65 protein-coding genes and 2 pseudogenes are annotated in these 54,969 nt (G+C 68.9%); 53 read left to right on the plus strand and 14 right to left on the minus strand.

Annotated elements, in window-relative coordinates; genetic code table 11:
* From OCT49_RS39145 to OCT49_RS39155, 3 genes and pseudogenes are all read right to left on the minus strand, one after another.
* Positions 1–764: pseudogene (locus OCT49_RS39145) on the minus strand (RibD family protein); the annotation flags it as partial.
* 11 nt (positions 765–775) lie between these two features.
* The gene (locus tag OCT49_RS39150) at positions 776–2,194 is read right to left on the minus strand and encodes a helix-turn-helix domain-containing protein (RefSeq protein WP_283856940.1); all 1,419 of its coding nucleotides are present in this window, start codon (positions 2,192–2,194) and stop codon (positions 776–778) included.
* A gap of 214 nt (positions 2,195–2,408) precedes the next feature.
* Positions 2,409–2,690, minus strand: a complete 282-nt coding sequence (locus OCT49_RS39155; RefSeq protein ID WP_283856941.1) for a helix-turn-helix transcriptional regulator — start codon at positions 2,688–2,690, stop codon at positions 2,409–2,411.
* A 214-nt stretch (positions 2,691–2,904) separates the two neighbouring features.
* On the opposite strand from OCT49_RS39155, the gene OCT49_RS39160 reads away from it, so the two are divergent.
* The 13 genes from OCT49_RS39160 (at position 2,905) to OCT49_RS39220 (ending at position 12,074) form a co-directional block, all read left to right on the plus strand.
* Positions 2,905–3,204, plus strand: coding sequence for a hypothetical protein (locus OCT49_RS39160; protein ID WP_283856942.1), 300 nt, complete (start codon positions 2,905–2,907; stop codon positions 3,202–3,204).
* Between the two features lies 1 nt (position 3,205).
* Positions 3,206–3,664, plus strand: coding sequence for a hypothetical protein (locus OCT49_RS39165; protein WP_283856943.1), 459 nt, complete (start codon positions 3,206–3,208; stop codon positions 3,662–3,664).
* Positions 3,664–4,065, plus strand: a complete 402-nt coding sequence (locus OCT49_RS39170) for a hypothetical protein (protein WP_283856944.1) — start codon at positions 3,664–3,666, stop codon at positions 4,063–4,065. Before OCT49_RS39165 ends, OCT49_RS39170 begins: the two co-directional genes overlap by 1 nt.
* An 18-nt stretch (positions 4,066–4,083) precedes the next feature.
* Positions 4,084–4,248 carry a hypothetical protein gene (locus OCT49_RS39175; RefSeq protein WP_283856945.1) on the plus strand — a complete coding sequence of 55 codons (165 nt, stop codon included), beginning with the start codon at positions 4,084–4,086 and terminating at the stop codon, positions 4,246–4,248.
* A gap of 82 nt (positions 4,249–4,330) precedes the next feature.
* Positions 4,331–4,681 carry a ParB/RepB/Spo0J family partition protein gene (locus OCT49_RS39180; protein ID WP_283856946.1) on the plus strand — a complete coding sequence of 117 codons (351 nt, stop codon included), beginning with the start codon at positions 4,331–4,333 and terminating at the stop codon, positions 4,679–4,681.
* Between the two features lie 34 nt (positions 4,682–4,715).
* A complete protein-coding gene (locus OCT49_RS39185; protein WP_283856947.1) occupies positions 4,716–4,892 on the plus strand; it encodes a hypothetical protein in 177 nt (58 codons plus the stop codon).
* A gap of 89 nt (positions 4,893–4,981) precedes the next feature.
* Positions 4,982–5,260, plus strand: coding sequence for a hypothetical protein (locus OCT49_RS39190; protein WP_283856948.1), 279 nt, complete (start codon positions 4,982–4,984; stop codon positions 5,258–5,260).
* A gap of 41 nt (positions 5,261–5,301) precedes the next feature.
* A complete protein-coding gene (locus OCT49_RS39195; RefSeq protein ID WP_283856949.1) occupies positions 5,302–5,454 on the plus strand; it encodes a hypothetical protein in 153 nt (50 codons plus the stop codon).
* 42 nt (positions 5,455–5,496) lie between these two features.
* Entirely contained in the window at positions 5,497–6,666 is a 1,170-nt protein-coding gene (locus OCT49_RS39200; RefSeq protein WP_283856950.1) for a hypothetical protein, read from the plus strand.
* A 46-nt stretch (positions 6,667–6,712) separates the two neighbouring features.
* Complete coding sequence (locus OCT49_RS39205; RefSeq protein ID WP_283856951.1) at positions 6,713–6,961, plus strand: hypothetical protein; 249 nt, start codon at positions 6,713–6,715, stop codon at positions 6,959–6,961.
* A complete protein-coding gene (locus OCT49_RS39210; RefSeq protein WP_283856952.1) occupies positions 6,958–9,192 on the plus strand; it encodes a hypothetical protein in 2,235 nt (744 codons plus the stop codon). The genes OCT49_RS39205 and OCT49_RS39210 overlap by 4 nt, the downstream gene beginning before the upstream one ends.
* Before the next feature lie 145 nt (positions 9,193–9,337).
* Positions 9,338–11,392 carry a hypothetical protein gene (locus OCT49_RS39215; RefSeq protein ID WP_283856953.1) on the plus strand — a complete coding sequence of 685 codons (2,055 nt, stop codon included), beginning with the start codon at positions 9,338–9,340 and terminating at the stop codon, positions 11,390–11,392.
* A 196-nt stretch (positions 11,393–11,588) separates the two neighbouring features.
* Positions 11,589–12,074 (plus strand): hypothetical protein, encoded by a 486-nt coding sequence (locus tag OCT49_RS39220; protein ID WP_283856954.1) that lies wholly within the window; start codon positions 11,589–11,591, stop codon positions 12,072–12,074.
* Between the two features lie 850 nt (positions 12,075–12,924).
* Here the strand turns inward: OCT49_RS39220 and OCT49_RS39225 are convergent.
* Positions 12,925–13,611: an Rv1352/Rv1906c domain-containing protein gene (locus OCT49_RS39225; RefSeq protein ID WP_283856955.1), complete on the minus strand. Its 687-nt coding sequence runs from the start codon at positions 13,609–13,611 to the stop codon at positions 12,925–12,927.
* A 111-nt stretch (positions 13,612–13,722) separates the two neighbouring features.
* On the opposite strand from OCT49_RS39225, the gene OCT49_RS39230 reads away from it, so the two are divergent.
* From OCT49_RS39230 to OCT49_RS39365, 27 genes and pseudogenes are all read left to right on the plus strand, one after another.
* Positions 13,723–14,271 carry a hypothetical protein gene (locus OCT49_RS39230; protein ID WP_283856956.1) on the plus strand — a complete coding sequence of 183 codons (549 nt, stop codon included), beginning with the start codon at positions 13,723–13,725 and terminating at the stop codon, positions 14,269–14,271.
* Positions 14,268–15,800 carry a terminase large subunit domain-containing protein gene (locus OCT49_RS39235; protein ID WP_283856957.1) on the plus strand — a complete coding sequence of 511 codons (1,533 nt, stop codon included), beginning with the start codon at positions 14,268–14,270 and terminating at the stop codon, positions 15,798–15,800. Before OCT49_RS39230 ends, OCT49_RS39235 begins: the two co-directional genes overlap by 4 nt.
* 629 nt (positions 15,801–16,429) lie before the next feature.
* Entirely contained in the window at positions 16,430–18,298 is a 1,869-nt protein-coding gene (locus OCT49_RS39240; RefSeq protein ID WP_283856958.1) for a hypothetical protein, read from the plus strand.
* 65 nt (positions 18,299–18,363) lie between these two features.
* Positions 18,364–19,104, plus strand: coding sequence for a hypothetical protein (locus tag OCT49_RS39245; RefSeq protein ID WP_283856959.1), 741 nt, complete (start codon positions 18,364–18,366; stop codon positions 19,102–19,104).
* A gap of 109 nt (positions 19,105–19,213) precedes the next feature.
* Positions 19,214–19,624: a head decoration protein gene (locus OCT49_RS39250; RefSeq protein WP_283856960.1), complete on the plus strand. Its 411-nt coding sequence runs from the start codon at positions 19,214–19,216 to the stop codon at positions 19,622–19,624.
* A 17-nt stretch (positions 19,625–19,641) separates the two neighbouring features.
* Entirely contained in the window at positions 19,642–20,691 is a 1,050-nt protein-coding gene (locus tag OCT49_RS39255) for a major capsid protein (protein ID WP_283856961.1), read from the plus strand.
* On the plus strand, positions 20,691–20,975 hold the full coding sequence (locus tag OCT49_RS39260) for a hypothetical protein (protein WP_283856962.1): 285 nt from the start codon (positions 20,691–20,693) through the stop codon (positions 20,973–20,975). The genes OCT49_RS39255 and OCT49_RS39260 overlap by 1 nt, the downstream gene beginning before the upstream one ends.
* An 83-nt stretch (positions 20,976–21,058) precedes the next feature.
* Positions 21,059–21,388: a hypothetical protein gene (locus tag OCT49_RS39265; protein WP_283856963.1), complete on the plus strand. Its 330-nt coding sequence runs from the start codon at positions 21,059–21,061 to the stop codon at positions 21,386–21,388.
* Positions 21,385–22,239 (plus strand): hypothetical protein, encoded by an 855-nt coding sequence (locus OCT49_RS39270; protein WP_283856964.1) that lies wholly within the window; start codon positions 21,385–21,387, stop codon positions 22,237–22,239. The genes OCT49_RS39265 and OCT49_RS39270 overlap by 4 nt, the downstream gene beginning before the upstream one ends.
* Positions 22,236–22,616, plus strand: coding sequence for a hypothetical protein (locus tag OCT49_RS39275; RefSeq protein ID WP_283856965.1), 381 nt, complete (start codon positions 22,236–22,238; stop codon positions 22,614–22,616). The genes OCT49_RS39270 and OCT49_RS39275 overlap by 4 nt, the downstream gene beginning before the upstream one ends.
* Positions 22,616–23,059 (plus strand): DUF6093 family protein, encoded by a 444-nt coding sequence (locus OCT49_RS39280; RefSeq protein ID WP_283856966.1) that lies wholly within the window; start codon positions 22,616–22,618, stop codon positions 23,057–23,059. Before OCT49_RS39275 ends, OCT49_RS39280 begins: the two co-directional genes overlap by 1 nt.
* Positions 23,056–23,442: an HK97 gp10 family phage protein gene (locus OCT49_RS39285; RefSeq protein WP_283856967.1), complete on the plus strand. Its 387-nt coding sequence runs from the start codon at positions 23,056–23,058 to the stop codon at positions 23,440–23,442. The genes OCT49_RS39280 and OCT49_RS39285 overlap by 4 nt, the downstream gene beginning before the upstream one ends.
* Entirely contained in the window at positions 23,439–23,885 is a 447-nt protein-coding gene (locus tag OCT49_RS39290; RefSeq protein ID WP_283856968.1) for a hypothetical protein, read from the plus strand. Before OCT49_RS39285 ends, OCT49_RS39290 begins: the two co-directional genes overlap by 4 nt.
* Before the next feature lie 104 nt (positions 23,886–23,989).
* The gene (locus tag OCT49_RS39295) at positions 23,990–24,463 is read left to right on the plus strand and encodes a phage tail tube protein (RefSeq protein WP_283856969.1); all 474 of its coding nucleotides are present in this window, start codon (positions 23,990–23,992) and stop codon (positions 24,461–24,463) included.
* A gap of 103 nt (positions 24,464–24,566) precedes the next feature.
* Positions 24,567–25,121 carry a hypothetical protein gene (locus OCT49_RS39300; RefSeq protein ID WP_283856970.1) on the plus strand — a complete coding sequence of 185 codons (555 nt, stop codon included), beginning with the start codon at positions 24,567–24,569 and terminating at the stop codon, positions 25,119–25,121.
* Positions 25,076–25,519 (plus strand): hypothetical protein, encoded by a 444-nt coding sequence (locus OCT49_RS39305; protein WP_283856971.1) that lies wholly within the window; start codon positions 25,076–25,078, stop codon positions 25,517–25,519. The genes OCT49_RS39300 and OCT49_RS39305 overlap by 46 nt, the downstream gene beginning before the upstream one ends.
* 27 nt (positions 25,520–25,546) lie before the next feature.
* Positions 25,547–30,757: a phage tail tape measure protein gene (locus tag OCT49_RS39310; protein ID WP_283856972.1), complete on the plus strand. Its 5,211-nt coding sequence runs from the start codon at positions 25,547–25,549 to the stop codon at positions 30,755–30,757.
* Entirely contained in the window at positions 30,738–31,649 is a 912-nt protein-coding gene (locus OCT49_RS39315) for a phage tail family protein (RefSeq protein WP_283856973.1), read from the plus strand. Before OCT49_RS39310 ends, OCT49_RS39315 begins: the two co-directional genes overlap by 20 nt.
* 12 nt (positions 31,650–31,661) lie before the next feature.
* Positions 31,662–32,597 carry a hypothetical protein gene (locus OCT49_RS39320; RefSeq protein ID WP_283856974.1) on the plus strand — a complete coding sequence of 312 codons (936 nt, stop codon included), beginning with the start codon at positions 31,662–31,664 and terminating at the stop codon, positions 32,595–32,597.
* Positions 32,594–33,694 (plus strand): hypothetical protein, encoded by a 1,101-nt coding sequence (locus OCT49_RS39325; protein WP_283856975.1) that lies wholly within the window; start codon positions 32,594–32,596, stop codon positions 33,692–33,694. Before OCT49_RS39320 ends, OCT49_RS39325 begins: the two co-directional genes overlap by 4 nt.
* Positions 33,694–35,472, plus strand: a complete 1,779-nt coding sequence (locus OCT49_RS39330; RefSeq protein WP_283856976.1) for a hypothetical protein — start codon at positions 33,694–33,696, stop codon at positions 35,470–35,472. Before OCT49_RS39325 ends, OCT49_RS39330 begins: the two co-directional genes overlap by 1 nt.
* Positions 35,473–35,484: 12 nt before the next feature.
* Entirely contained in the window at positions 35,485–35,769 is a 285-nt protein-coding gene (locus OCT49_RS39335; RefSeq protein WP_283856977.1) for a hypothetical protein, read from the plus strand.
* Positions 35,770–35,933: 164 nt separating this feature from the next.
* Positions 35,934–36,758 (plus strand): hypothetical protein, encoded by an 825-nt coding sequence (locus OCT49_RS39340; protein ID WP_283856978.1) that lies wholly within the window; start codon positions 35,934–35,936, stop codon positions 36,756–36,758.
* A 1,121-nt stretch (positions 36,759–37,879) separates the two neighbouring features.
* Positions 37,880–38,146, plus strand: a pseudogene (locus OCT49_RS39350) (peptidoglycan-binding protein); the annotation flags it as partial.
* A 29-nt stretch (positions 38,147–38,175) separates the two neighbouring features.
* Complete coding sequence (locus OCT49_RS39355; RefSeq protein ID WP_283856979.1) at positions 38,176–38,535, plus strand: hypothetical protein; 360 nt, start codon at positions 38,176–38,178, stop codon at positions 38,533–38,535.
* 28 nt (positions 38,536–38,563) lie between these two features.
* Positions 38,564–38,878 (plus strand): hypothetical protein, encoded by a 315-nt coding sequence (locus tag OCT49_RS39360; protein WP_283856980.1) that lies wholly within the window; start codon positions 38,564–38,566, stop codon positions 38,876–38,878.
* Positions 38,879–39,699: 821 nt separating this feature from the next.
* Positions 39,700–39,918: a DUF6207 family protein gene (locus tag OCT49_RS39365; RefSeq protein WP_283856981.1), complete on the plus strand. Its 219-nt coding sequence runs from the start codon at positions 39,700–39,702 to the stop codon at positions 39,916–39,918.
* 99 nt (positions 39,919–40,017) lie between these two features.
* Here OCT49_RS39365 and OCT49_RS39370 read toward each other — a convergent pair whose 3' ends face one another.
* From OCT49_RS39370 to OCT49_RS39390, 5 genes are read right to left on the minus strand one after another with little or no spacing between them, the layout of a single operon-like run.
* Positions 40,018–40,344, minus strand: a complete 327-nt coding sequence (locus OCT49_RS39370; RefSeq protein WP_283856982.1) for a hypothetical protein — start codon at positions 40,342–40,344, stop codon at positions 40,018–40,020.
* A 6-nt stretch (positions 40,345–40,350) separates the two neighbouring features.
* Positions 40,351–40,686 (minus strand): DUF6354 family protein, encoded by a 336-nt coding sequence (locus OCT49_RS39375; protein WP_283856983.1) that lies wholly within the window; start codon positions 40,684–40,686, stop codon positions 40,351–40,353.
* An 11-nt stretch (positions 40,687–40,697) separates the two neighbouring features.
* On the minus strand, positions 40,698–40,919 hold the full coding sequence (locus tag OCT49_RS39380; protein ID WP_283856984.1) for a hypothetical protein: 222 nt from the start codon (positions 40,917–40,919) through the stop codon (positions 40,698–40,700).
* A gap of 11 nt (positions 40,920–40,930) precedes the next feature.
* On the minus strand, positions 40,931–41,101 hold the full coding sequence (locus tag OCT49_RS39385) for a hypothetical protein (RefSeq protein WP_283856985.1): 171 nt from the start codon (positions 41,099–41,101) through the stop codon (positions 40,931–40,933).
* Positions 41,102–41,112: 11 nt separating this feature from the next.
* Positions 41,113–41,319 (minus strand): helix-turn-helix transcriptional regulator, encoded by a 207-nt coding sequence (locus tag OCT49_RS39390; RefSeq protein WP_283856986.1) that lies wholly within the window; start codon positions 41,317–41,319, stop codon positions 41,113–41,115.
* An 83-nt stretch (positions 41,320–41,402) separates the two neighbouring features.
* On the opposite strand from OCT49_RS39390, the gene OCT49_RS39395 reads away from it, so the two are divergent.
* From OCT49_RS39395 to OCT49_RS39415, 5 genes are all read left to right on the plus strand, one after another.
* Positions 41,403–41,981 carry an endonuclease VII domain-containing protein gene (locus OCT49_RS39395; RefSeq protein WP_283856987.1) on the plus strand — a complete coding sequence of 193 codons (579 nt, stop codon included), beginning with the start codon at positions 41,403–41,405 and terminating at the stop codon, positions 41,979–41,981.
* Positions 41,982–42,221: 240 nt separating this feature from the next.
* Positions 42,222–42,554 (plus strand): hypothetical protein, encoded by a 333-nt coding sequence (locus OCT49_RS39400; RefSeq protein WP_283856988.1) that lies wholly within the window; start codon positions 42,222–42,224, stop codon positions 42,552–42,554.
* Positions 42,555–42,568: 14 nt separating this feature from the next.
* Entirely contained in the window at positions 42,569–43,336 is a 768-nt protein-coding gene (locus tag OCT49_RS39405; protein WP_283856989.1) for a hypothetical protein, read from the plus strand.
* 75 nt (positions 43,337–43,411) lie between these two features.
* Entirely contained in the window at positions 43,412–44,623 is a 1,212-nt protein-coding gene (locus OCT49_RS39410) for a site-specific integrase (RefSeq protein WP_283856990.1), read from the plus strand.
* Positions 44,620–45,699 carry a helix-turn-helix domain-containing protein gene (locus OCT49_RS39415; RefSeq protein WP_283856991.1) on the plus strand — a complete coding sequence of 360 codons (1,080 nt, stop codon included), beginning with the start codon at positions 44,620–44,622 and terminating at the stop codon, positions 45,697–45,699. Before OCT49_RS39410 ends, OCT49_RS39415 begins: the two co-directional genes overlap by 4 nt.
* A gap of 43 nt (positions 45,700–45,742) precedes the next feature.
* Here the strand turns inward: OCT49_RS39415 and OCT49_RS39420 are convergent, their stop codons facing one another.
* The 5 genes from OCT49_RS39420 to OCT49_RS39440 all read right to left on the minus strand — a co-directional run bounded on the left by OCT49_RS39420 (position 45,743) and on the right by OCT49_RS39440 (position 47,538).
* On the minus strand, positions 45,743–45,865 hold the full coding sequence (locus OCT49_RS39420) for a hypothetical protein (RefSeq protein WP_283856992.1): 123 nt from the start codon (positions 45,863–45,865) through the stop codon (positions 45,743–45,745).
* Positions 45,866–46,117: 252 nt separating this feature from the next.
* Entirely contained in the window at positions 46,118–46,294 is a 177-nt protein-coding gene (locus OCT49_RS39425; protein WP_283856993.1) for a hypothetical protein, read from the minus strand.
* A gap of 190 nt (positions 46,295–46,484) precedes the next feature.
* Complete coding sequence (locus tag OCT49_RS39430) at positions 46,485–46,682, minus strand: DUF6011 domain-containing protein (protein WP_283856994.1); 198 nt, start codon at positions 46,680–46,682, stop codon at positions 46,485–46,487.
* A gap of 126 nt (positions 46,683–46,808) precedes the next feature.
* The gene (locus tag OCT49_RS39435) at positions 46,809–47,114 is read right to left on the minus strand and encodes a hypothetical protein (protein WP_283856995.1); all 306 of its coding nucleotides are present in this window, start codon (positions 47,112–47,114) and stop codon (positions 46,809–46,811) included.
* A 7-nt stretch (positions 47,115–47,121) separates the two neighbouring features.
* A complete protein-coding gene (locus OCT49_RS39440; protein ID WP_283856996.1) occupies positions 47,122–47,538 on the minus strand; it encodes a WYL domain-containing protein in 417 nt (138 codons plus the stop codon).
* Positions 47,539–47,745: 207 nt separating this feature from the next.
* Here OCT49_RS39440 and OCT49_RS39445 point away from each other — a divergent pair, with 207 nt between their 5' ends.
* The 8 genes from OCT49_RS39445 (at position 47,746) to OCT49_RS39480 (ending at position 54,957) form a co-directional block, all read left to right on the plus strand.
* Complete coding sequence (locus tag OCT49_RS39445; protein ID WP_283856997.1) at positions 47,746–48,228, plus strand: hypothetical protein; 483 nt, start codon at positions 47,746–47,748, stop codon at positions 48,226–48,228.
* An 82-nt stretch (positions 48,229–48,310) separates the two neighbouring features.
* Entirely contained in the window at positions 48,311–49,282 is a 972-nt protein-coding gene (locus tag OCT49_RS39450; protein ID WP_283856998.1) for an ATP-binding protein, read from the plus strand.
* A complete protein-coding gene (locus OCT49_RS39455) occupies positions 49,282–52,047 on the plus strand; it encodes a DNA cytosine methyltransferase (protein WP_283856999.1) in 2,766 nt (921 codons plus the stop codon). The genes OCT49_RS39450 and OCT49_RS39455 overlap by 1 nt, the downstream gene beginning before the upstream one ends.
* 143 nt (positions 52,048–52,190) lie before the next feature.
* Positions 52,191–52,349, plus strand: coding sequence for a hypothetical protein (locus OCT49_RS39460; protein WP_283857000.1), 159 nt, complete (start codon positions 52,191–52,193; stop codon positions 52,347–52,349).
* Entirely contained in the window at positions 52,346–53,224 is an 879-nt protein-coding gene (locus OCT49_RS39465) for a WhiB family transcriptional regulator (RefSeq protein ID WP_283857001.1), read from the plus strand. Before OCT49_RS39460 ends, OCT49_RS39465 begins: the two co-directional genes overlap by 4 nt.
* Complete coding sequence (locus tag OCT49_RS39470) at positions 53,221–53,637, plus strand: hypothetical protein (protein ID WP_283857002.1); 417 nt, start codon at positions 53,221–53,223, stop codon at positions 53,635–53,637. Before OCT49_RS39465 ends, OCT49_RS39470 begins: the two co-directional genes overlap by 4 nt.
* Positions 53,634–54,050, plus strand: coding sequence for a hypothetical protein (locus OCT49_RS39475; protein WP_283857003.1), 417 nt, complete (start codon positions 53,634–53,636; stop codon positions 54,048–54,050). Before OCT49_RS39470 ends, OCT49_RS39475 begins: the two co-directional genes overlap by 4 nt.
* Before the next feature lie 430 nt (positions 54,051–54,480).
* Positions 54,481–54,957 (plus strand): hypothetical protein, encoded by a 477-nt coding sequence (locus OCT49_RS39480; protein WP_283857004.1) that lies wholly within the window; start codon positions 54,481–54,483, stop codon positions 54,955–54,957.
* Positions 54,958–54,969: the final 12 nt, after the last annotated feature.

Here is a 54,969-nt window from a genome sequence, read left to right on the forward strand (position 1 = left end):
GTTCGACGGCGGACATTCAGCGGCCAGCTCGCACGCGGTGGACAGCCATGAGGCGTCGTTCACGCCGCCACCTGGGCGTCGCTCGTCTTCTTCGGGGCGTAGCGGAGGAGGATTACGTCGCCGATCTGTCGGGACTCCAGCAGGTGCATGCGGCGCAGCGGACCGCCCGGGTAGGGCCCGTCCCCGAGCATCCTCGGCGCGTCGGCCTGTCCAACGAGGAGCGGAGCCACGACGAGGTGCAGTTCGTCGGCTAGACCCTGCTGCAACAGCTGGGTGTGGACCTGTCCGCCGCCCTCGACCATCAGCCGGCGTACCCCGTGCACCGTGTACAGGTGCTCGAGCAGCATCTCCCAGCTCTTCACGGGCGGCATCGCGTATACGTCGGCCAGATCGCCGAGGAGGCCGCGGGCCTTGTCGGCGGCCTCCTGCCCTGCCGCGTACGCGATTTTGCGGCCGCCGTAATGCCAGAACTTCCACTCCGGGTCCAGGTCCCCGCTGGCTGTCACGGTGACCTTCAGCGGGTACTCCGGCAGGCCTGCAGCCTTCCGGTCGGCGCGCCGCTGCTCCGACTTCACCAGCAGCCGCGGGTTGTCCAGCCGAAGGGTGTTCGAGCCGACGAGGATCGCGTCGCACGAGGCGCGCACCGCATCGACGCGGTCGAAGTCAGCGTCGTTGGACAGCAGCAGCCGGTCCTCACCAGGCCGGGTGTCGAGGTAGCCGTCGATCGAGACGGCCGCGGACAGCAGTACATGCGGGCGGGGCACAGTCAGCTCCCTTACTGGGCGGGGTGGTAGAGGATGCGGTCGAGTGCGGAACGGAACTCCTTGACGCCTGTTGCGGACGGCGTTGCGGCGAGCGTCTCGTCCAGCAGACCGAGCTGGTCGATGATGCGGGCAGAACCGGTTTCTGCGGCAATCTGTACCGCCTCCAGCCCCACTGCTGCTGCCTGTTCGACGTCGCCGACACCGGCATGGGAGCGGGCGGCGCGTGCCAGGTACACGCCGCGGTCTCGCCGATATCCGGCGGGCAATGCCTCCAGCGCATCACGGAAGCCGGCCACGGCCTGACTGTGCTCTCCCAGATCCGCCAGCGAGCGGGCTCGAGCCGTGTGGATGTACGCCGCGTCCAACCACGATCCCCACACACCGTCCTGATCCGCACGGTCGAGGAGCAGCAGAGCCTCGTCGTAGCCATGCAGAGCTTCCAGCTTCTCGCCGAGCAGGGAATGCCCGTGCGCCTGGTGCATTACCGCGATGACCTCGAGTCGTGACCCCGTGGGCGCGGTGCGCCGTGCTGCCGTCGCGAGACCAAGCGCATCACTGCGATGCCCCAAGTCTGCTGCCAGCTGCGCCTTGCGACCCAGGATGTACGCCGTCAGCTCCGGGTCGCCAGTGATGTGACTGTCGTCCAGGGCCCGTGCGGTGTGCGCATAGGCGGCTCGCTCGTCGCCGATGTCCTGCGCCAGCCATCCGGCGAGTTCCTCGAACCGGGTTTCCAGCTCGAGAAGCCGATCAGCGTCCTTCCCGCGCGCCTTGCGGCGCAGCACGGTCAGCTCGCCGAGCTTCTGAGTGATTGCTGGCAGGACAGTTCGAGGACCCATCAGGTTGTCGGTCTGGATGAGGACCCGTCGAACCTGAGCAAAGTGCTCAATCGGCGCGGGAGTAGACGAGCCGACAGGGGAGTAGGGCGCGGCAAACGCCGGAGCGGGAAGGCTGGCAGCGGCCAGGCCACCCAGGCCGGACGCAAGAACGGCGCGGCGGGGCACGGGCACGAATCGGATCCCTTCAGGAGTGCGGCATGGGACGACCACCGTGTCCGTGTCGTCTTCCAGCGAGCCTGCCTCCCGTGGTCCCGGGAAAGCCAGCGTGTCCACGCCGCTGGCCACATGGCCCGGCCGGTTGGCCACATGGACACGAGACGCCCGTGCCCCGGCCTCTGACTCCTGCGCAGCAACGTCCCAGCCATGCAGGAGCACCCCGCACACGTCCAGCGCTGCATCGAGCGACGCAGCGAGATGACGGGGCACCGGGCGCTCAGCACGCTCGAATTTTGCCAGGTAGGACGCGTTGTACGTGACTCGCGCACTCAGCCCGGCTAACGACATTCCGCGCGCCTCACGCGCCATACGCAGGTCGTGTCCCCACCGGTGCCATGGGCCGGCCTCCGGCGTCAGCTCATTGGGCTTTTGCGCCATGAGCTGCCTCTCCATCCCCCGCCTCGCGGCGGCATTTCGGCGCTTCTGTCCGGTACCGCATGTGTCCTGCGTGGCCAGCCGACGGGGCCTCATGTAGCCCCTCCCGCCGCCTGTGGTCTGCGACTTACAACGGATCTGCCAGCAGTTCTCACCGTAGCCGCGGACCGTCACAGGCCTCAGGAGTTGCCATGAACGAGACCTCGTTCGAAGCCCGTCAGCTGCCGTTCCCGTTGCCGTCGGGATCTTCACCGGCCGCTCCCTCCTTCTGCTCAAGGTCCGTTCGCCGGCCCGGCCGGAGCACTCGGGTACTGAAGTACGCATCGACCTCTTTGGTCGGGTACTTCACGCGGGTCGTGCCCGGCGCGATGACCGCCGCCGGGAACTCCGGGTCGGTCTTGGCGATCCCGTGTACACGCTGGCGACTCAACCCGCATCTCTTCGCGATCTCCGGGATGGTCAGCAACTCGGGGACCTCCTGTTCGTGGTTTTCGGGCATGTCGTCTCCGCTCAGTATGGCTAACCTGCTTGACAATGTCCAACAGGTTGGGCATTCTCGTATCAGCAAAACAGCACGGCCCCGGCCCAGCTTTCGCCGGACAGGGGCCGCGTGTCCCAAGCGGTGCGGGAACACCGCGAAGGACTTTGAACCGCCCCACCTGCGCAATCAGGAGGATCGATCCGTCATGCAGGATCCCACACAGGGTGCCGAAATGGCACTCCACCCCCGCGACAACGTCGCTGAGGTTTGCACCGACTCCGTCATCACAGAAGCTCTCCGCCGTGTCGTGGCCGGCCAGATCGGCCCGAGGAAGCCCGGCGTCGTCTACAGCACCACCGACGGCGTGTACGAGGTCCTCGACGTCACCACCGACCGGGACGAAGCGCGCCGCATCCTCCGCCGACGAGCGGCCCAGTTCGCGGTCATCGTCCACGACTGCACCGCCGACACCATCGGCGCGGTCGGCACCGCCTGGACCGGCACCGACCGGGTCATCAAGGCGGTGGCCTGAGATGGCGAACGTCCCCGACAGCATCCGTGCCCTCGTCGCTGCCCTGCACCAGCTCGGTGGCGGGGCCATCCTCCAGGGCCAGGCCGGCGCCCGCCTCAACATCACCCCCCTCGGCACCGGGACCGACACCCCGTGGGAGGACTGCTACAGCGTCGACGTGCCCGCTGCGGTCCTTGCCCGGGTCATCGAGGCCCTCGGAGGCCCGGCCGGTGTCGGCCCCGCCCCGGCCCCCACCCACCCCCAGACCCCCGCCCAGGCCCTGCCGGACAACGGGCCCAGCCAGTGGTCCGCGGCCGCGGTCGCCCACACCCACTCCCAGCTCTACGCCGACATCACCGACCTCTTCAACGAGGTCGACCCCGAATCCCTCCTCGACGACGTCTTCACCAGCCCCGACGCCGACGCCTCCCTCACCGCATACGAGCAGCTCGTCGCCGGCGAATGGGACGGGGAACTGTGATGGCCAGCACGAACCTCGGCCCCGTACACACCGCGGGTAACGCCGTCCCGCCCCTGGACGACGACCTCGCCGGAGTCCTCGACGACCTGGCAGGCATCCACCCCGGCATCGACCAGATCCGCTCCGGGATCCGCCTTCTCGCCCTCGACCGCCACACCGCCGACAAAACCCAGACCCTCCTGGCCGCGCTCGCCGGATCCGAAGGCGCGGACGTCCTCACCGCCCTCGCCTACCTGGTCGGCCGGCTCTCCACCGCGGACACCAACCCCGCCCTGCGCATCCTGCCCCTCTCCCAGCAGAAGACCGCCCAGCAGCACGGCGAAGCCGCCGTCTACGACCTCACCGACCCCGACCTCCACCAGCACGCATCCGAAGCCTCCGCCGCCATCACCGGCAACTGACCCGGAAGGACCACCGCCATGCCGAAGCACATGAGGTTCGGGCCGGACCTCTCCCAGAAGCTCTACAAGGCCATCGAGCGCGACAACGAGCGCGAGGACGCCGGCATGCACGCCGACGACCGCACCACCTGCTGGCCGCACCAGTCGTGGGCTGAGGACTGCGAAGACCAGCACACCCGCTGACCGTTCCCATCCCTGCGGGGGCTGGCCAAGCCGACAGACGACCGGACCCCGCACCACCCCCCACCGATTGGGAAGGACAGCGATGAAGTACCTCGGGACGATGCCGACCGCACTCCTCAACGACCGGCAGATCCGCCCCACCGAGTACCGCAGGTGGGCCGACGCCGAACGCCGCTTCACCACCAGGGCCAAGGACCGGGCCAAGGTCGAAGACCTCAAGACCTCGATCAGTAAGAACGGGCTCCAGGTCCCGATCCGGCTCGGTATCTCCGACCGCTACCCCGACGACGTGTACGTCGCCGACGGCCACCACCGGGCCATCGCCCTCATGAACCTGGGCGTCGAAACCTTCCCCTTCCACTGGTACTGGATCCGGTCGTTCGGCGTGACGTGGGAGCGCGGCCCGTTCCCCTACCACGTCCTCGGCCTCTGACCCGCCAGCCCGCCCTCACCCGAAGGAGAAACCCATGCTGTTCCGCGACAAGACCGACAGGGAATGCGCCGCCCTCGCCGTCGCCGCCGCCATCGTCGCCCCCAAGCCGGCCGACACCCGGTCCCTGATCAAGCAGACCCTCAACCACGACGAGCTGCAGCGCGCCAAGGACTACCTCGCATCCGGCAAGCCGCTCGGCGGCCGCGGCTGACCACCCCAGCCCCGGCCACGCCGCGACGGTGCCGGATCGAATCCGGCCCGGGGCACTCCCCGAACCGCCCAACCACTGGAAGGCCCGTCATGACCACGCAGCCCACCACCTGGCCCGAGAACGTCATCGCCCGCTACCTCACCGTGGGCGGTGCCACCGTCGACATCACCTACATGCCCGCAGATGGTTTGCGCGCTGTCTGCCAGGGCGAGCGCTGCCCCTGGCAGGACCGAGAGTTCACGGGGACCGCCTACGACGACAGCGTCGAGGACGTCGACCGGAAGATCACCACCGCGCTCCTCCCGCTCCAGATTCGTGCGCAACGCCACGCGGAGACCTGCCGCGCCATGCCGAAGCCGACCGCCTGACCCCACCACCCCCACCAACATGGACCAGAAAGGACCCCGCCATGGACGACACCACGAACGACGCAGCCGAGAACGACGCCGACGCCCGCGAAGCCGCCCACCAGATCCTCGGCGACAGCGTCGACCACGTCCTGACCGGCGACTGGCGCCAGGCCCTCACCGACACCGCTGCCCTCTGGGCACCCGCCGCCTGACCACCCCACCCCGCACCACGACCAGGAAGGACACCGATCCCCGTGACCACCACCCCGGCTACGCAGCCGACCACCAGCCCCGCCTCGGGCCAGGCCCTGCCCACTGCCGGGGGCGTCCCCATCCGCAAGCTCACCCGCGGGCAGAAGTGGGTGCTCGCCGTGGCCACCCTCCCGATGATCGCCGTCGGCATCGGCGGCGCCATCGGCACCTACGCCAACGCCACCGCCGAACTCCACCGCTCCGCAACCGCCCTCGGCGTCGTAGCCGCCGGCGAAGGAGCCACCCTCGTCGCCGCCATCGTCATGATCGGCGTCACCATGCTCGGCCAGGCCGCCCCCCTCGTGGTCCGAGCAGCCCTCTGGGTCCTTCCCGCCGCCGCCTCAACCATGGGCGTCGTCATCGCCCCCACGATGAAGGAAGCCGTCGTCTACGGGCTCACCCCCCTCGCCATGACCGCAGCCGCCGAGGGCATCAGCTTCCTCGCCCGCCGGATCGTGGCTCACACCAGCGGAGTCGACGTCGAGGCGCAGCGCCGCAACGCCGAGATCATGCGTGAGATCGCCTTCCACGCGGCTCAGGCCGAACGGCACCCCGACGAGAAAGTCCGGGGGAAGTCGGCTCTCAAGGCGTGGAAGCTCATGAGCCAGGTCGGTGACGGCGACACCCAGCTCGGCTCAGGGCTCATCTCCGTACAGCGTGAGCGGCTCACTCAGGGAGCCGATGCGGCTCTCGTGTCCATGCTCACCGACACCCGTGAGCCCCTCCCGGCTCAGCCCGTGAGCCCGGCCATCGAACAGGGTGAGCCGACCACTGAGCCGACCCGTGAGCTCACCAGCAGCACCGTGAGCCTGACCCAGAACGCTGAGCCGAACCAGGACCCCGCCCCCCACACTCTTCCTGACTTCGTGGCGATCATTACCCCGGCTGACCAGCAGCTTCGCCGTGAGCCCGTCTTGATCCCGGCTGAGCCGACCCTCACCAAGACCATCCATGCGGACGCTGAGCCGACCGCCGGTGAGCCCGCTGAGACGGAGACCGGCTCAGACGAGAAGGAGCAGCAGATCGCGACCCTGGCTCACCGGCTCACCATCGGCGACCGGCTCACCAAGACCACTGCGGCTCAGCTCCTCGGCGTGAGCCCCGCTACCGCAGGCCGTCGGCTCAAGGACGCGCGCGACCGGATCAGCGAAGGGACCGGGCTCTACATGTGAGCCCTGCTCAGACCAGACACCCGATCCGCACCCGAAGGAGCCCCCGATGGCCACCACCTTGATCACGCACCCGTTCGCTACCCCCGACATCCGCCCCAGCGGAACCGACGGCATCGAGACCGCCGAGGCCCGCAACCCGGACTTGGACATGGAGGAGATCCGTGACGAGCTGTACGCGGCCCTCCAGCACATCGAGAACCTGCGCCACCAGCACCCGTACGAGGCCACCGGATACGGCGGATGGCCCCCGCAGACCACCCAGCCAGAGATTGTCGAAGGAGAGTGCAAGAGGTGAGTGCCGACACGATTTCTTCGTTCGATCTTGGTTCGACGGCACCCGCCGCAACTACGTTGAGTGACAATTTCGGCGGCGGGGCGGGGCGGGGCGGAAGCGACAACAGCCCCCAGGGCCCCCTGGTGGTCGTTCAGCAGCCCCGAAACGCTTCCCCGCCCCGCCCCGCCCCGCGCCAATCTCGGGGCAACACGGATAATTCGCTGCGAAACGGATACGCCGCTATCTCACACAGCGTGAGCGGTGAAACGGCTGCCATCGGGGCCGGATTCCTCATCGCCGGCCCGGTCGGCGCAGTCATCGGCGGCATCGCCGGACCGGCCCTCGCCGCCGCGGTGATGTGGCGCAGCCGACGACGCGAGCACGACGAGAACACCAACCAGAACAGCCCCCACACCACCGACCCGGGCCGCAGCCCGTTCGGGAACGGACACGGGAACGGGCACCGCAGCAACGGTGGCACGGACCGCGGGAACCACAGCCCCGGCAGCGGCCGCGACCGTTCGCCGAACGGGCACAGGGCCGACGGGACGGGCCACCACCGCAAACCGAAGGTGAAGGACCCGGTCGCCGACAAGCTCAGCAAGTTCGGGAAGGACCTCGCCGACAAGCTGAAGCCGGGCAAGGGAGACAAGGACAAGACACCGAAGAACGGCAACGGCACCGAGCCGAAGGGGAAGCACGACAAGCCCGCCAAGGACAGCGGCGCGAAGGGCCTGGAGACCAGCCCCAAGGGCGGATCGAAGGGCGGTCTGCTGAAGAACCGGGGCAAGCAGCCGGACAGCGAGCGACCGTGGCGCAGCCGAGGCGACAAGCCCGACAAGACGAAGAAGGACAAGAACAAAGACAAGAACAAAGACAAGAACAAAGACAAGGACAAGGCCCAGGGTGACGACGCGGCACACACCACGGCGCGCGACGGCCTCGACCCGAAAGACCCGAAGGGGCCGAAGGACGGTGCCAGCGGCGACGTGCCGCCGAAGCCCGACTACGACCCGGACGAGTACATCGACGCCGAACTCGTAGACGACGACCTGCCGCCGAAGCCGGGCGTCGACCCCGACGACGTCATCGACGCCGAGGTGATCGACGAGGACCGGATCGCACTCGTGAAAGCCAAGCGCGAGCGGGAACGCCGCCGCGACGCAATCACGGCAGGGAACAAAGCGGCGCAGAAGGCGGCCCGAGACGGAAACGCCGGCGACCCGCGCCAGGTGAAGCACGAGGTGATCCGGCAGGAGAACCAGCGCATCGACCTCGAGCTGCACAACGAGAACCAACTGCTCGCCCTCACCGCAGCAGCCGAGAAACCGAGGAGCACCCCCGTGAACTACCCCGCGATCCAGGCCGCACCGGCCGGCACCCGAACGGCCGGAGTCGCCGTCGCGCGGCAGATCGACTTCCGCACCTCCACAGCCTTCGCGATCCTCCGCGCCATGGCCGACCAACTCGCCCACGGCCTGCACAGCGACGACGACGCCGACATGGCCGACCACATCGTCGAACTCACCGGCATCCCGAACATGTGCAAGAACCTGTCCGTCGCCGTCCTGGAAGCTGGCCGGGCCCTCTCCCGCACCGCGCCCCTGCACCCCTCGGTCATCAAGCACCTGAACAACGCCGCCGTGGCCGCCCGCACAGCCGGCGCCATGGCGCAGAACATCATGGTCGTTTTCGTGCAGGCGCACCGCGAGGACATCATCCGAGTCATGGACCCGCGTATCGGTGAGGAACGCTGGAACATCCGCAACGCGCCCGGAACGCTCGACGCCGCGAAACTGCGGGCTGCGATCGCCTCGGCGAACTCCGCACGTCTGTCCCTTCCCGGCGGGTCGGCCGGATCGAACGGCGGGGGAGGAAAGCTCGTACCGGCCTCGGACGGCAGCACAAAGAAGCTGATCAACCTGATGAAGGGCTTCAACCGCGGCCACATGGTCACCGTGCTGTCCGAAGTCGCGGGCTCGGCCGCCGGAGTGAACGCCGTAGCCGACTCGATCACCAAGCTCTACCGGCGCATGCAGAAGACCTGGCCGACCGAGGGTGTCGTCGACGAAACCGTCCTGCGCACCGCCGGGCAGGTCCTCCGCGTCTCCGACGAGCTGAAGAAAGCAATCAAGGCCGCGAAGAAGGTCCATCACCGCGAGCTCACCCTGAACGCGAAGGGGCGTGGGGGCAAGGGCGCCTACGCCGAACGGAAATGGGACGTCGTCGGCCGCCGCGGGGCGTCCGGTTAACCAGGAAGGGAGACAGGCCATGTCCAGTGCAGAACTGCCGGTGACACTCACCGACAAACCGAAGAAGTGGGACTTCTCAAGGGACGCCGTCACCCCCGGGCGGCTCGTGGCGTGGGGCGGCGAACTCGCTGTCGCCTCCGCGCTCGTGGCCCCGCTCGTCGACATCCCGTGGGTGGCTGGCGCGGGTGCCGGCGTCATCTGCACCGCCGCCGCAGTTGCGTACGAGCAGGCCCGCGGGTCATGGCGGCGCGTCACCGTCGCCCGCGCCGCATCGTGGCTGTCCATGACCGGATGGCTGTCGTACACCCTCGCCGAAGGCCCCAGCCTCCTGAAAATGGCGTTCGGCGGGGCGATCTGGGCAACCGGCGCGGCCGTCAACATCGGCATGGACCGGTGGGGCGAGGAGACGAAGGCGGCCGAGAAGGAACTCGACCGCCGCCTGGAGCAGGGCCAGGAGATCAAGGGCGCCCAGGACGCGTGGGCTCGCCTGCTTGAGGACGTGTGCGGTATCGAAGGCGCTCTCGCCGACCCGGTCGTCGACAAGTGGGCGAGCGGCGCCGGTGAAACCGTGAAGGTCACCCTGCCGGCGCACCTGAACATCGACGCCCTCCGCGGCTACGAGGCTGCCCTCGCCGGCGCCCTGCACCTCCCGAAGGGCGGTGGCGTGTCCTTCAACGCCGGCGGCCCGGACGTCCCCCGGAACGTGGTCTTCATCGCGCTCACCCGGAAGAACATGATGTCCGGCGCGATCCCGTACCCCAAGCTCACACCCACCACGATCAACAAGCCCGTCGGCTTCGGCATCATCGGCAACGGGGCCGAAGCCGGCCTGAACCTGAAGGACGAGGGATTCATCGCGATCGGCGCCCAGGGCTCCGGCAAGACCGCCCTGATGAAGACGCTCGGTCTCGGTCTTGTCCGCTGCTGCGACGCGATCGTCATCGACCTCGACACCTCAGCCAAGATGAGCGCGGTCTTTGTGAACCCGTACCTGCGGCATGGCATCGGTCGCCCCCTCATCGACTGGCCGGCCACAACCGAGGACGAATGCCGCCTCGTCATCCAGGCAGCGCAGGCCGCGATCGCCGCCCGCAAAACCGAGTACGCCGACCTCCTCGAGGACGAGGACGTCGACAACCTCCCCGCACGCCCGGACATCCCCGCCATCCACATCCGGGTCGACGAGACCAAGAGCATGCCCGACGACGTCCTCGCTGGCCTCGACTTCATCATCGAAGAGGGCCGGTCGGTCAACGTCCGCGTGAGCAACACCGGTCTCCGTGCCACCCGCGAGTACATCACCGGCACCATGGACGAACTCACCCCCGGCCGCATCGGCCTACGGACGAACAACTCGTCAGAGCTGCAGATGCTGTTCCCGGACAGCGGCGCCCCGGACATGGCGATCTTCACCGACCCCGGCACCGTGGCGTACATGTCGACGACCAAGGGGCCGTTCCAGCCGACCCCGGCGAAGGCGTACGCCACCATGGCCGAAGCATTCACCGAGGGCAGCGACGACTACACACGCATGCAGTCCCTGTTCATGGACGCGGCACGGCAGCTCTCCGACATCAGGCCGGACATGGACCCGATCACGGCGAAAGCCATGGGCCTCGCATGGTCGCAGCGCTGGGCCCGGATCATCCCGAACCTCCGCGGCGACGCATACGGCAACGTCACACCAGACCGGATGCACGAGTCCGTGTGGGAGCTGTACAGCTCCTGGGAAACGCCCGCGTCGTACGACCTGCTGCTCGGCCGCGCGACCGACAGCGACGGCGACCCGATCGCCGCGCCCCTGTCCGGGAAGAGCGCCGACATCCCGCGCCTGAGCGAAGCCCTGATCGACGAGGACGAGCTCGAGAGGGCCGCGCAGCAAGAAGCTGCGATCGAACTCGCGAAGGCTTCGCAGCGTCCGAAGTCCAACGACGACCTCGCCATTGAACTGTTCGCGGCGCAGGGCCGTCCGGTCAAACCGTCCGAGGTGTACCCGCTGATGGTCAGGGCTGGCTACGACAAGTCCGGCCGCACCTTCCGTGACCTTTGCGCCAAACTTGGCCTGCAGAACAGGCTCGTCAAGGGGGATGATGGAACCTACGCGGCAGTGTCAATCGAGTGCGATGAGGTTCCTGATGTCGGAAGAGTCCCCGGACCTGAAGATGACGCCGATGGACGAGGCGATGTTCCACATGAGTGAGCTGATCAACAGCCTGAAGAGGGCCGGACTCAGCGAACACTCAGCCGTACGCTTCGCGGCCATCTACTTCGCCGAGTCGTCGGGCTCCGTCAGCGAAGACGACTGAACAACCGGACGACTAGGGAAGCCCCCGGGGTCGCCCCCGGGGGCTTCCTGCGTCTCTATACCACCACCGCCGCCACACGAAGGAACCTCCGTGAACACCAACCCGCAGCAGCCCGCCCAGCTCGTCATCAACGACCAGGCCGCCCAGTTCCTCGCCGCCGTCGAAGACGCCATGCGCACCCCGACCAGCCACCGCGACGACGCCCCGCTCCCCGCCATCGGGCCCACCCCGCCCGTGCCCCAGCCCGGCCGGCCGCCCATGAGTCAGCGCGCCACCGACATCAGCACCATCATGCTCACTGGGGGAGCAGCCAGCCTCATGGTCGGCGGAGGAGCCTCCCTCGTCATGCTCGCCTCCGGATACGCCGACCCTGCGGTCTGCGCCATCGCCTTTGGGGCGCCCACCGTCCTCGTCCTCGCCATCGCCCGCCTCGTCGGCAAGGCCAAGGCCGTAGCTGAAGCGGCACCCGCACCCGTCCACCACCACTACAACGGCAACGTCACCATCGACCAGCGCAGCCTCACCACCCAGACCCGCGGCGTCATCGCCCACACCCGCAACCAGCTGCCCAGGTGACCGAGCCTCGCACCCACGTAGTGACCGCCCGCCTTGGGCCAGCCCCCACCATCAACAAGCGCCCGGGGATAGCAGCCCGGACAAACGGCCTCCCGTACGTCACGCTGGTACTGCACGGCCCGGACTGCCGAGTCTCACGGTGTCCCCGCGCCCGGACGACGCACAACGGGCCGTGCCGCACACCAACCATCCGAGCCCACCGTGCGACACCCCCAGACGCACGCGGCTCAACCCGGCCCCACCAGCACCCCCCGCTGGTGGGGCCGATGCATGGCGCGACACGCCCTTCGCGAGAACGACGAGGAAATGTGCCGCGAATCACTGCCGGTTGTGGGCCTCGATGAGGCTCGGTGAGTCTCGGAAGATCTCATGATGCTCAGTGTCAGAGCGACCATTCAAAATTGTGACGGATTGTCCGGAAGGTCGCCTGCATGCTGCCGAGTCCCCGTGCGGAACGGCAGGGTTGTCGGACCTGCATACGTAGACTGCTCACACGCGAAAGAGCCCCGCTTCCTCAACACGGTTCCTAGGCCACAAGTCGAGGGGGGCTCCTGCGCGGTGTCCCATTCATCGGCATGACGGAAGGACTCCGAGTGGAGAGTAACGCGAAACAGCCCCCTAAGCACAGCGCTCGTGTTGACAGGCAGCGCCAAGCATTCGCCCCCCACCTGCGGAAATGGCTGGTCAGGTATGGCCGCGGCGTCCACGCGAGCTTCATGTGCGGCGTGGCGTACCGGCTCGGTGACTTCGCCACAGGCCTGGTCATCGCCTGGCTCATCGCCCGCTACTGACCTGCTGTAAGCACCGGGCCCGGCACCCCATGGTGCCGGGCCCGACTTCGTACCAGCCCCTACTTCACGGGCTTCCACACCGCGCACCGCTCCGACGTGAACTGCCCGTCCGACGCACGGATCGTCACCGTGATCTCCTGCGCCGAAGTCGCAAGGTTGTTGTCGATGATGTCCCCGCCCTTCGTGGTCCGCTCCCAGTAGCAGTCCTTCATGCTGCCCCTGGCCCGGTACGTGCCCGGCGGGATCGTCTCCTCGTCCTCGGCGGCCCCTGGCTCGCTCGACACCACATACGTTCCGTCACCGAACCACCGGTCGTACCTCCCTGACACGGCCTGCTTCAGCACCGGCGACCACTTCGGGCACAGCTTCGGGATCCCCGCCTGCAGCACAGCCTTCCCGTCACCGTCGAAGTTCCCGGACTCAGCCAGCCACTGCGGCCGCGAAACCCCATCGACCGCGCTCACCGGCAACGACTCGCAAATGTCCGTCACGAAGTCCGACGCCGCCGGATACAGGTCATCGACCACCCAGCCCTTCTCGTCGGCCAGCCGGTCTATGTCACCCTCGGGCGTCGCCGGATACTCCGCTGCCTCGGACGGCACCGGCTCCGATGGCTTCGCATCGGCGGTCCCTTCCGACGCCGACGGGCTCGAGGCCGGCTTCGCCTCATCACCGCCACACCCGGACAACACGACCACCGCAGCAATTCCCGCCACGACAGCACCCACCCCACGCATATGCCTCATGGCGCGCAGGATGCCACCCAGACCGGCCAGGGGGAACCAAAACCCGAACATCGGGGATCATCAGCACCAGGCGCGGGGCCTGACAACGACACAGCGGGAGCCCCGACCGCCATGCCAGCCTCCAAAGCCAAGCAAGCCGAGACCGCAGGACGCCGCGCCGACCTCATCCGACTCCGTCGCAGCGGTGTCCGCTTCGACGACCCGCTCATCCTCGCCCTCGGATACAGCAGCTCCGGCGCAGCGCGGAAGGACCTCATCCGGGCCCTCGAACAGAACCGCGACGAGGAAGCCGCCGAGATCTCCGTGTACCGGCAGCAGGAGAACGAACGTCTCGACTCCCTCCTCGAAGCCGTCTGGGGCAAGGCCACCACCCCCAGCCCTGTCTTCGACCGCGAAGGCATGGAGGTAGCGCGGGAGATCGACCTGAAGGCCGTCGATACCGTCCTCAAGCTCATGGACCGCCGCGCCAAGCTCAATGGCCTCGACATGCCCGTCAAGGCCGAGGTCACCGGAGCCGAAGGAGGGCCGCTCGCCGTGTCGACCGCCGACCCGGACAAGCTGGCCGCCCTCATCGCCGCAACCAGCCGGCTCGACAGCGACGCCCCCATGAATACGGCCACGTCTACCCCGGCCGACGAGGAAGAGGTCGCCGACGAGTGACCACAGCCCTCGAACGGCAGGTCGCCGTCTACCGCACTCTGCCCCCCGAGCAGCGTGCCACCATCACCCGGCTCGCCGACAAGGAAACCCGGGCTGCCCTGGCATGGGCCGAACAGCAGATGGCCATCGAACGATCCCCGGGCGCCATGGCATCAGCGCTCACTGGGGGCCGCGAGTGGCAGGCCCGCCACCTGGATCTCATCGATCAGGCGTTCGTCCGCATCGCCAACGGCGAACGCATGCGCGTCCTGCTGAACATGCCTCCTCGCCATGGGAAGTCCGCTCGGGCGGCCCGGTGGGCACCCCTGTGGTACCTGGCCAGACACCCCGACCACCGCATCATGATCGCCTCATACGCGGCCAAGCTCGCCGAAGGCCACGGCAGGTGGATCCGTGACAACATCCGCGCCCACGGCGACACCATCGGCATCAACCTCCGCTACGGCTCCCAAGCAGCGAACCGATTCGACCTCGAAGGCACCGAAGGCGGGCTCGTCACCGCCGGCGTCGGAGGCTCCCTCACCGGCATGGGCGCAAACGTCGCCATAGTCGACGACCCCCTGAAAGACGCCAAGGACGCCGACAGCCCCGTCAAACTCGCCACCCTCTGGGACTGGTGGCAGCAGGTCATCAACACCCGCATGGAACCCAACGGCTCCATCATCGTCATCCAGACCCGCTGGTCCGAGAACGACCTCGCAGGCCGCATCCTCCAGGGCGGAGCCAAGGACTGGACCGTCCTCAACCTCCCCGCCATCGCCATGACCGAAGGAGACCCCCTCGGCCGGCAGATCGGCGAGCCCCTCTGGCCCGAACGCTTCCACCGAAAGCACCTCGACCGCTTCAAGAAGGACGTCGGCGAACGCGGCTGGTGGGCCCTCTACCAGCAGGAACCGCGCCCGCTGGAAGGCGGCGTCTGGAAGTGGCCGTGGATCACCGACAACCGCATCACCCCACAAGCCTTCCGCGGCGTCGACCTCACCCGCACCCTCGTCGCCATCGACACCGCCGGCGGCCGCGACGACAGCGACGAAGTCGGCCTCATCGGCGGCGGCCGCGACGCCCGCGGCGAGATGTACCTCCTCGCTGACCAGTCCAGGAAAATGGGCGCCGCCAAGTGGGGGAGAGCTGCTTGCCTCCTTGCAATCGAGCTCCAGGCTGACGCGTTCGTCGTCGAGTCCAACTTCGGCGGGGACATGGCCGCCCAGATCCTCCGGCAAGCCTGGACGGAACTCGAACGCGAGGGCGCCACCCACGGCATGCTCATGCCGCGCATCATCGAAGTGACCGCCAAGGTCGGGAAACGGCTACGCGCCGAGCCCATTGCCCAGCTGTACGAGAACGGGCATGTCCACCACGTTGGTGAGTTCCCCGGGCTTGAGGTCCAGTACGTGTCATGGATCCCAGGTATGGACTCCCCGGACCGCATGGACGCCGCCGTTCACCTGCTTACCGAGCTTGCCGACCCGGCGGCCGCGTCCGTGGGTAGCTCCCCGTATGCCGACCAGCGCTTGTCTGGTAGGCGATGACCATCAGTACTGCTGTCCGGCATTGCCGGATCCGTATTTGATCAAGCGTGACTTCCGGATCCGTAATGCCACCCGGGTGGACTTTTTGATATCACGATCCCAATGCTGCGGTTGCGCGACTACATTGGGCGCTGGCTCACCGACCGCACTACGCAGTGCGCTGAGGTGGACCAAGGGAAGCGGGGCCGGTCCCGAAGGACGCGACCCCGCCACTGTGGTGCGAACAGCCGGGCTAGCTGTTAGCTGTTGAGCCAGAACGTCAGATTGAGAGCCACCTCAATCAGCGCGACGTAGAAGGCCCAACGGTCCCAGTCCGGCTGTTCGCCGTTACCGATCATGATTCCTCTGTTCTTCGGGTGCCCGAAGGGTGACTCCCTTCCGGCCTAGGCCCGGAAGGGCGGTCGAGGAACGGCAACGCCACGGCACAGACTCTAGGCGGCCTACTCCGCCAACTGACCATAAAACAAGAAAAGTTCAGCCACACAAACGAACAAATGACTGCCCAAAAAGGTTTTAGGGTCAAGCGCACGTGGTATGGCTGCGCCCGCCCGGAACACCAGGGGCAACATTCGTCCCGGCCGTCCGTACCCTGATCACATGGCGCGGGGCCTGATACGGAGGCGTGCCCCGTGGGCCTCAAGAGCCTGGTCATCGACGCCTGGTCGTGGCTGAACTACAAGCCCGTCTACTCCGACCCTTCGCTCGGCATGCCCAACCGGCGAGCGTTCCCCGAGGCCCATGCCTCCTGGGTGCCGGCCGCCGACGAGCGGCGCCTCGCCGCGTACAAGCTCCTCGCCGCCTACGACAACAACCAGGCTGGCGAACTCGCCGAGCTCCGCGACGGCCCATCCGCCCGTGAACGCCGCGAGTTCGGCGACCCGTCGATGTTCATCGACACGCTCGTCGCGCACGTCATGGGCCGCGAGCAGCACATCATCGTCCCCGGTGCCGAGCAGACCGACACCGAGAACGAAACCACGGCCGCCGCAGCCGAACGCGTCCAGGGCCTGCTGCGTGACTGGGCGGACAACGAACTCCTGCCGATGCGGATGCTCCAGTGCGAGAGGAAGGCCGTCGGCCTCGGTGACGGCGTGTACCTCCTGTACTGGGACCCGGCGAAGCAGCGGCCCCGCCTCAAGACGTACGACCCGGGCTTCTACTTCCCCGTCCTGCCCGAGGACGGAGACGGCGCCGACTACCCGGACCGGGTCCACATCGCATGGGAGCTCCCCGAGGACCCCAAGCGCGGCCTCAAGCCGCGGCTGCGCCGGATCACGTACGAGCTGGACTGGATCCGCCCCGCCACCGCCTCCGGTATCGACCGTGCTGGCCGGGCCGTCCGGGCCCCCGTCATGTCCGACCCCACCGACGACACCCCAGCCGCGCCCGTCCTCGGCCGCGGCGACCAAGTCGACGACACCGGGGCGATCAGCCGCATGTACCCGTGGAGCGACGAGCCCGCGTACCGCACCTGCTACCTCACCGACGCCACCTGGGAACTCGGCGACCTCAAAGGCGGCGTCGACGTCGACGACCTGCCCATGGACAAGGCGTCGTTCGCGACCAACGGGTCCGGGGAAGTCCTCGACCACCTCGACCTCCTCATCGACTTCATCCCGGTCGTCCACGTCCCGAACACCGTCCCGCCCGCCGAGGAGCACTGGGGGCAGAGCAGCCTGGCAAAGGCCCTGCAGGCGTTCGATGAGTTGGCCTCCACCGACACCGACAGTGCCCGCGCCTCCGCCACCACCGGCCTCCCGATGATCGGCATCTCCGGCATCACCAACCACCGCCACGACCAGCACGTCGGGCCCGGCACCCTCTTCACCCTCGGCGAGAACGGCCGCCTGACCGCCGTCGACACCTCACCCGCCCTCCGCGAACTCCGAGCCCACGGCCACGACCTCGCCGACCGGGCCGCGAACGTCGTCCGCCTGCCCGCCGTATCCCTCGGCACCATGGACCCCTCCAAGGTCCCCTCCGGGTACGCCCTGGAACTGTCCCTCGGCCCCCTCGACTCCCTCATCTCCGGGATGCGCCTGGCCCGCGACCACAAGGACCGCTTGCTGCTCCGCTTCGTGCAGCGCCTGTTCCTCGCCGGCCAGCACCCCGACTGGGCCGGTGTCACCCCGCTCCCGGCCCGACTGGTCCGCGGCCCGTACACCCCCACGGACAAGGCCGCCGTCCTCGAGCAGGTCGCCACCGCGTACAAGGCCGAGGTCATCAGCCTTGAGACCGCGATCCGGATGCTCACCGAAGCCGGGTGGCCCATTGATGGCGCAGAGAAGGAGATCGAGCAGATCCAGGCCCGCAGTTTCGAGCAGGCCAGGATGCTGGCCGACGCCCTCGGCAACCCCGACGAGGTCGCCGCGTTCCTCGGCCGTCAGGCCCCCGACGAGCAGGTCGCCCCGGCCGTCCAACTCCCTAGCCTGCCTGCGGCCGCAACGGTCGACGACCCTGCCGCACAGAGGCAGCAGGGAAGCAGGGGGAACGAATGAGCCTGGCCATGCTTTCCTTGATCTCAGGCGCGGGGCCTGGAACGTCCTTGGGAGGACCTGCCCTCATGCGTCGCCCCACGCAGCACCACCGCGCCCCTGCCGCCCACATGGCGTGGGCGCACCCGTACACCGGCGTCGACAGTCTCGCCGTGTTCTACAACGACGGCGGTGACCCGCCCGTGGGCAGTGTCCCCAACCCGGCCGATCCGCCGAAGCCCGCCCCGCCCGCCCAACGGACGTTCACCCAGGCCGAGGTCGAGGCACTCGCTGCGAAGGAGAAGGCCCAGGGGCAGCGTGCCGGGGCCCGCACCGCGCTCGAGGAGTTCGCTGCCGAGCACGGCTTCAACAATGTCGACGACGCCAAGGCGTTCATTGCCGCCGCCCGCAAGGCCCAGCAGGACGCCCTCTCCGAGGACGAGAAGCGCCGCCAGGAGCTGGAGCAGCGTGAACGGGAACTCGCTGCCCGGGAAGCCGCCGCAACCGCCCGCGAGCGCGACGCCAACCGGCGGGCCGTCCTTGTCGGGCTCGGTGCGACCGGTGACGACCTCGAAGACGCGGCCGCCCTGCTCCGCGTCGACGACAGCGCCGACGAGAGCACCGTGCGGGATGCCGCGGAGAAGCTGAAGGAGCGGCGCCCCGAACTCTTCGGCACCAAGCCCGCCCCGCAGCCGAGTGCGCTTCCGCCCGCCCCCGGCGGCGCGCCGGCCGGGAGCCCGCCGCGCACCCCGGCCGGCAAGGACGACGTCCAGGCCCGCGCCCGTAAGCGTGCCGAACAGATGGGATTCCGGCGCCCCGACGCCGCCTGATCCCACCCGAGCTGAGGGACCACGCCCTCTCCGCACCACCCCCGTGGACGACACCCGACAGGTGTCCGCACCCCCAGTGCCACCCCACATTCCACGGGAGGAGATCGGCGTGGACCTCCAGCCGATGACCACCACCGAGACCGTGACCGCCGACCGGCGGTGGCTGCGCAACCTGCACGGCTCGGGCATGAACGCCACCGTCACCCTCGACGTCGCCAAGTTCACGTCGGGCACCCACTACCTGCCGGCCACGGCCACGACCCCGCAGGCCGTGTTCAAGTCGGGCCTGCCGCTCGGGAAGGTCACCGCATCGGGCCTGTACGCCCCCTACACCTCGGGCGCGACCGACGGCACCGAGATCCTCGCCGGGCTCCTCGCCACGGATACCCACTTCAACCCGGCCTCCACCAAGGTCGGCGGGGCGCTCCTGGTCCACGGCGACGTCGACACCGCCAAGCTCCCCGTCGCACTCACCGTGCCTGACGCGGCCAGCCGCACCGACCTCATCCACTTCTCCTGAGAAAGGGCTGAACACTGATGCTTGAGACCCTGCTCAGGGACATCGACGCCACCGAGATCAACGCGTTCGCACGGGCCGTACAGACCCCGGCGGACTACGCGCTGACCCTCTCCGTCATGCCGGAACGCACCATCAACTCGGTGAAGTTCCGCATCAAGTCCACGTCCCGCCGAGTGAACGCGGCGAAGTACCGGGCGTGGGACGCGCAGACCGCCGTCGCGACCCGCGAGGCCAAGCGCATCGTCACCGAGGGCATGCTCCCGCCCCTGGGTCAGAAGTACCTGGTCGGCGAGCTCGAGCAGATCCTCCTCGACACCTCCCGCGGCGCCGACGCGTCCGAGCTCGTGGAACTGCTCTACCAGGACGTGGCCGCGCACGTGCAGTCCATCAAGTCCCGCCTCGAGCTCGCCGTCGGTGACCTCCTCACCGACGGCAAGTTCACCCTGTCCGGGGAGAACGGACTCACCGTCGAGTACGACGCTGGTGTCCCCTCCGCGAACATGCCGACCGCAGCCACCGCGTGGACCGACCCGACCGCGGACGCCCTCAAGGACGAGATGGCCTGGATCGAGACGCTCCGCGCCTCCGGCGCCCCGCTCCCGTCCCGCGTCGTCACCTCCTACAAGGCTCGCGCCCTGCTCGCCGCGAACAACTCCTACCGGGCCGCTTTCTACGGCAGCGTGTCCCCGTCGACCACCCCGACCGCCGTCCTCGCTCCGAACGAGGTCGACGTCGTCCGCGCCCGCTACGGCCTCCCGCCCATCGAGGTGTACGACGTCCAGATCCCCCTGGACGACGGCACGATGAAGCGCCCGATCCCCGAGGACCGGTGGCTGATGCTGCCCCCCACCCCGCAGACGTGGGGCGAGACGCAGTACGGCGTCACCGCCGAGTCTCTCGTGCTGTCCTCGGGCGGCAACCCCGCCATCGAGCGGGAGGAAGCCCCCGGCATCGTCGTCACCCACGGCTACAAGGACGACCCGGTCCAGGTGTGGACCAAGGGCGCGGCCGTCGCCATGCCGGTGCTGTACGTGCCGGACATCCACATCACCGCCAAGGTCTTCTGATGGGCGCCCGGCTGGCAGCGACCGTGTACGTCACGGACCCGGACACGCACCAGACCGTCCGCCTGGACGAGGGAAGCGAGCCCGACACGAGGCTCGCCGCCCTCATCACGAACCCGGCAGCGTGGGAAGACAGCAACCTCCCCGCCGCAGCGAAGCAGGCCGCCGACTCCTCCGACCCCACGGGCGAGGACGACGACGCGGACACCAAGCCGGCCGCCAAGCGGGCGGCCCGTAAGCCGGCCCGGGGCCGGACGGCCGCCGACGAGGGCACCGGCGGCCAGTAAGCGGTGGCGGGCCCGCCCCTGGTGGGGCGCCAACGGCGGGCCCGCACCTGCCCCCTTCCCGCCCCGCACGCACCGGAGGACCCATGGACGCAGCCGTACGGGCCTGGCTCGAATCCCAGCTCGGCACCCCACTCGACCAGCCCGACCTCGAGGCCCGCTACGCCCGCCTCGGGACCGCCCGGGCTGTAGCCCTCGAAGTACTCCGAGGCCGGCTGGCCACCCTGCGCACCCAGCCGTCGACCGTGAACGTGTCCGGTGTCGTGTCCGTGTCCTACACCGAGAACATCAAGGCCCTGGAGCGGCAGATCGCCGCCCTGGAAGCTGGAGACCCCCCGGGCCCCGACGATCCGCCGGACGAAACCGGTCCGGACGGGTTCGGGACCCTTCCGCTCGTTGAGCGGCCCCGACGATGAGCACCCCCGCACCCGCCCGCCAGGACCGGGAGACACAGACCGAGCTCCTCGCCCTGATCACCGTCTCCACGCAACGCCTCACCCGGGACTGGGGGCGTCTCATCACCGCCCAGGACGTGCTGCTGCGCACCCTGGAACGCATCCGCCCCGGCATCGGTGCCACCACCCGGTCCCGGGCCGCGATGAACGAGTTCAACCGTCAGGTCGCCATGTTCGACCGGGACGCCCGCGCGTTCGCGGAACGCTGGGCCGCCATAGACCTGCCCGCTGTGTACCGCAACGGCGCCCTCCAGGCGCTGCGCCGAGCCAACGAGGCCATCGACCTGTTCCAGTGGTCCATCGACCACCAGGCCGCCATCGCCCCCCTGACCGCTACGTTCTACGTCGACCTGATCCGCCGCATCCAGGAAGCCGTCCGCCGCGCCCAGGCATTCGCCCGTGCCGCGCAGGACGCCACCCGGGACGTTGTCCTCGGCCGCAACCACACCGGCATCAACAGCAAGGAACTGTCGGACGCCTACCCTCTGGCGACAATCGTCTACGCCGACGAGTCCCGCCACCCGGTCGCTGCTTGGGCGCACGCAGCCCTGTCGTGGCAGGGAGTCGCCACAGCGAATAGGGGAGCGATCAACACCGCGCGGTGGGAACTGGAAGCGGAGTGGATGCAGTGCGTCGACGGACCTGAGTGCGGGTTCGTCTCACATCAGGACACCGACCACGCGGACGGCACGATCCGCAGCATCGACGAAGCGTCCATGTACCCCGCTGCCCACCACGGCTGCATCCGCTCCTGGATCCCCCGCCCCGATCTCAACGGCCGAACCGACATCGAATCCGGAGACCCTGCATGACCGCCCCAAGCATGGCCGACGAGCCCCGCCACGTTCGTATCACCGCCGACGGCGTCATGGGGAAGGTCGAGATCGACGGTGCCGATATCAGTCGCTCGATCCGAGGCTACGAGCTCCAGCACCAGGTCGGCGGCCCCCCGGTGCTCGTACTCCACACCGTCCCACATCGGGGGCTCGACTTTGACGGGCTCGCCCAGGTCGCGGTCGCCACACCCGAGCAGGACGACGGCCAGATCATCGCCGCGTTCCTGGCGAACATCGAACCTGCTGCCCTGTCCCGCGCCGCGCTGGAGCGAGACGACCTCGACGGCAGCCCCAACGAACTCACCGTGGCCATGCTCCGGCAGCTGGCCGACTGGGCGCAGGGGAGGACCTGATGGCCGGACTCGACGCGGCCCTCGCCGGAGTTACCACATGGATCGGGGACAACCTCCTCATCGACACCGTCCGCGTCACCTTGCCCGCCACCGGCGACCCGGTCCTGAACGAGGCCACGGGGCAGCTCGAGTACCCCGACGGCGACATCCTCTACGAAGGGCCCGGCGCCGTGCAGGGCTCTGCCGCCCAGGCAGAGATCTCCGCCATCCCGGACCACAACCTGCCGTGGGTGCAGGAGACCACCTCCCGGTACCGGCTCCTCACCCCCCTGCCCGCACCGATCCCCCCGAAGGACGCCGTGGTCACCGTGGTGGCCGTCCACGACCCGGCACGTACCGGGCTCCTCGGTCGCTCCTGGACCTGTACCGACCCCGGCCGGGCCGGCACCGTCGAAGTCGTCCGTATCACCCCCCTCGACCAACTCCGGACGGGGGCGCCGTGACACCCGACGAACTCGCCGACCGCCTCGACCACGCCGCAACCCGCATCGGGCCCGCGATCCAGAGGGCCGTCCGGCACACCGGAGAGCTCGGACGCGCCCGGATCCGCGGCAACGCGTCCGGGCGGCCCGGCCCGAACGTCATCACCGGCGCGTACCGCAACTCCTGGGAGACGCAGAGCCGCCGCCTTCCGTACGGGGCGATGTGCACCATCGGCACAAACGCCCCTCAAGGCCGCCGCCTCGAGTTCGGGTTCGTTGGACCAGACAGTCTCGGGCGCGTCTACAACCAGCCCCCATTCCCGCATGTCGGCCCAGCCATCGACTACATCGGCGCGACGCTGATGATGGAGATGCGGTACGCCATCGCGGAGGTGCTCCAGTGATTCCCCGACGCCCCGTCACCGCTGCCCTGGCCGCGCTCCTCACCTCCGCTACGGCCCTGCCGGTCGGCCGCGGCCGCATGCCCGACGCGAAACCCCCGTACTACCTGCTGTACTCCCTCGACACCGGACTCGACGGGCCGCCCCTCGCCGACACCCACGACGACATCAGCCTCGTCTACCAGGTGACATCCGTGTCCGGCCCCGCCCCCACCCGGCCCGGATCCGCCGGCACTCTCGACCAGGCCGAACTCCTCGCTGACAAGGCCCGCACCACGTTCCTGGGCCGCGACCCCGCCACCGGGCTGTGGCTGCACCCGCTGGTCATCCCCGGCGCAAAGGTCATGTCCCGAACCCTGGAGGTGGAACCAGGGGCAACAACTGACCCCACGGATGGGATCATCAGCTACGTGCAGCGGTTCAGGTTCGACCTGACCCCCGCCTGACCCCTGGCCAGGCGCTCTACCGCACCGCGGCGGCCCCAGCGCGGACGCGCCACCCACCGGTGGCCGACTTCCACTCACGCGTGAGATGTAAAGGGGCCACCACTATGCCCAGGTTCCAGCGCAAGGGCGTCTCGAAGATCCTCTTCGCGACGGCGATCGCCGACCCCGGATACCTGCCGACCACCGCCGAACTCACCAGCGCCACCGATTACAGCCGACAGATCGCTGCCGTCGACGGGTTCAGCATCGAAAATCAGATGATCGAAACCCCCGACCTGGCGTCCACGTTCGTCAGCAAGATCGGCGGCGACGACACGGCGGCCGACTCGTCCATCACGTTCTACGAGGACGACACCCTCGACGACATCGAGACCGACCTCGCGAAGGGCACCACCGGCTTCATCATCATCTGCCGCAAGGGCAAGACCCCCGGCGCAGCCGGCATGGACGTCTTCCCTGTGACGGTCTCCTCGAACTCCGCCGCGATCACCCTCGACAACGAAGCCGCGAAGATCACCGTGGCGTTCGCGATCACCGACCGGCCGCTCCTCAACGCCACCGTCCCCGCCGGGACCTGACCCCGCCTCCCCCTTGCTCCCGGCCGGGCCCGACGCGTGTTCGGGAAGGGGCGCCGCTCGGCGCCCGGCCGGGCCCCCTTCCCGCTCCTGACGGAGGAACACCATGCCCGCCAAGACCACCACCCCCGCACCCCCGGCCGCCGCGGTAACCAAGGACGCCCACTGGGCTGCCACCCGGGAGCGGCTCCGCAACCGGACCCGGGCCACCGTCGCACTGACCATCTGCGACGACCTTGACGCCCGAGTCGCGCTGGAGTCCGCCAAGCACACGCTGCGCCGCATCAAGGCCGCGGCTGAGGAGCGGATCGACGACGCGACCGGGCCGGAGGCCATCGCTGCCGCAGAGAAGGACGTCGCGGACGCGCAGGAGGCGTACGACGCCGCGGCGATCGTCCTGCGGTTCCAGGCACTGCCCCGCCTGGAGTTCGAGGCCCTGCGGAAGTCGCACCCGGCGACGGAAGAACAGGCCGAGGACGGTCACGACATCAACGTGGAGTCCCTCGGCCCGGAGCTGATTGCCGCCGCCTCCGTGGACGGCATGACCGTTGAGGACGCCCGCGAGTACCTCGACACCTGGTCCGAAGCCGAAGCGGCCGCCCTGTTCAACGCCGCATGGGGTGTGCAGGAGACCGCGCGCATGGACCTGGGAAAAGGCTGATCCGGGATGAGCGCCTGCGCCGTGAGCTCGAACTCTGCGACCGATGGGGCATCCCGCACTCCCTGTTCCGGGGCATTGGCGACGGGGGCTGGACGGTCCGCGACCGGGCGAAGGCGCTGGCGTACCTGGAGTACCAGCGGACCGTATGCCCGCAGTGCAACACCCGGTACGACGACTGGGACCACGGCCAGCCCGGCGAGGAAGACGCCTACGCGGTCAGCGTCCAGCGGTGCGTCGGCTGCCAGGTCATCGCCGACAAGCAGGACGAACTCGCGCGGAACACGGGCGACGACCAGCACGGTGTCAAGGTCGCGCTGATCCCCGCAGCAACCGCCGCCGCGCTCGCGGCGCATCGCAGCCTCGCCGACCGGCGGCGCAGCACCGGCCAGCAGTACTGAGCAACAGAGAGAGGGGAGGGAGACACGGTGGCGAACTGGAACCTGTCAGTGGACCTGCGGGGCCACGGCAACGGCCTTGCCCAGTCCCTCAAGTCCGCCGCCAAGCACGCCCGGACCCTGGGCTCGGCTGCCCGTACCGCGAAGACCGAGGTCCGTGGGCTCGGCCAGGCATCCCAGGCCGCGGCCCGGCACATCCGCACCCTCGGCACCACGGCCCGCACCACCGCCCGCCGTCTCAACAGCCTCGGGAACGACGCACGCACCGCCAGCCGCCAGCTGGGCCGGTACGGAGACGCCGCCCGAACAGCGAACCGGCACGTCAACACCCTCGGCGACCACTCCCGCACCACCGGCCGGCAGCTCGCCCGCATGTCCGGGCAGATCGACACCGCCGTCCGAGACCTCCTGCGTCTCGCCCAGGCCGCACAACGGGCCTCCACTCACATGCGGGGGCTCAGCGACCGCGGCGCCCTACGCCGCATGACTGCCGACACCGGCCGGCTCCGTCGCCAGCTTGTGGGAGCGGCGACGCTGCTGTCCGGTGGTGCCCTCGTCATGGGCATCGGCGACCTGGTCAAGCACGGCAACGAGTACCAGCAGTCGATGAACACCTTCGGCGCGGTCACCGGGGCAACCCAGATGCAGATGCAGCGCGCCGCGGCGACCGCCAGTCAGCTCGGCAACGACCTGTCCCTTCCCGGGGCGACCGCCGCCGAAGCGGCCGATGCCATGGTCGAGCTCGCGAAGGCCGGTTTCCGGACCGACCAGGCGATCAGCGCCACCCGTGCGTCCCTCACCCTCGCCTCCGCCGCCCAGGTCAACGCCGCCGACTCCGCGAAGTACCTCGGCGACATGATGGACCAGTTCGGCATGGGTGCCGATCAGGCCGGTGCCGCCGCCGACACCCTTGCCGCGACCGCAAACGCCGCATCCGGCGACATCATCGACATCTACTACGCCATGAAGTACGCCGGCCCCGTCGCCCACGGCCTCGGCGTCAACATGCAGGAAGCAGCGTCCGCGGTCGGCATGCTCGGCAAGGCCGGCATCCTCGGCCAGACCGCCGGGACCACGCTGCGCGGCATGATGGCCAACCTCGCGTCCCCAACGAAACAGATGACGCAGGGCCTCGAGGCCATGGGCATTCAGGCATGGGACGCCCAGGGCCGGTTCAAGGGCCTCCGATACGTCATCGACGGCCTGTCCAAGGCGCAGCACCGCATGACGCAGCAGGACTTCGCCGCTGCGGTGAAGAAGTCCATGGGCAAGCCGGCCATGTCCGGGGCCATCGCACTCGCCCACCAAGGCGTCGACTCATTCGACGCGCTCATGGCCGCGGTGTCGGAAACCGGGGCCGCCTCCGACATTGCTGCGGCGAAAGGCAAGGGCCTTGCCGGTGCGATGCTGCAGCTGAAGACCCAGTCGAAGCAGACCGGCCTGGCCATCTACGACGGCATGGCGCCCGGACTGGAGTTCCTGACCCGCGGCATCACGTCCGCCCTGGCCAAGGCCACCCCGAAGATCGAGTCCTTTTTCGCCTACCTGAACGACGCCGCGGCGCTGTTCGGCCCGGACATTGCCGCAGCCGCCCGCAGCACGTTCGCCGACATCGGTGACGCCGCCGACGACATGCTCACCCCGTTCAAGGAGCTCGGCGGAGACGCAGCCGCCTCTTCCCTTCACGTCCTCCTGTCGGCCGGCCAGATGGTCGTCGATGTCCTGAAGAACCTCGCCGAGGGCGCCACCCCCGTCGTATCCGCCCTGGGCGACATCGCCGGGGAGGGCAGCGGTGTGGCGGGCTCCCTCGATATTGCGGTCGTGGCCCTGGACGCTGCAGCCGAAGCCGTGTCGTTCCTGTCCCAAATCCTCGGCCCCATCGGGCACCTCATCGGCGGACTCGTCTCCGGATTCGGGGCACTGCCCGGCCCCGTACAGTCCGCAGTCCTCGCAATGCTCCTGATGCGCCGCGTCGGCCCGGTGATCCAGTCCACCGCGACGGGCATCGGCACCCGCCTCACCGGCGCCTACCGGTCCCTGAACGCGCAAATGGCCGTACAGCGGAGCCTGGCCGCATCGTCCGGAGCGACCCTGTCCCGATTCGGTGCAGGCCTCGCCGTCCTCCAGACACGCGTCCCCGCCATCGGGGCGATGGGAGCGAGCTTCCGCACTGCGACAGCTGGCGCTACCGGGTTCGGCGCCGCGCTACGCGGCGTAAGCGCAGCAGCCGGAGCCGGGCTGCGCGCCGGAATGGGCGGCCTCATGGGGGCCCTCGGGGGCCCGTGGGGTGTTGCCATCATGGGCGCCACCATGCTGCTCGGCACGTACCTCACAGCGCAGCAGGACGCCGCCGCAGCAGCATCCCAGCACAAGGCATCCGTGGATGGGCTGACGTCGGCGCTCCGCGAATCGAACGGGGCGATCAGCGAGAACGTGCGCACGCAGGCCGCGCAGACCCTGGCCGACACGAAGCTCCAGCAGAAGGCCATCGGCATCAACACGACGCTGATGCAGGTCCTCGGAAGGAAGGGGCACACCCTTCAGGAGGTCACGGACGCCTACTTGGGGCAGCGCGGCAGCATCAAGGACCTCGCCAAGGAGATGCAGTCCCTAGCGAAGGCGGAACTCGACGAGGGCGGCGACGGGGCGCTGCAGCGGGCCGGCGAGTACGGGATGGCGGCCAAGGCGCTGCGCGGCATGTCCGGAGACGCGAAGACTGCCGCGAAGAACGCCAAGGACCTCGACAACGCGGTGTCCGGGCGAGGCGCCACCGCCTACAGCCGCCTGAAGGATGCCGTCAGCGCTCTCGCCGACAAGACCGCGGACGCCGACTCCCGCACCCGGGCCCTGCGAGACGCCCTCGACCTGCTGTCCGGCGGGTCTGTCAGTCTGCAGGCCGCTCAGGCCCGGGTGAATGAGGCGGTCACCCAGGCGAACGAAGCCATGGCCGCCGGCGTCGACCGTGCCGACGGGTGGGGGAAGGCGCTCATCGGGGCGAACGGGGCCCTGGACACCACGACGAAGAACGGGCAGAGCCTGTTCAACACCCTGAACTCGATCGCGGACAGCTCATCGTCCGCCGCCGTGGCCGCGTACGACTTCGCCCAGTCGCAGGGCAAGACCGTTCCGCAGTCCGTGGCGGCGGCGACGAAGGAGATGCAAGCCGCCCGTGACTCGGCAGTCAAGCTCGCCCAGGGCTACGGACTGAGCCAGAAGCAGGCCGCCGGGGTCGCCGACGCGATGGGCCTGATCCCCGGACGGGTCAGCATCCTCCTGCAGACCGAGGGCGTCGACACCGCGCTCGCAGAGCTGATGGGTGTGCAAGCCGAATTTGAGCGGATGCCAAAGGCGAAGACCATCAAGGTCGACGCGCTGGGAGCGGAGGCGAAGAAGGAACTCGAGGACATCGGGTACAAGATCCAGCTGATCCCGGGGACCCGCGAGTACAAAATCACCGCCCCGACAAAGGCGGCCCGCGCCGAGTTGGACCTCCTCATCGCGAAGCTCGGTCAGACCAACGGCAAGACCCTCGACATCAAGGCGCCCACCGGCAAGGTCAAGGCCGAGCTGCAGACGATCCAGGACAAGGTCCGCGCCACCAAGGGCAAGACGCTCAACATCAAGGCCCCCACCCAGGAAGCCCGCCAGAACCTGGAAGCCCTCGGCTTCAAAATCAAGAACACCAAGGGCAAGACCGTCACGATCAGCGTCCCGACCGGAGACGCCACCCGCAACGCCGCGATCATCCAGTCCGCCATCAACAACATCCGCGGCAAGTCCGTCAGCATCTACCTCAATTACAAGAAGACCGGGAACGACCGCGACGCCAACGGCGTCCCCGACATGGTCCAGGCACCGCAGGCCCACGGCTCCGTCTTGGACTTCTACGCAAACGGGGGCACGAACCGGCGTGGCATCCGGGAGAACCACACCGCGCAGATCGCACCTGCCGGCGCCTGGCGGGTCTGGGCCGAGGAAGAGACCGGGGGAGAGGCGTACATCCCCCTCGCCGCCTCCAAGCGCGGCCGCTCCCGCGCCATCACGGAGGAGACGATCCGGCGCCTCGGCGGCGACCCCCGCAGCGTCCAGTGGAACGCTGACGGGAACGTCACCGACTGGACGTACGACCCCGCCTCCGGATCGCTGTACTCGTCGTCCGACGCAGGGCAGGCCGCCCACAAGACGAAGAAGGTCAAGTACAAGGTCAAGGGCAAGACGAAGACCAAGGAAGTCGAGTACTTCGACCTCGCAGCCCTCGAGAAGAAGCTGAAGGCGAACTCCAAGGCCACCGCCACCTGGGCAAAGAACCTCAGCACGGTCGCGGACCGGGCCGGAGCCGATGTCGCCGACGCTCTCGCTGCGATGGGCGAAGACGGAATCAAGCTCACCGCGAAGATGGCCAAGGGCTCCACTAAGTACGTCAACGACATGGCCAAGGCGCTGCGCGGCCTCGCCGCCACCGCAAAGGCGTCGCTGACCGACTACACCCGGCAGCTATCGAAGGCGAACACCGCCGACGCCACCTTTGCGAAGAATCTGATCACGCTGTCCGCGAAGGGGTACGGCGACCTCGCCAAGCAGCTCGCCGCCCAGGGCGACCAAGCCGCCATGGAACTTGCCGCGGCAGCGGTGAAGGACAGCAAGAAGGCGTCCTCGGCCAACACCGCCGCGAAAACAGCGAACAACGCGCTCACCTCGGACCAGGCGCAGCAGCTCGTCGCCATCATCGCCGCCGTCAAGACCAGCAAGACCGGCCTGCACACCGTCGCGGACACGACCGGGTTTGGCGAGGACGAGATCATCACCATCGCCAACAAGGCGAAAAGCCAGATCAGCGGCGCCCTCGGCTCCCGGGCCACGAAGTTCCTCGCCGACCTGGCCCGCGCCAACAAGGGCCTCTCGTACGCGAACGGCGGGATCCGGGAGGGCATCTACGCCACCCGCGGCGGGGCAGTGACCTTCGCGGAGCCGTCCACGGGCGGCGAGGCATACATCCCGCTCGGCGCGAACAAGCGCCGCGCCGCCACCAACGTGCTGCGAGACGTCGCCAGCCGGTTCGGGGTCGGCCTCACCGACATGTCCGCGACCCGACCGGTCGTCATTGTCCGCGACGGCGGAGATACCCACGTCACCGTCACCGCGGTCCGCACCGGGGCATCCGCGTCGGACATCGGATCGCAGGTCGGCCGCAGCGTGCGACGTGCTCGCAGGGGAGGGGTGAATGCTCGTGCCGCTGCCTGAGCTCACTGACTGGCAGTACGAACTCGGGGGCGTCCTCATGGGCGCCGGTACCCCGGTGCAGGTCATGGAGACGACCGGCCTGGGCCGGCCACCGGTCCGGGACAACGACGCCGACCAGCCGTCCATGGACGGGGCGTTCGCCGGCCCCGACTACTACGCCGCCCGGCAAGTCCAGTTCGATGCCGCCGTCCGTATCCCCGGCGATCCGGCCGCCTGCCACGACGTGGTGGCCGCTCTGCAGGCTTCCGCCGACGATCCGCTTGTACGGCTCGGGGGCGGGGTGACGATGCCGCTGCGCATCAAGCGCCCCGGCCGGCCTGTGAAGGTCCTCAACGGGCGTCTGCGACGGGTCGATCCCGAGTTCAAGCAGGTCATTCACGGCTACGTCCCCCTCGACCTGGAGTTCATCGCCACCGACCCGACGTACTACGCCGACGAGGAGACGACCACTGAGATCCCGCTCGGCTGGCTGACCGGCGGAGGATTCGCCGCCCCCGTCGTCGCGCCGATCTTCGTGCAGTCGGGGACGACGGCTGCCGATCGGCCCGGCTGGGTCACCAACCAGGGGACCACCCCCGCGTGGCCTGTCATCCGGATCACTGGCCCCGTCGCCACAGTCACCGTCACCCACGTCGCATCCGGCCGGCAGCTGTCCATGCCGACGCTGAACCTCACCTCGAGCAGCCAGTGGGTCGAGGTCGACACCCGGCCCGGCTACCGCGCCGTCCGTCGGGAGAACGGCGGCAACGCCTCCACGCTGCTCTCCCCTTCCTCGCGCGTCGACCTGTTCTCCCTGCCGCCCGGCCAGTCCGAGATGCGCTGGACCGGCTTCGACAACACGAACACCGCCCGCATGCGCCTGACCTGGCGCGACGCCTACACCGCCCTCTGAGGAGCGCACACCATGGCCCTTTTCCCCGTGCCGATCCTCACGAACGGCGCCACGCACTCCGCCCAGCAGTTCCGCATGATGGTCCGCGACCTCGTGTCCGGCGCCGAAGGGATCACGCAAGGAACCGACCTCAAGGTCACCCAGCTCGCCACCCCCGGCACCAGCGTCCAGGTCGGCGACGGTTCCGGAGTCGTCCGCGGACGCGTCAACGCCTTCCAGGGCACGTACTCCGTCTGCAACATCGGCGCCGCCACCGTCCCGATCGCAGCCACTGGCGGCACCGCACGCTCGGACATGGTCATCCTCCGCGTCGAGGACCCCGAGTACGAGGGCACCCTCAACCCCGTCGTCGACCAGATCAACTACTTCCAGGTCATCTCGAACGTCTCGTCCAGCGCGACGACAATCCCCGACGGCCGGACAGGTATCCCCCTGGCCCGGATCGACATCCCCGCGTCGACGTCCACGATCACCAACGCCATGATCAAGGACATCCGGCAGGTGGCAGCACCCCGTCGGGAGAGCCGACTGTGGACCCAGTCCCCGACAGCCCTCTCAACCGAGATCACCGGCAGCGCCAGTGTCTTCTCCTACTTCACGACCGCGGCCGGATGGACCATCCCGATCCCGGCCTGGGCCAGCACCGTCCGCATCACCATCACCACGTCCCAGATCCGGTACTCCACCGCCCCCTACTACGGGGGCCTGCGTGCCACCTTCGGCTCCTCGCTCACCGTGCAGCCCGTCAACCTCGACGACAACCAGTCCGGGATCCGCCGCGGAACCGTCGCGGCCGCCGACACCCTCACCATCCCCGACGCCTACCGCGGCACCAGCCAGCTCCTGCGCCTCCAGGCCGCCGGGTACACCGGCAACACCGGAAAGGTCGGCGTCGACGGCAGCACGACGCTCATTGCACAGGTCGAGTTCGAAGAGGCCGCCCGGTGACCCCAGTCCCGGACCGGATCCTCACCCAGCACGCCCTGACAGGGGAGTGGCTGTCCCTCGCCCTGCCCGTCGGAGAGCTGGAGTACGGCGACGAGCTCAACGGCCCTGGCAGTCTCACCGGCACTTTGGCCCCGCGCCTCCTTTCCCAGAGTCCGACCCTCCTTGACCCGGGCACCACGCTCATCTACGTCGAGTCCGCCGGCCAGCTCCGGTGGGGCGGCCTCGTCTGGGACCTCCGCCCCCAAGGCGACACCCTGCAGATCGAGGCAGCCAGCTGGTCGTCGTACCTGATGCGCCGGTACGACGTGGACGGGCAGCTCGGCGGCCGCGGCCCGTACACCTACGCCGACCGCTGCCAGGTCATTCGAGATGTCTGGGCCTACGCGCAGTCCGTCACGGATGGCAGCCTCGGCGTCGTCGTCGACGCCACCACCTCCACGTCCACCGTCGGCACCCCGGCTGAACGCTACGACAGCAACTGGTGGGACGGGCGCGCGCTCGGCGACATCGTCGACGACATGGTCTCCGCCGAGGCCAGCCCCGACTACACCTGCACCACCGCCTGGAACGCGGGCAAGACCGCCCCGGTACGCCGGATCCGGCTCGGCTGGCCACGCCTCGGCGCCCGCCGCACCGACATCACCTTCGCCTCCGGCACGAACATCATCGAAGACCCGGAGATCCCCTTCTCCGGGGACGACTACGCTCAGGTCGTCATCGGCATGGGCGCCGGCGACGGCTCGGCGAAGCGCCGCCAGATCTCCGCCGTCCGCAACGGCCGCCTCCGCCTTGAACACGTAGCCGACTACCCAGAGGTCAAGGGCAACGACGTCCTCGCCTCCCTGACCGCGGCCGAACGCGGCCGCCGCGAGGTCCTCGGCTCCGTCGACCAGATCACCATCCGCGACACCCCGGCCGCCCCCTTCGGGTCCTGGCAAGTCGGCGACGACGTGTACACCCGCGTCCATAACCCGTGGGTCGACTACGTCGGCTGGCGCCGCATCACCGGCTGGACCATCAAACCCGACGCCCCCGGCGGCCCCCAGGCCGTCATCGACCTCAAGCCCGCCGACGCCTACAAGTACGGGGGAGTCTAATGACCGACATCGGCCGAACCCTGGCCCAGCTCGAGAAGCGCCTTTCCGCTGTCGAGCGAACCGCCCGTCTGTCCTCGGCTTCCCTGGACGACACCGCGCTCGAGGTCCGCGACGGTGCCGGGTCGCTGCGCGCTCTCGTAGGACAGCAGGGCGACGGTACTACCGCGGTGAACATCGTCAACGGAGGACCGCCCCCCACACCGGCCACGCCGACGGCAAGCCCCGCGCTGGGCGGAGTAGCCGCAGGATGGGACGGAAGGTTCACCGACGGGGTGGTCATGCCGCTCGACTGGGCCCGGGTCGAAGTCCACGCCTCGCCCACCGCCTCTTTCGTACCGGGGCCGGACACCCTGAAGGCGACGATCGAGACTCCGCAGGGCGGCGTGGTCTACATCCCCAGCACCGCGCCCCTGTATGTGACCCTCGTGGCCCGCAACACCTCGGGCGCGGCATCACCCGCCACGCCGCAGGTCGGGCCCTACGCGCCGAAGCCCGTGGCGGGGGAGATCGGCATCGGGCAGATCACCGAGACGCTCATCGCGGACGGCGCAGTCACTACTCCGAAGGTGTTCGCGAATGCGGTCACGACGGCGAAACTTGCCGCCGGGTCCGTTGACGCCGTCGCCCTCAAGGCCGACGCCATTACCGGCAAGACCATCACCGGGGGGACGATCAACGGTGCCGAGTTCCACTCCGACGACGGAGCCGGCGGCTTGGTCGACATCTCCGCAGGCACCGTCGAAACAACGGCCGCCAACGGCTGGAAGATTGTCATCGACCCCACACAGGCCTTGCCCGTCATCGACCTGCTGGACAACACCGGCGCCACCGCAGGGTCCATCAACGGGACCGGCGACCCGGCCCGCCCCGGACTGAACGTCAGTTCCGGCCCTTTCGCCGACGGGGCGATCAACGACTGGCGATGGGTTACACACTGCGGTGCCGACGGCCCGACCGCCAACGGATGGAAAACCGTCCGCGTCCGCGAATCGGACAGCAGCGTCTTCAGCGGCGGCTACCTCAGCCTCGAACCGGCCCGCTCGATCCTGGCGGTAGTCAACAGTGCGACCCCAGCCTCCAACACGCTGTTCCAGATCGATCCCGGTCTGTTCACCCTCGACGAGGGGCGCGTACTGATCGATCCGCCAGCCTCCTCATCGAGTGCCCTGCTCATCACCACGAAGACGGGGCATACCGGATACCTGATCCGTGCCCAGCTGAATGGGGCCGACCGTTTCATAGTCACGCCCGCCGGAGCCATAGCTGCTACCGGCAGCATCGCCGCTACCAGCGGAATCCTCAGCACGGACCTCACCATCGCAGGCATCTCGCAAGGCCGGGGCTACGCCGCGTTCCAGGCCCGCGACACCCCCACCGGCACCACGATCACAACCAGCGAGCAGATCGCCCTCACCCAGACCGGCGTCACCATCAAACGCGACCGCGCCTACCGGATCTCCGTCCGCGGCCTCGCCCGGAACGACACCGCGAACACGGGCGTCCGGGTTCGGGTCCGGAAGACGAACGCGTCCGGCGCAATCTGGCTCGACACCTTCACCGTCACCACCCCCTCGGCCAACGCGAACTACCAGTACGCCAACGACCAGATCATCATCAACGACTCTGGCGCCGACATCACTACCACCCTTGTCATGACATGGGTCAGCGTCGCCGGCGGCAACTCCTTCCTGAACACCGGCCTCGGCTTCTATACCGCCTTCGAAGTTCTCGACGTCGGCGCCATGGCCAACTTCCCCACTGCCCAGTCCGTCACCTGACAGGAGAACCACATGTCCCTGACCATCCCGCCCCTCACCACCGGCACCCCCCAGTGCGTCGTCTCCCTGGAGAGCATCGAAAGAAACGTCAACCTCAACATCGGCCTGACAGCGGCCCAGGTCGACGCATGGTCCGACCAGGACCTCACCAACCGGGTCAACGCACTCGCCGAAGCCGTCCAGAACTTCCTCTCCCCCGGGGAGACCATCCGCCTCGACGTCAGCTGGCAGGGCTACGCCCGCGCCACCATCACCCGCCGCGACGAAGTGATCGAAGACCCCACCCCGGCCGAGTAGCAAACCCCGCACCACCAGGGGCAGCAACCGGGCTGCCCCGTCATACGCTGATCACGGGCGACCCTCCGCCCCGCACCGCCCCCGAGGGACTGCCACCCGGCCCGCCCGGAGCAGCACACCAGCCATCAGCTCCGGGCGCGGGGACAGTGCAGGAGCACGGGCGAATGCCCACCGATCTCACGATCCACACATACGACGCGGCCCCGCACCTGGGCAGGCACCAGGTACTCGACCCGCGCAGCCTCGCGTACCGGCGCCCGTACGACGGGCAACCGCTCCGCGCCACGGCGTGGGAGCCGCGAATCCCCGTCCTCGACCAGCGGAACCTCCTTGCTCAGGGCATCCGCACCGCGCAGGCATACGGGCTGGACGCTGACGTGGACGCCCTCGCCTCCTGCACGGGCAACGCCGCCGCCGCTCTCCTGTCGATCCTCCTCACCCCCGAACAGGCCTACGCCGCCTCGCTGAACACCTCGGATGCTGCGGACGCCGAGCACTTCGCGATCGGCCTGTACGCCGACGCCACCACCTGCGACCAGTGGTCCGACATGACGTGGCCGTCGCAGGATGTCGGCTCGTCCGGTCTCGGCGTCGCCAAGGCCATGCGCAACCGCGGACTCATCGACCAGTACGGGCACGCCACCACAGCGGAGGAACTCTGCGTTCTCCTGCAGACCGGACCCGTCCTCATGGGCATGCCGTGGCACTCGGCATTCTCGGAGCCCGGCACCGACGGCTTCATCGACGCCGCCCCGGACTGGGCCAGCTCGCCCATCGAGGGCGGCCACGAGGTCTGCATCACCGCCCTCGACGACGTCGCAATCCACGACGGCGCCCTGCTCCCCGAACACACCGTCCTGCGCTTCCGAAACTCATGGGGCGCCTCGTGGGGCGACCACGGCGACGGTCGCCTCCGCCTGTCCACCTACCTCGCCCTCCGCGACGAGACCGACCTCATCCAACCCCGCAGAGACGGAGTGACCCTGTGACGGCCTTCCACGTTGCGGTCGACCACATAGACCCTGACACCCTCGCCCCCACCACCACCTACCTCGGCACCGTCGACCAGGCCCACGTCGACCAGGTCCGCGCCATCGCCGCGCTCGACACCGCCGGACGCCACGTCATCGAGCACCCCCGGCAGGACGGGGCGTTCTGCGTACTGCGCGACGACGGCGACCTCGACGTCTACGTCCCGGCCAGCGCCCCCAAGTACCAGGTACACGCCCCTGGCCCGATGCCCCTCTCTCGGAACGAGGGCGGAGACCTCGCTTCGGAGAACGCCCAGTTCGTTCAGACGAAGTCCACGGATAGCTACGTCGCGCCCGACATGCCGCGCGGCGCGTCCGGGCCGGCGTACATCGACGGCGCCGTCCGATTCGGCAATCAGTCCATCGGCGGCGCCATGGACACCCCCGGCAACCCGCCGCGGGCCACCTGGCACACCACCGAGTCCCCCGCGGGCAGCTCCTACTTCACGTCGATCGCCGCCTACCTGATCCGGGCCGGGGCCGAACCGCAGGTCATCTACGACCCGCTCACCGACAGACTGGGCCAGTTCGGCCCCCTCACCAAGTCCGGCCGCGCCCTGAGGAACGACGGGGCCCGGCGCACGAACCGCGAGGGCAAGGTGAACATCCAGGTCGAGGTACTCGGCAAGGCCGCCTCCCCGTGGACGAAGGGGTTCGACCCGGCGGAGAAGCCGAACTTCCGGAAGCTCCTCGCGGCGATGCGGGCCCACGGCATCCCCGACGTGTGGCCAGCAGGGAAGCCGCCCGCCACTGCGGCGGCCGCGGCGAAAGCCGGACGGAACCAGGCGACGTGGCAGTCCAAGGGCGGCCACTACGCGCATGCCCAGGTCCCCGGCAACGACCACTGGGATCCGGGCGCGATCGACACCAGCATCGTCCCGGGCAAGCCGACCAGCACGCCGCCGAGCACCGGGGGCGGAACCAGCCCGAGTGCCACATACACGGTGAAGAAGGGCGACACGCTCTCCTCTATCGCCACCGCACACAAAACGACCGTGGCCGCTCTGGCGAAGCTGAACGGCCTGAGCGACCCGAATAAGCTGTCCGTCGGGCAGAAGCTGAAGATCTCTGCCGCCGCGTCAACGCCGTCCGCGCAGCCGCTGGAGCCGTTTCCCGGCGCCGCGTTCTTCCACGGCGGCCGCCACAGCCCGATCATCACCGCGATGGGGCGCCGCCTGGTCGCAGAGGGGTGCGGCAGATACAGCACCGGGCCGGGCCCGAACTGGACGAACGCCGACAAGGCTTCCTACGCCGCCTACCAGCGGAAGTTGGGCTACAGCGGCTCAGCCGCAGACGGCATCCCTGGCAAAGCCTCCTGGGACAAGCTCCGCATCCCGAAGTCCTGACCCACCCACCCTCTCCAAGGAGAAGCGCCATGAAGATCTTCGGCAGGGAACCAGCCGTGCTGCTCAGCCTCATCGCCGTGCTCGTCAAGCTTGTTGCCGCGTTCGGCATCGAAGTGTCCGGAGAGCAGCAGGCCGTCATCAACGCCGTCGCCGCAGCTGCGGTCGGTGTCGCCCTGGCCGTCATGGCCCACGACGGCGTCGGTGCGGCACTGCTCGGCCTCATCCAGGCCGCCATCGCGCTCGCGGTCGGTTTCGGACTGGACTGGTCGGCAGAGCAACAGGCCGTCGTCCTGTCCGCAGCCGCCGGCGTCGTGGCCATGTGGGACCGAACGCAGATCACTGCGCCCGTACCGGCAAGGGCGGCCAAGCCCGCCTCACCGGCTGTCTGACCACCCTTCCTGATCTACGGAGCACGACATGGCCGATGAGCCGTCTCTGGGAGAGCTGGGGCGGCTCATCCAGCTCATGCGTGGCGACATTCGCGACGACATGGCCCAGATCAACGCCCGGCTCGATCGCATGGTGTCCACCGACGTGTACACGGTGGAGCGCGCGGCTCTCGAGCGGGACATTGCCGAGCTGAAGAAGGACGTGGAGGGTGTGCAGGCGCAGCGAACAGCGGACGCCGAACGGGTCACCCAGACCCGGCGATTTCTCTTCGCGTCGGTCGTGATCCCGGTTCTGGGGCTCATCATCCCCATCGTGTTCTTCCTCGCAGGAGGTAAAGGATGAAGCCTTTGACCCGGGTTGAAGCCCGCAAGCAGCGTAAACGCGGCAACTACGCGGCCGTGCTTACCGCACTGTTTGCGGCGCTCACCCTCGGCATCGTCGTCACCGCGTTCGTTGTGCTCTCCAACGACCTTGACGCAGCGAATCAGGCCCGCGACGCTCTAGCCCGGCAGGTCCAGGACCTGGGGGCCAAACCTGTCGCCGGGCCGCCCGGATCGCGCGGGAAATCCGGCGACTCCATCGTCGGCAAAACCGGCCCGCCCGGCCCCGCTGGCCCTGTCGGACCACCGGGGCCGACGGGGCCGACGGGGCCGACGGGGCCAGCAGGAAAGCCAGCCCCGACCATCACCCCCAGCCCCGGCCCGTCCGGTGCGCAGGGGCCCAGTGGCCCGGCAGGCGCGGACTCCGTAGTGCCCGGACCGACAGGACCGCCAGGGAAGGACGCCACTGGGGCTCCCGGCAAGGACGGTGCTGACGGGCAGGACGGTGCACCGCCCGCAGAGTGGACGTACACCGACTCCGCCGGGGCTACGTACCAGTGCAGCCGGGTCGACAACTTCGACCCGAGCAACCCCCGGTATCGGTGCACGCTCACCAGTGCACCGGCCCCTACCAGCGATTCATCTGCTGCCGCGATGAGGAGGCTCCGGCGGTAGCAGCGCCTGATCAGGGGTTCTGTCCTATAAAAATTCACACCAAGTAACGTGATCTTGCTTGCGTTGGACGCTCCGCCTCGTCACCTCTCGTACATCACCTGCCACCCGTCCTGGTGAACAACCCGCTGGTCAGGAACCGGGGCTCGTCTCAGCCATCTCGGTACGGGCATGAGGTCTTTCGATGCGGTGCATGTGTCCGAGCCGGGCCTGGTTGTGGTGGAGGTGGCGGCCGGCGACGAGGAAACGGCTCTGGCCGCGGTCGCGGAGCTGGGGGAGCGGTGGGCGACGTCGGGTCCGTCCGAGCCGTGGCGGGTACCGGGCGAACCGGGGGTGCGGGTGCGGACGTACGCCGACACTCGGCTTACCTTCCGTCCGGCCGCGTCCTGAGCTCGCTGGGCGCGTATCCTGACGTGCGGATGGCCCAGCCCGCTTACCTCGGGCTGGGCCATCTCCGTTGGGTCTACGCAAACACCATCGTCGTGGTCCTCACTGCTCGGTGGCGGCGTCGAAGCCGAGCCAGGTACCGGGCCAGCCCGGCCGGTTGATCGGGAACTTCTTCTGGGTGATCTCGTCGGAGAGAGTCAGTGGAATGCCCTTACCGTGGGCCTCCTCCAGCATCCGGGCGTAGTCGATGTCCTCGGTGAGGTATCCGGCCGGCCCGTCGACGGTGGTGACGCAGACGATGGCGAAGTCGCGGTCCGCTGGCCATTCCGGCAGACCCAACAGGTCTGCCATCCAGGTGATGCTGTCTTCGCCGATCTCTTCGGCGGTTGCGTACTCCACGTAGGAGAAGGCGGCGTTGAGTATGGTCATGGCCCTTCACTGCTCGACGGTGCGCACGACGGACAGGGCTGCGCGGGCGTAGTCAGCTGGCGTAGCCCCCGGTCGGTGCGCTCGACTCATAGCCGCCAGCAGGGACAGGTACATCGGGTCTGTGTCCGCAGGGTCCTCCAGCAGCTCGAAGGCGCTGCTGCCCAGCCGGGTAAGGCTCGCCTTGGTGATACGGCCAGTCTGGCCGCCAAGGTCGTGCTCGACAACGAGCGTGGCGTGGGTGACGGTGGTTCCGGTGACCCGGAGGTGGCGTTGTCGGTCCTTCATGTCCGGTGCGAGGTCGCGGTAGAGCTGCCCTTCTGCGACAGCCGGTCGAGCGTTCATGGTCGTGGTCCTCACTGTTCGGTTGCGAGTCGGTAGGTGGCGCGGCGCGGTTCGGTCTTCACGATGACGCCAGCGTCGGCCAGGTCACGGAGGGCCTGCCGGGTCCTCTTCTCCTGCTGTCGCTGGTCGCCGGTCCCGTGGCCGGCGTCGCGAAGAGCGGTGACGGCACGCTGGGTGTTCCACGTGCCGCCGAGGGCCCGGATGGGCTTCTCCAAGACCTGCGCGATCCTCATGGGTGGTGTCCTCACTTCTCGGTGGTGCGGTCGGCGGCGTCGGTCTCGCGCGGCTCCCAGCCTTCGGCCCCGCAGCGGCGGCAGGACCACTGGATGCCGTCGGGCCCGTCGTACTCGGTTTCCTCGTCGTGGTCGTACGTCTCGCCGCAGACTTCCTCATCCTCAGTCGGCTTGTAGGCCATGGCCGGTGTCCTCACCTGTCGGTCTTCTTGCTGGTCTGTCGCTTCGGGTGCTTCTCCCGCCACGCGTCGATCCCTTCCTTGGGCCACATCGGCGTCCGCCCGACCTTCGTGGACTTCGGAAAGTCCGGAGACCGTTGGGCCAGGTTGTAGAGGCTCTGTCGGTTGATGCCGAGTCGTTCTGCTGCTTCGTCGGAGGTCAGGTAGCCGGTGAGGTCCATGGGTTCAGCGTAGGCGGGATGGAGTAGCTTGACTACTGCTAAGCTTAGAGTAGTTCAACTACTCACGTAGGGATAGGGGAACGATGCAAGAAGCGCTGACGCCCGAGCTGGACAGGCAATGCGGAAACCCCGAGTGCAGCAAGACCATGACGGACGGCAGCCGTGCCCTCTACTGCTCTGTTCCATGCCGAACGCGCGCAGGGCGCATCCGGCGCCGGGAGGAAGCGTCGAAGCTGACCCACAAGGTGTGCCCCGACTGCCAGCAGGACAATCCGATCGATCAGTACACCAACCCGTGGGTTCACTACTGCCGTATCTGCACAAACGCCAGAGAAAGGGCGCGGTACGTCGCCAGGGGTGGGTCCGACTATGCCTACGCCCAGTCTTTGAAGTACAACTACGGTCTCACCATGGAGGAGTACCTGGCTCGGGTGGAAAAGCAGGGCGGCCGGTGTGCGGTCTGCGGGGAGAAGTCTGACCGCCGACTGCACGTGGACCACAACCACCGGACCGGCGCCGTAAGGGACTTGCTGTGCGAATGGTGCAATCACGCCATCGGTAAGGCGCGGGACGATCCAGCGCGGCTGCGCGCCATGGCGGACTACCTGGAGCGCCACGCTGAGGCCGCGCCGCCCGACCGGCGCGACGGCTCCGCCGCTTAGGATCGCTCCTGACGAAGAATCGCCAGTTTGTTCGCACTGCCTCTGTGTGTCGGCCCGCACGGGGGCAATGTGCGTTATAGCTCCAAGTAATGTTCCTTCCTTCCAGCGTCCGCCCGCTCAAGGGGCAGTGTCTCGTGATCACCCTCGTATAATTTCCCTTATACGAGGCTGGTTGTCCTGGAGCGATTCTCCGCCGGGGGACAGGTAGCCGCGCACGGCCGCGAACCGAATGGAGATGCAGTGACGGAGCCCCTGCCGGACCGGACGGCCGAGACCGCCGCCTGGCTGCGCGAGACGATCGCCAACACCCCGGACGACGAGGCACCCGAGCTGCGCAAGGCGGTGCTGCGGATCCTCGACCTGTACACGGCGGCCTCCGCCCAGGCCCGGCGCGACGACAGCTTCCTGCAGGGGTGGGCAATGAACTTCGACCTCGAGGGCTTCACACTGCCCAACGAGAGCGGCGCGCGGACCTTGCTGCCCGGCCTCACGGCTGCCATCCACCAACTCGCCCTGGCGTACGCCGACGACGAGCCGCCGCGCCACCTCGTCGGCCTGCCCACTCCCGAGTGAAGGGCGCCGACGAGATGAGCGACGCGACCACCGCGCTCCAGGCGGCCGAGCACGCCGGCCGGTGGAAGGCCGACCACGGACAGGCCCCGCACTACACCCGGGCCGTACTCGGCGAATGGACCTGCCTCGCCTGCCCGTTGGGCGACTGCGACTGGCACCACGACAATCCCGCCGCTCAGCCGAGCGACCCGGCGCTGCTGGAGGGAAAGGTACGCGAGCACCTGGCGGACCACGACGTGGTCGACGTCGTGCGCTCGCTGCAGGCCGCCCGGGACGCCAGCGTTGCCGTGCGCGAGTCCAACGACCGCGCCTGGGACGCCGTCAACCTTCACCGGCTCCGCGCTGTGCACCGCGGCGAGCACGCCTACAGCGACCCGGTCGGGCAGATGCTCTCTGCCGCGCTGGTCGGCACCGCCGAGCACGAGGACGTGCGCCGCGAGGTGACCGAGCTGAGCCCGGCGTGGCCGGCGCCCGGGACATCGCCTCCGTACCGGCGTCCCGGCGAACCGGCGCGCAGCCATGAGCGCGGTACGGGCGACGCACCGGTGCGACGAGCTGTGCCGCTGTCCGGTCCACGGCAGCCGGTTGTATTACTGGCCCGCGGGTGCCCTGCACGCCTGCCAGGACCCCAACTGCCGCCACGCCCAAGGCATCTCCGCCGTGGCGCTGGCGGCGGCCGACCCCGGAACGGACCGACATCCTCGCCTGGGCCCGCGCGGAAGGGGCCCGGAGCGTCGGCACTCACGCTGACGGGCGCGGTGTGCCGCCCAACACACCGCTAACCCCCACAAACAGTGATCAACTAGGTGTACGGCGCTTCTCCCGGCGCCGCCCGCTCCCGAAAGGCTGCTCCGTCCATGTCCGTCGTCCCCGCCCTGCCCGCGGGCTCCGGTGTCGTCGAGCCCCCGGCCCCGGCCGTCGACCTTGAGGAGGTCGTCGAAGGCGAACTCGTCGATGACGACGAGCTGCTGCCGGCCACGGCCGCGCCCGCCAAGCCCCTGGTGGACCAGCACACGATCCTCTACCCCGGCCAGGCCATGCCGACCGCCGAGGACGGTCCGCGGTACACCCGGCGGGACTACGAGGTGTCCGAGGAGACCGCCCGGCGTCTGGAGGAGGAGTCGGCGCCGCACAACACCGACCGGAACTACCGCAACCAGCGGCGTCTTTTCGCGGAGTGGTGCGACGGGATGGGCCGGGTGGCACGGCCGTGCACCACGGCGACGTACGTGGAGTACTGCGCGCACCTGATCGCGAAGGAGATGGCGCCGAACAGCATCAGTACGTACCTGTCGGCCGTCCGGACGTGGATGCCCGACGACAAGAAGCCGGGCACCAGCCTGGCCAGGGCGATGCTGCGCGAGTACCGGAAGAACTGGAGCAAGCGCAAGCGGGTCAAGAAGGCCCCACCGATCACGGCCGCCATGGCCCGGGCGATGGTCGACACCTGCGATCTGCGCCACCCCATCGGCCTGCGCGACCGGTTCGTGATCCTCGTCGGCCGCAAGGCCCTGAACCGGCGCAGCGAGCTGAAGCAGCTGGAGGTGGCCGACCTTCTGGTCGAAGACGGCGGTGTGGCGGAGTGGGTGGCCTACTCCAAGACCGACCAGGACGCGGTCGGCGAGGAGACCTGGGTGCCGGCCGACGCCGACGACCCCCGGTACGACCCGGTGGCAGCCACCCGGGACTGGCTCAACCTCCTGCACCGCCTCGGCGTTGACGAGGGCCCGGTGCTGCGCGCCCTCACCGTGGCGGGCACCCTGCAGTCCCGGGCGACCGCCACGGTGTCCGGCGACTCCGTCAGCGGCGACGCGATCAACGACTGGATCCGCGGCCGCGCGTTCGCCGCCGGGTTGCCTAACTGGCAGGACGTCACCTCGCACGGGCTGCGCCGCGGCGGTGCCCAGGAGATCGCGGACGCGGGCGGCGACCCAACGAAGCAGGGCCGGTGGAAGGCCGGATCGGCCGTCGTGAAGCGGGAGTACCTGGACCGCGCCCAGTCGAGGGCGGAGAATCCGTGGCTGAAGGTTGCGGCGAAGCGCCGTGCCGCAGCAGAGGAGCAAGGGTGACCCCGAAGCAGTACGGCGCCCCGTCGGTCCGGCAGCTTGCCGCGGTGGTCGACGGGATGGCCGGGCAGGTGTCGGAGGGCCGGCTGCGGCAGTTGCGGATGGTGGTCGGGATGTTCGACCGGGCTGTGGGACGGGACGAGATGCCGGGCCGGGCGTCCCGGACCGCGGCCCAGTTGTTCACGTGGGCTGCGCTGCGCCCGTTCTGGGACCTGGCAGTGGACGGGCAGTTGCGGCACTGGGAGAAGGATGCCGGGAAACCGTTGCCGGAGTGGACGCAACGGATCGTGCGGGACTGCTTGAAAATCCTGGCCTGTGAGGTCCTGCCCGCAGGGAAGGCGGTGCGGTTGCCGTCGATCGCGAACCCGGAGCCGAAGGCCACGGTGGGCGGGCGGTCGCTGGATGCCTTGTACCGGGGGATGGTGGACCTGGCCGGGCAGGGGCCGCTGGAGCGGGACGGGACGGCCTTGTCGTACGAGGACCGGACCCGGCTGCTTGCGATCGTGGCGGTGATGCTGGACGCGGCCCCACGATCGGGGGAGCTGGCGGCGCAGTCTCTGTCCGACCTCGCCCCGGGTGAGACGGCGGTGGCGGTGCGCCGGCAGCAGCAGAAGGCTCCCCCGAACCGGGTCGAGGAGATCGCCGCCCTGGCTGAGGTGGGGACGGAGGCGGCCCGGTCAGTGCTGGGTGGTTGGGTGGAGCGGGTGTCGGAGGGGACCCGGCAGCGTGTCCTGGCCGCGGTCGCCGAGCTGGAGCCGTTGCCGGAGGTCGAGTGGTACCCGCTGCGTGAGGGTTCCCGGGTGGCGGTGCGCCGCTGGTTGAAGGTGCGGCAGGGCCTGGTGGAGTCGTTGCCGCTGGAGGGTGCGAAGACGGCGTTGTGGGTGTCGTTGGTGCCGTCGAAGGCCGGCCCGCCGGGTGTGCCGCTGCGGGCGCAGGGGTTGCGGCAGGCGTACGCGCGGGGCATCACGGCGTTGAACTGGGTGATGGCCGGGCAGTATGGGTGGGAGCCGTTGCCGACGACGATGGAGCAGATCCGGCGGTCCGTCGAGGCGGTGCCGGTGGAGGAGCCTCCGGTGTGAACGTCAGAGGCCCCGGTGCTGTAGCTTCCGGGGCTCTGTCACATCACAGAGAGGTGAGGTACTCGTAGAGGCTCTTTGCCGCCTCCCACAGCGCACGTGCGGTCAAGTTAATGGCCACGCGGCGTACGAAGCTCGCCTTCTGCTTCTCGGGTTCCTGGTTCTTCAACCATTCGTCCTCCTTTCCTAGAGTGCCCCGGCCGTTCTCGGGGCCTTTTGGCCTCTATCCGGCGTCGGTTGCTCAGGAAAGGGTGATGCGTGGTGGATCCTACCTGTCCCCGTTGGGGTGCGGGAGGGCTCTCGACGGGCGGTCAGAACAGGTTGCCCGTACGGTCGGTGTGAGTGCCCTGACAGGACGGCGCTCTTTGGGTTGGCCCCGCGGTCACTTCGCACGTTCCGCGGGGCCAACCTCTATGTCAGGTCAGAGCATCCACGGCTGCCCAGTGATCAGCCAGATGATGGCGGCCCCGATGAGGGTGGAGACCAGTTTCCAGGGAACGTTGAGGCGGACATTGAGGCGGGCGTTGAACTCCACGTCCGGCCGCTGGTCCTCTCGCTTCGTGGAGGGCTTGTTCCGGGCTGTTGTGCGCTTGCTCATGGTGCTGCTCCTGTGTCCGTGCCGCACGGGTGGTGTGGCGTGTGGCGGCACTTTGGAACAGGTGAGGGTTAGCCGCGCAACTCGGCTTTGACCTGCGGTTTTCTGGTTTGCGCGGGCGTCTATCACGTCGGGGGGTTAGTCGCGCAAGCCCCAGTTCTGTGATCGCCCGGGCACCGGTGGTGACGGGATCTCAGGTGCCGGGAAGGTGGTCCTGGTCGATGTGGTGCTCGGGGGCGGGCCCTGGCCGGCGTTCGGGGTCGCAGTCAGGTCCGTACCCGATGAGGCGGGACTGGGTGCGGGTGAGTTCGCGGCCGCAGCGTCGGCAGTAGCGGTGCCGGTAGCCGGTGGGGGTGTCGACGAGCGTGGGTTGGTGCGCGTCTCGGTCCATGGGGGCAGTGTCCTGGAAGTGGTGGCGGGGTGGCGAGTTCGCGAACTACACTGCGTGTGCGCGATTACTGTGACTTGGAAGGCCACCACCCTGGTTCAGGGCGGTGGCCTTTGTCGTGAGTAGGGGTCAGTCCGTGTCGCAGATGCATGCCTCGTGGGGGAACCAGCACGGGCGGGGATGCGCCTTGGACGCGTCACGTGCAGCGATCATGGCGTTGATCTCGTCGTCGGTGAGGCCCTTGGCGAGGCGGTAGCTTTCGCGCCAGTAGTCGGCCTCCATGTACTGGTCGTCCGCGTCGGAGCGGGCACGCACGGCCTCTGCCAGAAGGTCGCGGGCGTCTTCTCGCGAGAGGCCACCCGGACGGTTGATGGCGGCTTCGATCGTGGCGAGTCGGGCGGCGTTCATGGGCTGAGTGGTTGTCTGGGGGTCCATGGCTCTCCTAGGCGGCGAGGCTGGTGTCGGCCTGGATCAGAATGCGCGGGATGTAGTCGGCGTCGTCCTGGTCGCGGGCGAGCTCGTAGAAGAACAGGGCCTGCGCGTCCGTGGTCGGCGCGGGGGTGGGGCGGACGTACTTGGTGGGCTCGGGCCGGTCGAGGACGTAGGCGATTCGGTGGGTGGTGTAGGCGAGCACGCCGGACAGGTGGAACTGGCGCTCCTCGCCGCGGAGGCGGCACATGGCGACGATGACGATGCCGCCGGCGCGGGTGGTGCGGATCTCGTGCACTTCGATGGTCCGCACGGTGGGTTCGGCTTCTCCGGGCTTGAGGTAGGTGATCGTGACGGCGGTGCGCCGGTCCAGGGAGCGGTAGAGGTCGGCGAGGGTCTTGGTGGTGGTCTGCTGGTTGGTGTGCTTCATCGGTGCCCCCGCGGTGTGGTTGGTGTGTGACCACCATCCCACATTCTCATTGCGTACGCAATAGAATTGCGATACGGTGGACCCACCACCCGCCGAGCGTCATTGCGTACGCAATAGAACAAGGAGGAGACTGGCGTGGCAAACGCCCCCCAGCGCCCGCCGAACCGCACCCGGTCCGACCGGCGCCCGCCGAGAGGACACCGACCCGTGCCCCCCAAGAACACCGACCTCCGCCCCCGCCTCACCGCAGCCGCCACCAAGCTCCGCACCCTCGGCGAACCCGACCTCGCCGAGGCCATCGACACCGTCCTCGCCCCGAACGGATGGGGCCTACTGCGCCGCTCCGACCCCGTGGCGGCCGCCTCCCTGCACCGCAACTTGGCGATGCGCATGACTGCCGAATGGCGCGAGCAGATCAAGACCCGGGCCGAGGCGGCGGGAGACAAGCTCGTCGAAGAGGTCAACGAAGGCCTGCAGAAGTACCTGGACGGCAAGTTCGTCCCCGTGGCCCCGGGGCGCAGCCCGTACGGGTCCGGGACCGAAATGGTCAACCTAAACGTCCGGGCGACGGACTCCCTGCGCGAACAGGTTGCTGAGCGGGGTGACCACTCGCCGGCCCTGGTCGCCTCCGCGTACCTGATGAGCAAGTACAAGGTCGGCCCTTACGCCCCGAAGACGGCGAAGAAGTAGCCGCCGCCCCGGTGCGTGGCCTGGGAGCCGACAACTAGGCCACGCACCGGCAGCACATCACGACAACCTCACAGGAGACCTCATGGCCACGGCCACCGGGGCCCCCGCCAGCAACATGGCGGCGGGCCGGACCTCGCACACCCGTTTTCAGTTCGCTCCGGCCACCAAGGAGCAGTCAAAGGCCCGTGTTGCCCTCGACGGCCCGTCCGGGTCCGGGAAGACGTACACGGCCCTGACGATCGCCTCCGCGCTCGGCTCCCGCATCGCGCTCATTGACACGGAGCGCGGCTCGGCCAGGAAGTACGCCAACGAGTTCGCGTTCGACGTGCTGGAGCTCGCGTACTTCTCCCCGGACGACCTCGTCGAGGCGCTGGCCGCAGCTGGTGCCGCCGGGTACGACGTCGTCATCGTCGACTCTCTGTCGCACTTCTGGTCCGGGTCCGGCGGCATGCTGGAGCAGGTCGACCACGCCGCGAAGAAGGGCTTCGGCGGCAACAGCTTCGGGGGGTGGAAGGAAGCCCGCCCGATGGAGCGCCGCATGGTCGACGCCCTGGTCTCGTACCCGGGGCACGTCATCGTCACGATGCGCGCCAAGACGGACTACGTCCTGGAGACCAACGAGCACGGCAAGCAGGTGCCCCGCAAGGTCGGCATGAAGCCCGAGCAGCGCGAGGGCCTGGAGTACGAGTTCGACATCGTCGGGTCGATGGACTGGGAGAACACCCTCATCGTCACCAAGTCCCGCGCCCGGGAACTGACCGGCGTCGTGGTTCGACAGCCCGGCATCGAGTTCGGGCAGCAGATCAAGAACTGGCTGGAAGACGGTACGGCGGTCGAGCCGATCGAGGACCTCATCACGGAGGCTCTGCGTGCAGACGCCACGTTCGAGGACCTTGGTGCGCTGATGAAGAAGGTCCGGGCCCGCCGTCTGGAGGGGGCCCCGATGCTCGACCCGGCCGGTACGCCGACGACGCTCGGCGCCCACATTCAGGAGCGCGGCAAGGTGCTGCGGAAGGCCGCACAGGACGGAAACTCGGAGAGGAGCGCCGCCTGATGTACCGCAACGACGACACGGCGCTGACGGTCATGGACTGGTTCTGTGGCGCGGGCGGCTCCTCCCAGGGCGCCCATGCTGTGCCCGGTGTCCGGGTGACCAGGGCCGCGAATCACTGGGCGAAGGCGATCGACTCCCACGAGGCGAACTTCCCCGAGGCCTCTCACTACCGCGGCGACATCCGCAAGGCGCCGGTCTGGAACTGGCCCGTCACCGACATCTTCTGGGCCAGTCCGGAATGCTTCCCGGCTGGCACGACGATCCTCACCCAGCGGGGTCTCGTACCCATCGAGGACGTCGTGGTCGGCGACGAGGTGTTCACCCACGAGCGCCGCTGGCGGCCCGTCACCGACACCATGAGCAAGCTCGCTGACACCGTCCGCGTTACAGGCGTCGGCTACGCCGGCGGCATTGAGACCACGCCGGAGCACCCGTTCTACACGCGGACCCGAACCAAGGTCTGGAAGGGCAAGGGGCGCGGGTACCGCCACGAGCTGGCCGGCGCCCCGGAGTGGACCGAGGCCAAGAACCTGGGCGGCCGCCTGTGGGCGACGCCGATCGACTTCGGCCAGGCGCTGCCCGTGCCCGAGATCAATGGGCGAGGCGGCGTCGACCTGACTCCTGAGTTGTGGTGGCTGGTCGGCCGATGGCTCGGTGACGGCTCTCTGCGCATGCAGGAGAAGCCTCAAGGCGAGAAGAGCCGGTACGAGGTGGTTATGTCCTGCGGCCACCACGAGGCGGACGGCCTTGCGGTGAACCTCGCGCGAGTTGCCGGACTTCGGTGGGCTCGACGCGACATCCGGACCGCCACCAACTTCACGACGGGGCACCGTGGCCTGGTCGAGTGGCTGGCAAAACACTTTGGCCAGCACGCAGTAGGCAAAACGATCCCCGCGTGGGCCCTGACCATGCCCGAGTCCGCGCGTCAGGCACTGCTCGATGGCTACGTGTCTGCCGATGGCTGCACGAACGGCGCCTGCCAGCGGATGACCACGATCTCCAAGCGGCTGGCCATAGGTCTGCGGATGCTTGCCAACTCCCTCGGTCGCGTCGCGAACCTCTCCGGTCCGTACACCCGCAAGGGTGAGCGAATGATCGAGGGACGCCGCATCACCGAGCGTCCGTTCTGGTCCCTGAACTGGATCACTGAAGGCCCGAAGCACGCCTTCCATCACGATGCTGATGGGTACCGGTGGGCGCCGGTCAAGTCGGTGGAAGTCACCGGCCGCCAGGTCGAGGTCTTCAATCTCAGCGTGGCCGAGGACGAGTCCTACGTCGCCGACGGCATCACGGTGCACAACTGCACGAACTGGTCCGTGGCCAAGGGGAAGCGCCGCAACTTCGACATGGCGATGCAGGGCAGCCTCCTCGACCTCCTCGCGGACCAGGCTGAGGAGGAGCCGGCCGATCTGGAGGAGGAATCCCGGGCACTCATGGAAGAGGTGCCGCTGTACCTGCGGGGCGTCATCGAGCGTGGTGGCCTGGTGAAGGCGGGGGTCGTGGAGAACGTCACCGACGTACGGGCCTGGGACCAGTGGGACCGGTGGATCGGCGAGCTCCACAAGATGGGGTACCGCACCCGGATCATCGCCCTGAACTCGATGCACGCGAACCCGCGGTCGGTGCATGCTGCCCCGCAGTCCCGTGACCGCCTGTATGTGGGGTACTGGCACGAGTCGCTGGGCCGGACCCCGGACTGGGACAAGTGGCTGCGCCCGCGCGCCTGGTGCTCCGGGTGTGACACGTGGGTACAGGCCATGCAGGTCTTCAAGACCCCGGGCCGGGACATGGGCCGCTACCGCACGCAGTACGTGTACCGGTGCCCCTCGACCAGCTGCCGGAACCAGATCGTCGAGCCCGAGGCGCTACCGGCCGCCGCAGCAATCGACTGGTCGATCCCCGGACAGCGCATCGGCGACCGGTCCAAGCCACTCGCCGACAAGACGATCGCCCGCATCCAGGCCGGGCTGAAGAAGTTTGCCCAGCCCGTCCCGATGATGGTCCCGGCCGGCGGCACTTGGCGGGACTCGGCAGTCAACGTTGGCGAGCCCATGGCCACCCGCACGACGCGCGAGAACGACGGCCTCATGGTTCCGCCGCTCCTTGTCCCGGTCGAGGGCCGTGATGGCAAGGAAGCCCGGTCCGCGCAGGACCCGCTGCGGACGATGACCACGCGGAACGAGACCGGTCTGGCGTGGTTGCCGTTCATCGCCGAGCTCCGCGGCGGCGGATCCGTCGCTCGGTCCGTCACCGACGCCCTGGCCACCGTCACTGCGTCCGGCAACCACCACGGGCTCGTTACCCCGGACATCGGCGCCATGGTCATGCGGAACAACGGCAGCAAGGGCGACGGCGGCGAGCACTGCACCGCCGCAGCCGAGCCCATGCGGACTCTGACCACGGCCGGACACCAGTCGCTCGTCACCTGGCAGGACATCCTCGTCCCCTACTACAGCAACGGCACCGCGCGAACCGTGGCCGAGCCGATCGGCGCCCTGTCCACCCGCGACCGGTACGCCCTCGTGCGGGGCGACGTCGACATCAACGACGTCCGGTTCCGAATGCTGGAGCCGCACGAGATCGGCAGGGCCATGTCCTTCGCGGACGACTACATCGTTCTCGGATCCAAGCGTGACAAGGTCCGCCAATACGGCAATGCCGTCACCCCGAACGCCGCCGAGGTCATCCTCTGCGCACTCGTCGAAGCCATCACCGGCGAGGAACTCGAACGGTACGCGCAGCAGGACCTTGCCGCTGCAGCCTGACCATGCACCCCACAGGGAGGTGAGCACCGTGACCCTGACCATCGCCGCGGTGCTCGCCACCGTGGCCCTGGCCGTCGGCCTCTACTGCTGGCACCAGGTCCGTTCCGTGCGGCGCGCTCACCAGGGAGCGCGCCGCACGGCGTTTGACCGAAGCCGCCCAGCACCGGGACCTGGACGTCTTCCGCCGCCGTATCAACGCCGCGATTGCCGAGCAGCAGGTCCTGGAAGCCGCCGGCCGCATCGTCGACGACGAGCTGGCGCGCACCACCCGTACTGACCCGCAGGAGGGGGAACCGTCATGACGACGCCGCTGATTGCCCAGCAGGAGCTCACCGACCACCCGCACTACCGGTACCGCGGCTGCGCCCCCGACCCCGACAACCCCAGGATGGCTGCGGGGGATCCGGATGTGTCCGTGGACGCGTGGGCCCCGTACACGGGGGACGGTGCGGAGCCCCAGCGTGACCGGATCGGCCGGGAGAAGGCCGCGGTCAGGGTCTGCGGGTACTGCCCCGTGCAGGCGCTGTGCCGCACCTACGCGAACACGGAGGTTGTGGAGGCGGGTTCGGGCGGGGGTCCGGATGTGGTGCGCCTCGCGGAGCCGGAGGGGGTGTGGGGCGGGCAGATCGCCCTGGAGCGCCACCGTGCCCTGATCGCCCGCCGCGCAGGTACGGCCGTGGTGTCGGAGCAGGCCCTGGCCGAGGCCCGGTCTCCGCAGAAGCTCGCGGTGCTGCAGGCGCTGGCCGTGGAGCTGTACGAGACCCGGGTCGCGCACCGGGCGGGCATGGACGTCCGCCGCACGAACTGGCACCGCTCAGCCCTGTGTTCCCTGCTGGGCCTGAACAAGGAGACCGCCACCAGGGACGACCTCCTGGCCGCAGCCGTCCACCACGGGCTACTTCCCGGCACGCACCGGATCGTGTGGGACGGGCTGTGGCCGATTGCGGCCGCCCCGAACACCGACGGCAGCAGGCAGCGGCGCATCGCGCCCGGCTTCCCGCTCGACCTCCTCACCCCGCGGCCCCGCCAACGCCGTACACCAACACCCTCCGTCCAGGTGCCTGCCGGCCGCGGCCCGGCCGCCCGCCCCGGCGATCGGTGCCTGCCGCACTTCACCCCCGCGCCGGCCGCCCCTGCCCTGCCTCTCCCCGCCACCGTTCTGGAGCCCGCAGCATGACCACCACACCCGGCACCACCCCGATGCCGACCACCACCCACACCGACCAGGTCCTCGCCGACCGCTGCCAGTCGTCCGGGGACTACCTCGCCGGGATCCTCGCCGCCGCCATGCTCGACACCGCAGGCACCCCGACCAAGCTCCCCGAGCTCCTCTTCCCCGGCGTCGACCCGACGGTGGTGCGGCAGATATGGGAGGCAGCCCTGCCGGTCGGCTACCGGGCCGGGCACCTGGCCGCACAGCCGTCCTGGACCCCGGAGGCCCTGGACCGGCTCCGGGCCGCCCTCGCCGACGCCGGGTACACGGCCATGGCCGGCAAGGCCGCCCGGTCCGCCAGCATCCACCCGCCCCGGCACCCCGCCGACCACGAACCCCTCAACCTCGTCGGCGTGCGGGACGGGGGCCACCCGTGACGTACACCGCCACCAACCGGAACCTGTTCGACGCGCCGAAGCGGCAGCAGTACCTCGACGCCGTCACCGCCGGCATGACCCTGGCCGACGCGGCCGCCACCGCGGGCATCCACCCAAACGTCCCGCCCCGCCACGCCCGCACCGACCCCGACTTCGGCCGCGCCCTCACGGACGCGAAAGCAGCGGGGAAGAAGGCGCGGCGGGAGAACGTCCCGCACGGCGAGTACCGGTACAACTGCCTGCAATGCCGGTGTGACGTGTGCTGCACCGCAGCGACGAAAGGACGCGCCGGACGCCGCGCCGCCGCACCGCCCGGCCCGGCCGTGGAGGAGCCCGAGGCGCAGGGCCAGGTTCATGAGATCCGGGCCGAGCCCAAGTCCTTCTCTTCCTTTTTGCTGGCCAGGGCCTCTTGAAGGGGTACCGGGCCTCCGCGCTGGCTCACGTTACTTGGTGTGAATTTTTATAGGACAGAGATCGTCGGCCGTACAGCCGTGCGATGAGCTGCCTATCTGATGACTAGTCCGATCAACGACACGATTAACGAGGGGTGAGACAAGTGGAGCGTGGAACCGGTAGGCTCAGCCTGGCGCCAGACGACCACTCAGAAACGAGTACGGTCGGACGGGGCCACCAAGACAACAGGAAAGCCCCCGCAGTACCCCAGATGCGGCAAACATCTGGTGCGGGGGCCGACCGACACCACACTCCGCTAGAAGAAGGTGCCAGTTCTATGGCGAAGCCTACCCGGACTTCCGGGCTGTCAGACAGTGGGACCTCGCACTCCGGCGTGAACATCACACCGCCGACGCATGCAGGCCCTGTCACCGCTACCCCCGCCGTCGCATGACCGGCCAGGGCGAGAACCCCTACGGGGACGTACTCGCCGCCGCGCCGCCCGTTCTCGCCGAGGTCGCAATCCGCCAAGTCCACGGACTTCTCGAAGCCGGAGCCGACACGGCTGACGTGCGCGAGGTAGTCGCCACGTCGGTTGCCCTGCTGAACATGCATCAGCGGAACCGGCCGGGGCGGAAGCGCGCATGGCTGGCGAAGGTCACCAGCTTCGCGTTTCCTCGCACTTTCGCAACGGCGTGGGGCGACGCCGGAGAGCACTACGTGTGTTTCACCGGCTCGATCACGAAGGGCGGCAAGCAGGCCGTCGGCCGCGAGATTGAGTTGCAGCTGCCTGTCGAGGACGCCGAACGGCTCGGACAGCAGATGCTCCGCGTGGTCCAGTTCCAGCGTGGCCAGACCGCTCAGACTTCCCGCGCCGGCCAGGCGCAGGGGCAGACCTCACCCAGTAAGGGAGATCAGGTGACGTAGCGACTTCCTAGG

Origin of the sequence: Streptomyces sp. ML-6 (genome assembly GCF_030116705.1) — a bacterium.
In the GTDB taxonomy this organism is placed as follows: domain Bacteria; phylum Actinomycetota; class Actinomycetes; order Streptomycetales; family Streptomycetaceae; genus Streptomyces.

Bases quoted from the DNA above. Each gene is read 5' to 3' on its own strand.
- OCT49_RS39405 (WP_283856989.1), top strand. From the start codon at position 42,569: ATGAGCGACGCGACCACCGCGCTCCAGGCGGCCGAGCACGCCGGCCGG.
- OCT49_RS39295 (WP_283856969.1), top strand. From the start codon at position 23,990: ATGCCCAGGTTCCAGCGCAAGGGCGTCTCGAAGATCCTCTTCGCGACG.
- OCT49_RS39165 (WP_283856943.1), top strand. From the start codon at position 3,206: ATGGCGAACGTCCCCGACAGCATCCGTGCCCTCGTCGCTGCCCTGCAC.
- OCT49_RS39435 (WP_283856995.1), bottom strand. From the start codon at position 47,114: ATGGACCCCCAGACAACCACTCAGCCCATGAACGCCGCCCGACTCGCC.
- OCT49_RS39425 (WP_283856993.1), bottom strand. From the start codon at position 46,294: ATGAGCAAGCGCACAACAGCCCGGAACAAGCCCTCCACGAAGCGAGAG.
- OCT49_RS39340 (WP_283856978.1), top strand. From the start codon at position 35,934: ATGCCCACCGATCTCACGATCCACACATACGACGCGGCCCCGCACCTG.
- OCT49_RS39160 (WP_283856942.1), top strand. From the start codon at position 2,905: ATGGCACTCCACCCCCGCGACAACGTCGCTGAGGTTTGCACCGACTCC.
- OCT49_RS39260 (WP_283856962.1), top strand. From the start codon at position 20,691: ATGGGCGCCCGGCTGGCAGCGACCGTGTACGTCACGGACCCGGACACG.
- OCT49_RS39230 (WP_283856956.1), top strand. From the start codon at position 13,723: ATGCCAGCCTCCAAAGCCAAGCAAGCCGAGACCGCAGGACGCCGCGCC.
- OCT49_RS39305 (WP_283856971.1), top strand. From the start codon at position 25,076: ATGGGGTGTGCAGGAGACCGCGCGCATGGACCTGGGAAAAGGCTGATC.
- OCT49_RS39330 (WP_283856976.1), top strand. From the start codon at position 33,694: ATGACCGACATCGGCCGAACCCTGGCCCAGCTCGAGAAGCGCCTTTCC.
- OCT49_RS39355 (WP_283856979.1), top strand. From the start codon at position 38,176: ATGAAGATCTTCGGCAGGGAACCAGCCGTGCTGCTCAGCCTCATCGCC.
- OCT49_RS39455 (WP_283856999.1), top strand. From the start codon at position 49,282: ATGTACCGCAACGACGACACGGCGCTGACGGTCATGGACTGGTTCTGT.
- OCT49_RS39255 (WP_283856961.1), top strand. From the start codon at position 19,642: ATGCTTGAGACCCTGCTCAGGGACATCGACGCCACCGAGATCAACGCG.
- OCT49_RS39180 (WP_283856946.1), top strand. From the start codon at position 4,331: ATGAAGTACCTCGGGACGATGCCGACCGCACTCCTCAACGACCGGCAG.
- OCT49_RS39315 (WP_283856973.1), top strand. From the start codon at position 30,738: ATGCTCGTGCCGCTGCCTGAGCTCACTGACTGGCAGTACGAACTCGGG.
- OCT49_RS39465 (WP_283857001.1), top strand. From the start codon at position 52,346: ATGACGACGCCGCTGATTGCCCAGCAGGAGCTCACCGACCACCCGCAC.
- OCT49_RS39265 (WP_283856963.1), top strand. From the start codon at position 21,059: ATGGACGCAGCCGTACGGGCCTGGCTCGAATCCCAGCTCGGCACCCCA.
- OCT49_RS39380 (WP_283856984.1), bottom strand. From the start codon at position 40,919: ATGAGGATCGCGCAGGTCTTGGAGAAGCCCATCCGGGCCCTCGGCGGC.
- OCT49_RS39360 (WP_283856980.1), top strand. From the start codon at position 38,564: ATGGCCGATGAGCCGTCTCTGGGAGAGCTGGGGCGGCTCATCCAGCTC.
- OCT49_RS39190 (WP_283856948.1), top strand. From the start codon at position 4,982: ATGACCACGCAGCCCACCACCTGGCCCGAGAACGTCATCGCCCGCTAC.
- OCT49_RS39300 (WP_283856970.1), top strand. From the start codon at position 24,567: ATGCCCGCCAAGACCACCACCCCCGCACCCCCGGCCGCCGCGGTAACC.
- OCT49_RS39370 (WP_283856982.1), bottom strand. From the start codon at position 40,344: ATGACCATACTCAACGCCGCCTTCTCCTACGTGGAGTACGCAACCGCC.
- OCT49_RS39245 (WP_283856959.1), top strand. From the start codon at position 18,364: ATGCGTCGCCCCACGCAGCACCACCGCGCCCCTGCCGCCCACATGGCG.
- OCT49_RS39170 (WP_283856944.1), top strand. From the start codon at position 3,664: ATGGCCAGCACGAACCTCGGCCCCGTACACACCGCGGGTAACGCCGTC.
- OCT49_RS39410 (WP_283856990.1), top strand. From the start codon at position 43,412: ATGTCCGTCGTCCCCGCCCTGCCCGCGGGCTCCGGTGTCGTCGAGCCC.
- OCT49_RS39275 (WP_283856965.1), top strand. From the start codon at position 22,236: ATGACCGCCCCAAGCATGGCCGACGAGCCCCGCCACGTTCGTATCACC.
- OCT49_RS39225 (WP_283856955.1), bottom strand. From the start codon at position 13,611: ATGAGGCATATGCGTGGGGTGGGTGCTGTCGTGGCGGGAATTGCTGCG.
- OCT49_RS39205 (WP_283856951.1), top strand. From the start codon at position 6,713: ATGGCCACCACCTTGATCACGCACCCGTTCGCTACCCCCGACATCCGC.
- OCT49_RS39375 (WP_283856983.1), bottom strand. From the start codon at position 40,686: ATGAACGCTCGACCGGCTGTCGCAGAAGGGCAGCTCTACCGCGACCTC.
- OCT49_RS39270 (WP_283856964.1), top strand. From the start codon at position 21,385: ATGAGCACCCCCGCACCCGCCCGCCAGGACCGGGAGACACAGACCGAG.
- OCT49_RS39395 (WP_283856987.1), top strand. From the start codon at position 41,403: ATGCAAGAAGCGCTGACGCCCGAGCTGGACAGGCAATGCGGAAACCCC.
- OCT49_RS39150 (WP_283856940.1), bottom strand. From the start codon at position 2,194: ATGGCGCAAAAGCCCAATGAGCTGACGCCGGAGGCCGGCCCATGGCAC.
- OCT49_RS39175 (WP_283856945.1), top strand. From the start codon at position 4,084: ATGCCGAAGCACATGAGGTTCGGGCCGGACCTCTCCCAGAAGCTCTAC.
- OCT49_RS39155 (WP_283856941.1), bottom strand. From the start codon at position 2,690: ATGCCCGAAAACCACGAACAGGAGGTCCCCGAGTTGCTGACCATCCCG.
- OCT49_RS39320 (WP_283856974.1), top strand. From the start codon at position 31,662: ATGGCCCTTTTCCCCGTGCCGATCCTCACGAACGGCGCCACGCACTCC.
- OCT49_RS39385 (WP_283856985.1), bottom strand. From the start codon at position 41,101: ATGGCCTACAAGCCGACTGAGGATGAGGAAGTCTGCGGCGAGACGTAC.
- OCT49_RS39365 (WP_283856981.1), top strand. From the start codon at position 39,700: ATGAGGTCTTTCGATGCGGTGCATGTGTCCGAGCCGGGCCTGGTTGTG.
- OCT49_RS39430 (WP_283856994.1), bottom strand. From the start codon at position 46,682: ATGGACCGAGACGCGCACCAACCCACGCTCGTCGACACCCCCACCGGC.
- OCT49_RS39185 (WP_283856947.1), top strand. From the start codon at position 4,716: ATGCTGTTCCGCGACAAGACCGACAGGGAATGCGCCGCCCTCGCCGTC.
- OCT49_RS39195 (WP_283856949.1), top strand. From the start codon at position 5,302: ATGGACGACACCACGAACGACGCAGCCGAGAACGACGCCGACGCCCGC.
- OCT49_RS39480 (WP_283857004.1), top strand. From the start codon at position 54,481: ATGACCGGCCAGGGCGAGAACCCCTACGGGGACGTACTCGCCGCCGCG.
- OCT49_RS39470 (WP_283857002.1), top strand. From the start codon at position 53,221: ATGACCACCACACCCGGCACCACCCCGATGCCGACCACCACCCACACC.
- OCT49_RS39440 (WP_283856996.1), bottom strand. From the start codon at position 47,538: ATGAAGCACACCAACCAGCAGACCACCACCAAGACCCTCGCCGACCTC.
- OCT49_RS39450 (WP_283856998.1), top strand. From the start codon at position 48,311: ATGGCCACGGCCACCGGGGCCCCCGCCAGCAACATGGCGGCGGGCCGG.
- OCT49_RS39335 (WP_283856977.1), top strand. From the start codon at position 35,485: ATGTCCCTGACCATCCCGCCCCTCACCACCGGCACCCCCCAGTGCGTC.
- OCT49_RS39390 (WP_283856986.1), bottom strand. From the start codon at position 41,319: ATGGACCTCACCGGCTACCTGACCTCCGACGAAGCAGCAGAACGACTC.
- OCT49_RS39280 (WP_283856966.1), top strand. From the start codon at position 22,616: ATGGCCGGACTCGACGCGGCCCTCGCCGGAGTTACCACATGGATCGGG.